This is a genomic window from Chryseobacterium pyrolae, assembly GCF_025153485.1.
Lineage (GTDB): Bacteria > Bacteroidota > Bacteroidia > Flavobacteriales > Weeksellaceae > Chryseobacterium > Chryseobacterium antibioticum.
Window position 1 is genome coordinate 57,672 of record NZ_JANZQH010000011.1, and the last position, 57,671, is coordinate 115,342.

Annotated in this window: 58 protein-coding genes and 1 other RNA gene (1 of these 59 only partly in view); 7 read left to right on the forward strand and 52 right to left on the reverse strand. The window is 36.3% G+C overall.

Annotated features, from left to right (window positions below; genetic code table 11):
- Together NZD88_RS18935 and NZD88_RS18940 are read right to left on the reverse strand one after the other, a co-directional pair.
- A protein-coding gene (locus NZD88_RS18935) for a glycosyltransferase family 2 protein (protein ID WP_259831201.1) crosses the window boundary here: on the reverse strand, nt 1-769 show its 5' portion. It extends 182 nt beyond the left edge of the window; only the first 769 of its 951 coding nucleotides appear in the window; the start codon lies at nt 767-769; its stop codon lies beyond the left edge, outside the window.
- A 16-nt stretch (nt 770-785) separates the two neighbouring features.
- A complete protein-coding gene (locus NZD88_RS18940; RefSeq protein WP_259831203.1) occupies nt 786-1,385 on the reverse strand; it encodes a DUF4199 domain-containing protein in 600 nt (199 codons plus the stop codon).
- Nucleotides 1,386-1,515: 130 nt separating this feature from the next.
- Between NZD88_RS18940 and ffs the strand changes: the two genes are divergently transcribed.
- An RNA gene (ffs, locus tag NZD88_RS18945) (signal recognition particle sRNA small type) lies at nt 1,516-1,613 on the forward strand.
- A 104-nt stretch (nt 1,614-1,717) separates the two neighbouring features.
- On the opposite strand, the gene NZD88_RS18950 is transcribed toward ffs, so the two are convergent.
- The 6 genes from NZD88_RS18950 to gyrA form a co-directional block, all read right to left on the reverse strand.
- A complete protein-coding gene (locus tag NZD88_RS18950) occupies nt 1,718-2,404 on the reverse strand; it encodes a metal-dependent hydrolase (protein ID WP_259831206.1) in 687 nt (228 codons plus the stop codon).
- A 302-nt stretch (nt 2,405-2,706) separates the two neighbouring features.
- A complete protein-coding gene (locus tag NZD88_RS18955; RefSeq protein WP_259831208.1) occupies nt 2,707-3,153 on the reverse strand; it encodes an SRPBCC family protein in 447 nt (148 codons plus the stop codon).
- A gap of 10 nt (nt 3,154-3,163) precedes the next feature.
- Nucleotides 3,164-4,093: a 1,4-dihydroxy-2-naphthoate octaprenyltransferase gene (gene menA, locus NZD88_RS18960; RefSeq protein ID WP_169233072.1), complete on the reverse strand. Its 930-nt coding sequence runs from the start codon at nt 4,091-4,093 to the stop codon at nt 3,164-3,166.
- Nucleotides 4,094-4,168: 75 nt separating this feature from the next.
- Nucleotides 4,169-5,005 carry a 1,4-dihydroxy-2-naphthoyl-CoA synthase gene (locus NZD88_RS18965; protein WP_259831209.1) on the reverse strand — a complete coding sequence of 279 codons (837 nt, stop codon included), beginning with the start codon at nt 5,003-5,005 and terminating at the stop codon, nt 4,169-4,171.
- Nucleotides 5,006-5,166: 161 nt separating this feature from the next.
- Nucleotides 5,167-6,192, reverse strand: a complete 1,026-nt coding sequence (locus NZD88_RS18970) for a tetratricopeptide repeat protein (RefSeq protein ID WP_259831210.1) — start codon at nt 6,190-6,192, stop codon at nt 5,167-5,169.
- 28 nt (nt 6,193-6,220) lie between these two features.
- Entirely contained in the window at nt 6,221-8,809 is a 2,589-nt protein-coding gene (gyrA, locus tag NZD88_RS18975; RefSeq protein WP_259831211.1) for a DNA gyrase subunit A, read from the reverse strand.
- Between the two features lie 148 nt (nt 8,810-8,957).
- Here gyrA and NZD88_RS18980 point away from each other — a divergent pair, with 148 nt between their 5' ends.
- Nucleotides 8,958-9,272 (forward strand): DUF4286 family protein, encoded by a 315-nt coding sequence (locus NZD88_RS18980; protein WP_169233068.1) that lies wholly within the window; start codon nt 8,958-8,960, stop codon nt 9,270-9,272.
- A gap of 45 nt (nt 9,273-9,317) precedes the next feature.
- Here NZD88_RS18980 and NZD88_RS18985 read toward each other — a convergent pair whose 3' ends face one another.
- The 3 genes from NZD88_RS18985 to NZD88_RS18995 form a co-directional block, all read right to left on the reverse strand.
- Nucleotides 9,318-9,551 (reverse strand): hypothetical protein, encoded by a 234-nt coding sequence (locus NZD88_RS18985; protein WP_259831213.1) that lies wholly within the window; start codon nt 9,549-9,551, stop codon nt 9,318-9,320.
- 141 nt (nt 9,552-9,692) lie between these two features.
- Entirely contained in the window at nt 9,693-10,187 is a 495-nt protein-coding gene (locus tag NZD88_RS18990; RefSeq protein WP_259831214.1) for a GNAT family N-acetyltransferase, read from the reverse strand.
- A 5-nt stretch (nt 10,188-10,192) separates the two neighbouring features.
- Complete coding sequence (locus NZD88_RS18995) at nt 10,193-10,705, reverse strand: DUF421 domain-containing protein (protein WP_076504142.1); 513 nt, start codon at nt 10,703-10,705, stop codon at nt 10,193-10,195.
- A gap of 136 nt (nt 10,706-10,841) precedes the next feature.
- On the opposite strand from NZD88_RS18995, the gene NZD88_RS19000 reads away from it, so the two are divergent.
- Nucleotides 10,842-11,393, forward strand: coding sequence for a hypothetical protein (locus tag NZD88_RS19000; protein WP_259831216.1), 552 nt, complete (start codon nt 10,842-10,844; stop codon nt 11,391-11,393).
- A 51-nt stretch (nt 11,394-11,444) separates the two neighbouring features.
- On the opposite strand, the gene NZD88_RS21390 is transcribed toward NZD88_RS19000, so the two are convergent.
- On the reverse strand, nt 11,445-11,579 hold the full coding sequence (locus tag NZD88_RS21390; protein WP_423738671.1) for a bacteriocin-like protein: 135 nt from the start codon (nt 11,577-11,579) through the stop codon (nt 11,445-11,447).
- A 208-nt stretch (nt 11,580-11,787) separates the two neighbouring features.
- Here NZD88_RS21390 and NZD88_RS19005 point away from each other — a divergent pair, with 208 nt between their 5' ends.
- Nucleotides 11,788-12,273: a hypothetical protein gene (locus tag NZD88_RS19005; protein ID WP_259831217.1), complete on the forward strand. Its 486-nt coding sequence runs from the start codon at nt 11,788-11,790 to the stop codon at nt 12,271-12,273.
- Nucleotides 12,274-12,400: 127 nt separating this feature from the next.
- On the opposite strand, the gene NZD88_RS19010 is transcribed toward NZD88_RS19005, so the two are convergent.
- From NZD88_RS19010 to NZD88_RS19040, 7 genes are all read right to left on the reverse strand, one after another.
- Complete coding sequence (locus tag NZD88_RS19010) at nt 12,401-12,808, reverse strand: hypothetical protein (protein WP_259831218.1); 408 nt, start codon at nt 12,806-12,808, stop codon at nt 12,401-12,403.
- Between the two features lie 261 nt (nt 12,809-13,069).
- Nucleotides 13,070-13,669 carry an exosortase/archaeosortase family protein gene (locus tag NZD88_RS19015; RefSeq protein WP_259831219.1) on the reverse strand — a complete coding sequence of 200 codons (600 nt, stop codon included), beginning with the start codon at nt 13,667-13,669 and terminating at the stop codon, nt 13,070-13,072.
- 8 nt (nt 13,670-13,677) lie between these two features.
- Nucleotides 13,678-16,509 carry an excinuclease ABC subunit UvrA gene (gene uvrA / locus NZD88_RS19020; protein WP_259831220.1) on the reverse strand — a complete coding sequence of 944 codons (2,832 nt, stop codon included), beginning with the start codon at nt 16,507-16,509 and terminating at the stop codon, nt 13,678-13,680.
- Nucleotides 16,510-16,768: 259 nt separating this feature from the next.
- Complete coding sequence (locus tag NZD88_RS19025) at nt 16,769-17,701, reverse strand: YiiG family protein (protein WP_259831221.1); 933 nt, start codon at nt 17,699-17,701, stop codon at nt 16,769-16,771.
- A gap of 24 nt (nt 17,702-17,725) precedes the next feature.
- On the reverse strand, nt 17,726-19,609 hold the full coding sequence (locus tag NZD88_RS19030) for a type VI secretion system baseplate subunit TssF (protein WP_259831222.1): 1,884 nt from the start codon (nt 19,607-19,609) through the stop codon (nt 17,726-17,728).
- Between the two features lie 25 nt (nt 19,610-19,634).
- Nucleotides 19,635-20,075 (reverse strand): GPW/gp25 family protein, encoded by a 441-nt coding sequence (locus NZD88_RS19035; RefSeq protein WP_073336620.1) that lies wholly within the window; start codon nt 20,073-20,075, stop codon nt 19,635-19,637.
- Nucleotides 20,076-20,242: 167 nt separating this feature from the next.
- On the reverse strand, nt 20,243-21,658 hold the full coding sequence (locus tag NZD88_RS19040) for an APC family permease (protein WP_259831223.1): 1,416 nt from the start codon (nt 21,656-21,658) through the stop codon (nt 20,243-20,245).
- 143 nt (nt 21,659-21,801) lie between these two features.
- Here NZD88_RS19040 and NZD88_RS19045 point away from each other — a divergent pair, with 143 nt between their 5' ends.
- The gene (locus NZD88_RS19045; protein WP_259831224.1) at nt 21,802-22,317 is read left to right on the forward strand and encodes a DUF4920 domain-containing protein; all 516 of its coding nucleotides are present in this window, start codon (nt 21,802-21,804) and stop codon (nt 22,315-22,317) included.
- A 73-nt stretch (nt 22,318-22,390) separates the two neighbouring features.
- On the opposite strand, the gene NZD88_RS19050 is transcribed toward NZD88_RS19045, so the two are convergent.
- Nucleotides 22,391-23,500 (reverse strand): M14 family zinc carboxypeptidase, encoded by a 1,110-nt coding sequence (locus NZD88_RS19050; protein ID WP_259831225.1) that lies wholly within the window; start codon nt 23,498-23,500, stop codon nt 22,391-22,393.
- Between the two features lie 839 nt (nt 23,501-24,339).
- Here NZD88_RS19050 and NZD88_RS19055 point away from each other — a divergent pair.
- On the forward strand, nt 24,340-24,873 hold the full coding sequence (locus NZD88_RS19055) for a helix-turn-helix transcriptional regulator (RefSeq protein WP_259831226.1): 534 nt from the start codon (nt 24,340-24,342) through the stop codon (nt 24,871-24,873).
- Between the two features lie 59 nt (nt 24,874-24,932).
- On the opposite strand, the gene NZD88_RS19060 is transcribed toward NZD88_RS19055, so the two are convergent.
- The 9 genes from NZD88_RS19060 to NZD88_RS19100 form a co-directional block, all read right to left on the reverse strand.
- Entirely contained in the window at nt 24,933-25,952 is a 1,020-nt protein-coding gene (locus tag NZD88_RS19060) for a T9SS type A sorting domain-containing protein (protein ID WP_259831227.1), read from the reverse strand.
- Nucleotides 25,953-26,176: 224 nt separating this feature from the next.
- Nucleotides 26,177-27,343, reverse strand: a complete 1,167-nt coding sequence (locus NZD88_RS19065) for a proline dehydrogenase family protein (RefSeq protein ID WP_259831228.1) — start codon at nt 27,341-27,343, stop codon at nt 26,177-26,179.
- A 64-nt stretch (nt 27,344-27,407) separates the two neighbouring features.
- Nucleotides 27,408-28,337: a UbiA family prenyltransferase gene (locus tag NZD88_RS19070; protein WP_169234749.1), complete on the reverse strand. Its 930-nt coding sequence runs from the start codon at nt 28,335-28,337 to the stop codon at nt 27,408-27,410.
- A gap of 10 nt (nt 28,338-28,347) precedes the next feature.
- Entirely contained in the window at nt 28,348-29,274 is a 927-nt protein-coding gene (locus tag NZD88_RS19075) for a mevalonate kinase family protein (protein WP_259831229.1), read from the reverse strand.
- Between the two features lie 350 nt (nt 29,275-29,624).
- The gene (locus tag NZD88_RS19080) at nt 29,625-31,790 is read right to left on the reverse strand and encodes a M12 family metallo-peptidase (protein ID WP_259831230.1); all 2,166 of its coding nucleotides are present in this window, start codon (nt 31,788-31,790) and stop codon (nt 29,625-29,627) included.
- 184 nt (nt 31,791-31,974) lie between these two features.
- On the reverse strand, nt 31,975-33,465 hold the full coding sequence (locus tag NZD88_RS19085; protein ID WP_169234746.1) for an MFS transporter: 1,491 nt from the start codon (nt 33,463-33,465) through the stop codon (nt 31,975-31,977).
- Nucleotides 33,466-33,637: 172 nt separating this feature from the next.
- The gene (locus tag NZD88_RS19090) at nt 33,638-34,465 is read right to left on the reverse strand and encodes a carboxypeptidase-like regulatory domain-containing protein (protein ID WP_259831231.1); all 828 of its coding nucleotides are present in this window, start codon (nt 34,463-34,465) and stop codon (nt 33,638-33,640) included.
- Nucleotides 34,466-34,504: 39 nt separating this feature from the next.
- A complete protein-coding gene (locus NZD88_RS19095; RefSeq protein ID WP_259831232.1) occupies nt 34,505-35,053 on the reverse strand; it encodes a DUF6705 family protein in 549 nt (182 codons plus the stop codon).
- Between the two features lie 17 nt (nt 35,054-35,070).
- Nucleotides 35,071-36,519: a hypothetical protein gene (locus tag NZD88_RS19100; protein WP_259831233.1), complete on the reverse strand. Its 1,449-nt coding sequence runs from the start codon at nt 36,517-36,519 to the stop codon at nt 35,071-35,073.
- A 151-nt stretch (nt 36,520-36,670) separates the two neighbouring features.
- Between NZD88_RS19100 and NZD88_RS19105 the strand changes: the two genes are divergently transcribed.
- On the forward strand, nt 36,671-37,045 hold the full coding sequence (locus NZD88_RS19105) for a helix-turn-helix domain-containing protein (RefSeq protein WP_259831235.1): 375 nt from the start codon (nt 36,671-36,673) through the stop codon (nt 37,043-37,045).
- A gap of 91 nt (nt 37,046-37,136) precedes the next feature.
- On the opposite strand, the gene NZD88_RS19110 is transcribed toward NZD88_RS19105, so the two are convergent.
- The 23 genes from NZD88_RS19110 to NZD88_RS19220 all read right to left on the reverse strand — a co-directional run bounded on the left by NZD88_RS19110 (nt 37,137) and on the right by NZD88_RS19220 (nt 57,545).
- The gene (locus NZD88_RS19110; RefSeq protein ID WP_259831236.1) at nt 37,137-38,315 is read right to left on the reverse strand and encodes an acetyl-CoA C-acyltransferase; all 1,179 of its coding nucleotides are present in this window, start codon (nt 38,313-38,315) and stop codon (nt 37,137-37,139) included.
- A gap of 60 nt (nt 38,316-38,375) precedes the next feature.
- The gene (locus tag NZD88_RS19115) at nt 38,376-38,789 is read right to left on the reverse strand and encodes a carbohydrate kinase family protein (protein ID WP_259831237.1); all 414 of its coding nucleotides are present in this window, start codon (nt 38,787-38,789) and stop codon (nt 38,376-38,378) included.
- Complete coding sequence (locus NZD88_RS19120; RefSeq protein ID WP_259831238.1) at nt 38,786-39,190, reverse strand: hypothetical protein; 405 nt, start codon at nt 39,188-39,190, stop codon at nt 38,786-38,788. The genes NZD88_RS19115 and NZD88_RS19120 overlap by 4 nt, the downstream gene beginning before the upstream one ends.
- Nucleotides 39,191-39,339: 149 nt before the next feature.
- Nucleotides 39,340-40,437, reverse strand: coding sequence for an MICOS complex subunit MIC60 (locus NZD88_RS19125; protein WP_259831239.1), 1,098 nt, complete (start codon nt 40,435-40,437; stop codon nt 39,340-39,342).
- An 83-nt stretch (nt 40,438-40,520) separates the two neighbouring features.
- Nucleotides 40,521-41,240 carry a hypothetical protein gene (locus NZD88_RS19130; protein ID WP_259831240.1) on the reverse strand — a complete coding sequence of 240 codons (720 nt, stop codon included), beginning with the start codon at nt 41,238-41,240 and terminating at the stop codon, nt 40,521-40,523.
- Complete coding sequence (locus NZD88_RS19135; protein ID WP_259831241.1) at nt 41,206-41,760, reverse strand: RNA polymerase sigma factor; 555 nt, start codon at nt 41,758-41,760, stop codon at nt 41,206-41,208. Before NZD88_RS19135 ends, NZD88_RS19130 begins: the two co-directional genes overlap by 35 nt.
- Before the next feature lie 115 nt (nt 41,761-41,875).
- Nucleotides 41,876-43,258: a nucleoside permease gene (locus NZD88_RS19140; protein ID WP_169234739.1), complete on the reverse strand. Its 1,383-nt coding sequence runs from the start codon at nt 43,256-43,258 to the stop codon at nt 41,876-41,878.
- 22 nt (nt 43,259-43,280) lie between these two features.
- Entirely contained in the window at nt 43,281-43,880 is a 600-nt protein-coding gene (locus NZD88_RS19145) for a bifunctional nuclease family protein (protein ID WP_169234738.1), read from the reverse strand.
- A gap of 169 nt (nt 43,881-44,049) precedes the next feature.
- The gene (locus NZD88_RS19150) at nt 44,050-44,997 is read right to left on the reverse strand and encodes an electron transfer flavoprotein subunit alpha/FixB family protein (RefSeq protein WP_259831242.1); all 948 of its coding nucleotides are present in this window, start codon (nt 44,995-44,997) and stop codon (nt 44,050-44,052) included.
- A 42-nt stretch (nt 44,998-45,039) separates the two neighbouring features.
- Nucleotides 45,040-45,786, reverse strand: coding sequence for an electron transfer flavoprotein subunit beta/FixA family protein (locus tag NZD88_RS19155; protein WP_169234736.1), 747 nt, complete (start codon nt 45,784-45,786; stop codon nt 45,040-45,042).
- Nucleotides 45,787-45,940: 154 nt separating this feature from the next.
- The gene (locus NZD88_RS19160) at nt 45,941-46,645 is read right to left on the reverse strand and encodes an SDR family oxidoreductase (protein WP_259831243.1); all 705 of its coding nucleotides are present in this window, start codon (nt 46,643-46,645) and stop codon (nt 45,941-45,943) included.
- A gap of 224 nt (nt 46,646-46,869) precedes the next feature.
- Nucleotides 46,870-47,775 (reverse strand): T9SS type A sorting domain-containing protein, encoded by a 906-nt coding sequence (locus tag NZD88_RS19165; RefSeq protein ID WP_259831246.1) that lies wholly within the window; start codon nt 47,773-47,775, stop codon nt 46,870-46,872.
- Between the two features lie 283 nt (nt 47,776-48,058).
- Nucleotides 48,059-48,976: a T9SS type A sorting domain-containing protein gene (locus tag NZD88_RS19170; RefSeq protein ID WP_259831247.1), complete on the reverse strand. Its 918-nt coding sequence runs from the start codon at nt 48,974-48,976 to the stop codon at nt 48,059-48,061.
- Nucleotides 48,977-49,114: 138 nt separating this feature from the next.
- Nucleotides 49,115-50,494 (reverse strand): dipeptidase, encoded by a 1,380-nt coding sequence (locus NZD88_RS19175; RefSeq protein ID WP_259831248.1) that lies wholly within the window; start codon nt 50,492-50,494, stop codon nt 49,115-49,117.
- Nucleotides 50,495-50,571: 77 nt separating this feature from the next.
- Nucleotides 50,572-51,234, reverse strand: coding sequence for an OmpA family protein (locus NZD88_RS19180; RefSeq protein WP_259831249.1), 663 nt, complete (start codon nt 51,232-51,234; stop codon nt 50,572-50,574).
- Between the two features lie 55 nt (nt 51,235-51,289).
- Nucleotides 51,290-52,456 carry a class I SAM-dependent methyltransferase gene (locus tag NZD88_RS19185; RefSeq protein ID WP_259831250.1) on the reverse strand — a complete coding sequence of 389 codons (1,167 nt, stop codon included), beginning with the start codon at nt 52,454-52,456 and terminating at the stop codon, nt 51,290-51,292.
- Nucleotides 52,457-52,503: 47 nt separating this feature from the next.
- Nucleotides 52,504-52,860 carry a GxxExxY protein gene (locus NZD88_RS19190; RefSeq protein WP_341483030.1) on the reverse strand — a complete coding sequence of 119 codons (357 nt, stop codon included), beginning with the start codon at nt 52,858-52,860 and terminating at the stop codon, nt 52,504-52,506.
- Nucleotides 52,861-52,961: 101 nt separating this feature from the next.
- The gene (locus NZD88_RS19195; protein ID WP_259831251.1) at nt 52,962-53,402 is read right to left on the reverse strand and encodes a DinB family protein; all 441 of its coding nucleotides are present in this window, start codon (nt 53,400-53,402) and stop codon (nt 52,962-52,964) included.
- Entirely contained in the window at nt 53,402-54,565 is a 1,164-nt protein-coding gene (locus tag NZD88_RS19200) for a methylmalonyl-CoA mutase family protein (RefSeq protein WP_259831252.1), read from the reverse strand. The genes NZD88_RS19195 and NZD88_RS19200 overlap by 1 nt, the downstream gene beginning before the upstream one ends.
- A gap of 195 nt (nt 54,566-54,760) precedes the next feature.
- Nucleotides 54,761-55,117: an FtsB family cell division protein gene (locus NZD88_RS19205; protein ID WP_259831253.1), complete on the reverse strand. Its 357-nt coding sequence runs from the start codon at nt 55,115-55,117 to the stop codon at nt 54,761-54,763.
- 1 nt (nt 55,118) lies between these two features.
- Nucleotides 55,119-55,733 (reverse strand): uridine kinase, encoded by a 615-nt coding sequence (gene udk, locus NZD88_RS19210; protein ID WP_034745149.1) that lies wholly within the window; start codon nt 55,731-55,733, stop codon nt 55,119-55,121.
- 137 nt (nt 55,734-55,870) lie between these two features.
- Nucleotides 55,871-56,176, reverse strand: a complete 306-nt coding sequence (locus NZD88_RS19215) for an ATP-dependent Clp protease adaptor ClpS (RefSeq protein ID WP_169234728.1) — start codon at nt 56,174-56,176, stop codon at nt 55,871-55,873.
- A gap of 10 nt (nt 56,177-56,186) precedes the next feature.
- Complete coding sequence (locus tag NZD88_RS19220) at nt 56,187-57,545, reverse strand: hemolysin family protein (protein ID WP_259831254.1); 1,359 nt, start codon at nt 57,543-57,545, stop codon at nt 56,187-56,189.
- Nucleotides 57,546-57,671 lie beyond the last annotated feature (126 nt).

The following is a 57,671-nucleotide window of genomic DNA, read 5'->3' on the forward strand; positions in this document are numbered from 1 at the left end:
AAACGCCCAGCCAAAGCGCTGAAAGAAAACCTACGATAAACATTACCGTTCCCACCGCTCCAAAGAAATGCATGGGCCTTCCTCCGAACCGGCTTACAAACCAAAGGGTTACAAGATCCAGGAAACCTCTGATAAATCTTTCGGTTCCGAATTTTGAAGTTCCGTAAGGTCTTGCCTGATGCTGTACTTCTTTTTCAGTAATTCTTCTGAACCCCGCATTGGCAGCCAGAACAGGAATATAACGGTGCATATCTCCATACACATCAATAGATTTTACCACCTGTTTTTTATAAGCTTTCAAACCACAGTTGAAGTCATGAAGATAAACTCCTGATACTTTTCTAGCCGCTGCATTGAATAGTTTTGACGGAACATTTTTTGTCATTACATTGTCAAAACGTTTCTTTTTCCAGCCTGAAACAATATCGTAGTTATCTTCAATAACCATTTTGTAAAGTTCAGGAATTTCCTCCGGAAAATCCTGTAAATCAGCATCCATGGTAATCACCACTTCCCCGTTTGCTCTTTCAAAAGCAGCGTGAAGGGCTTGTGATTTTCCGTAATTTCTGGAAAATTTTATGGCGTGGATCTGAGGGTGCTGAACCTTCATATTTTCGATAATACTCCACGACAGATCTGTACTTCCATCATCTACAAACCAAATTTCATAGGACAGACTGTTTGAATAACAGACCTTATCAATCCTTGAAAAAAGCTCTTCTAAAGAGTCCTCTTCGTTTAATAACGGAATAACTATAGATAAATTCATTTAATTTTAATAAAAATTATTCTTGATTTTCTGTTTCCTGGTACACTGATCTTGTTCTGAAAAACGCGCCAAAAAACACTGACAAAACTACGTAAAATATAAGAATTGCCGCAAAATATCCTGAAAAATGACTGGCCGTAAGCATATCTTTTCCTTTAATGGCTTCCGGAGAAAAGCTTGGTAACCTTTCTTTGTATTTCTGGTCTAATTCATCAATATCTTTCTGATGTTTCATGATTTTTCTTGCAGACTGATACTCAGTATCCAATTCTGTTTTCTGTCTCTGTACATACTGGTAGTTCAACAGTTTTTTCGCATCCGGATCTACAAAATTCAGGAAAGCATAGATACTGAAGATCGAAAGAATTCCTCCGATAAACATCGGAACGAACGCTCTTGAGAAGGCATCTTTAAAACGGACTACTCTATTTTTGTTCCAGAAAGTTTTCACGGACCAGAAAGCTCCTCCCGCATAAACAATCGGGAGAACAAATGCGTTGATTTTCAATGAGGTATCGAAATAACTGATTCCCGAGAAAAAGTAATACGCTACAAAAAAAATGATCATTGTAGCGATAAAAAGTATAATTCCTAATGTTGATGGACTTTTCGTCATGTTAGATTTTTTAAAAAAAGTTGAAAAATTATTGCTCTAAATTCCAGCTGTTTAGCTGTAATACTGCATTTTTTCGACTAATTTTCTTTAATAATATTTTGAAGTTTATAAATTATTCCTACCTTTGCAACGGCAAGTCCTAAACAACCAGCTCCTGAGAACCCTCCAGGGTGGGAACGCAGCAAAGGTAATTGGTCGTAGCGGTGTGATTTAGGTAGCTTGCCATTTTTTTTATTTTAAGTTGAAGTGAGGTAATTGAAAGATTATCTTTTTTTGTTTCTATACTTTTCAACATATCCAGTCTCATTTTTAAATTACCCTTCCTTCTTTATTTAAAATTCAAACTCCTCTCCCAGTTTAGGAAGAACAAGTTCTACATTTTTATCTGCAAAATGCTTCAATGCACTTTCATGATTAATCTCAATAGCAGGGAAAGTATCGAAATGACATCCGATCACTTTCGGAGTTTTTAATAATTCTGCTGCTGCAAAAGATGCTTTTCTAGGACACATCGTGTAGTGGCTTCCAATGGGAAGGATAGACAGATCAATATTCCCGAAAAGTCTTGGAAACAGCTCCATATCCGCCATGACTCCGGTATCTCCGGCCATGTAGATGTTCTTACCTTCAGGAAGTCTGAAAATATATCCTACAGGAACGCCTCCGTAGCTCCCATCCGGGAACGAACTCGTATGATGAGCCGGTACCATGGAAATTTTAAGATCGCCGATTTTTGCCGATCCTCCTAAATTTACATCGTCTTTATTTTTTGCTGTTTTAAAGTAAGCACAGATCTCTGGAACCGCTATAACGGTAGCTTCCGGATGAAACTGCAATACTTCCTCCACATCCGCGATATGATCACCATGTGCGTGAGTCAGTAAGATATAGTCGATCTTCTGAGCTGCTATATCAAAGCCTGATTCCGCTTTTTGGTAATTATAAAAAGGATCACTTAAAATTGTTTTGTCTTTGTATGTAAACAAAAAACAGTTTTGTCCTAAAAATTGTATTTTCATTTTTAATTTATATAATTAATAGTAAAAGTAATATTGAATAAATGCCGCCAATAATATTAACAAAAAAGTAAAATTTATTATCTGTTTTTTTCTTAACTACTGTAAATAATGCAGGTATAGTAAATAAATTGCAGATAATTAAGAAAGGTAAAATCAAATAGCCGAACCCTTCTGCACCTCCATCTTTAATAAAAATCATCGATGTTAAGTAGAGAAAATAAGGACTTAAAATCAATACCAATATTGATACTGTACTATTAATTTTTTTTATTGCTAAACTATTCACCCAACAGTATTACTAGTTATTTCACAGGAAATTTATCCTCAATCAGATTCAATTTGATCCCGTGTTCCAGATATGCTTTACAGCCGTCTAAAACTGTTGTAAAACCGCCTGTATTGTCATTAATTGCTCTTAGCAGGTCTTCACCTGATTGGGCAAAGCCATAGCTTTTAATGACCACGAGGGTTCCTTTTTCCATTTCTTTAAACTCATAATCCACCATGACTGCAGGATCTCCCCACTCCGTTTTTATCCGTTGGCCAGAAATGATTTCGTGAACCTTTACATTGGATTTCACCCCGTACATTTCCCATTCCCAGGTCACAGTTTGACCCTTTTCCAGTTTCCCGGTAGATTTTGTAAACCAGAACTGAGTAGTTATTTCAGGATTGATAAATGCTTCAAAAACATCCGCAACCGGTTTTCTGATGAGCATCTGAGCTTCAACGTAGGTTTCTGCACTCATGATTGTATTATTAGTTAAAAAAATTAAGTCCAAATGCAGTAAGAACTGCCATTACAAAGGTCATGATACCCACCTGTTTCAGGTACTGATCCAACTCTTTGGGTTCTTTAACCGTCATTATTTTTCTTCTTAGTTTCATCAGCGGTAAAAGCAGAATCATGACAATAAAAACGTAATAATTCTGAGCCTGTATGAAACCATTCACTCCTAAAAACATTAGGATCAGGATCAATGGGAGCTGCAGCAGGATCATTTCATAGATCATTGCATTTTTGAAGCCTATTCTCAGGGCTAAACTTTTTTTCCCGGATAATCTGTCGCTTTCAATATCTCTCATATTGTTAAGGTTCAAAACCGCCATACTCATCATTCCGATGGCCGTTCCGGGAAGCAACATATCCCAACTGAAGGTTTTTGTAAACAGAAAATAACTTCCACATACGGAAACCAGTCCGAAGAATACAAACACAAAGAGATCTCCCAATCCCATGTACCCGTACGGTTTTTTTCCTACTGTATATCCTATTGCTGCCAAAATACAGGCAACACCCAGTCCAATGAAAATGTAAAATTCTTTCATAAAATCAGGGAAAAATGCTACATACAGAAGCGCAATTGTAGCGACAAATGACAGCACAGAGAAAATAATAACCGCATTTTTCATCTGCTTGGCTGTAATCTTCCCTGAAGCTACCGCTCTTGCTTCCGCTTCATTGATTCTTTTGGCATCAGTTCCTTTTACACCATCACCATAGTCATTGGCATAGTTTGATAAAATCTGATACAATAGCGTCACTAAAAGAGCCAGAGCAAAAATTCTCCAGTCCCATGTTCCGCCTTCACGGTAAAGCCTCCATTTTGCAATGAAAGCCCCCATAATAATTCCGCTTAATGAAAGCGGTAAAGTTCTTAGCCTTGCGGCTTTTATCCAATCAGTCATAATTTGTATAATGTAAAATGTACGATGTAAAAGTGTAATGCATTAATACATTTTACTTTGTACTTTAATACAGTCTTAAGAGATCCACTGGTTTTCTCCGAAGTCCGGTTTTCTTTTTTCAAGGAATGCATTTCTTCCTTCCTGTGCTTCTTCAGTCATATAAGCCAAACGGGTTGCTTCTCCTGCAAACACCTGCTGTCCTACCATTCCGTCGTCTGTAAGGTTCATAGCGAATTTCAGCATTCTGATAGACAATGGAGATTTAGCTAAAATTTCCTGAGCCCATTCGTACGCTGTATCTTCTAATTCAGTATGTGGGATCACCGCATTAACCATTCCCATGTCCAAAGCTTCCTGAGCAGAATAATTTCTTCCTAAAAAGAATATTTCACGTGCTTTTTTCTGACCCACCATTTTAGCCAGGTAAGCAGAACCATACCCACCATCAAAACTGGTAACATCCGCATCAGTCTGCTTAAAAATGGCGTGTTCTTTACTCGCTAAAGTAAGATCACAAACCACATGAAGTGAATGTCCGCCACCAACAGCCCATCCCGGAACAACCGCGATAACCACTTTCGGCATGAAACGGATCAAACGCTGAACTTCCAGGATATTTAAACGATGTCTTCCATCTTCCCCTACATATCCCTGATGTCCTCTTGCTTTCTGATCTCCTCCGCTACAAAAAGCCCAACCTCCATCTTTAGGACTTGGCCCTTCTCCGGTAAGCAAAACAACCCCTATTGAAGAATCTTCAGAGGCGTCATAAAAAGCATCGTATAATTCGGAAGTAGTTTTGGGACGAAAAGCGTTTCGGAGTTCTGGTCTGTTGAAAGCAATTCTTGCTACACCATTACATTTTTTATAGGTAATATCTTCGTATTCTTTGACGGTTTTCCACTCTATCATCTTGTAAAAAATTTTTCTCAAAGATACGGAATTGCAGAGAATTTTTACAGTGAAATTTAACGATAATCGCTGGAAAAAACAGAGCTGTATTTTAGGTTGAAAAAAACAAAAAACCGGAACATTTCTGCTCCGGTTTCATTTATAATTCAATTAAAGAGTTACTATTTCACTTTTGCTTTAAGCTCAGCTTCTTTAGCTTTTAGTTCTTTAATTTTATCCATATTTTTTGTTACAACATAGATATCCTTTAATGTAGAAATTGCATCAAGGTTTTCCGGCGACGCTTTGTACCAAGCTTCAGCATAAGGAAGAGCTTTGGTAAATCTCTCTTTTCTTGCATCAATCAGCTTAGTCGCTTCATCCGGCTTGTCTTTTCTTGAAGCATTGATCTGGTCTACAATTTTAGAATCATCACCAATTACTGTATACACAATGTTCTGATGGGCATTATCAAAGTTAGGCTTGACCTCAATCGCTTTTTTGAATGAAGCAATTGCATCTTCTACCGTAGCAGGGTTTTTAGACTGCATTACACCAAGATTATACCAGTTGGTAGCATCTGTAGGGTTTTTAGCCAACTGTTCTTTAAGTGCTCCAATGAATTTTTCTGTATTACCAGAATCATAGTAAGCGGTAGCCTGAGCTTCTTTTAGCTTAGCATTATTAGGATATTTTGCCAATCCTTTTTCAATGATTACTAATGCTTCATTAGATTTCTTTGCATTAAGAAGCAATGTAGATAACGTTTCATATAAATCCGGCTCAACACTTGCTGTCTGTTCAGTTTTGAAATCTGAATAATCGCTATTCTTCTTCATCAATTCCCAAGTAGCCTTATCTAAATTAACTACCTGACCAGATTTTTTCTCTTTTGCAGTATATGTTGTCTGAACCCCTGTAAAACCGGAATTAACAAGATCCGTATATATTTTGATGGATTCGTCTGTGTTATTTGCTAAAGCATAACTTAATCCTGCATAATACATGTATATCTTATCATCCTGGCCACTTGTTTTTAATAAGTTATAAACTTCTAAAAACTTAGGCGCGGCAACGGTATAATTTTTTGCATTATATGCATCCATTGCTGCTTTGTTCACTTCCTGCAATTTGGCATTCACATCACCCTTCTGTCCGAAAACGAAAGCAGAAGCCACGATTGCTATACCTAAAATGAGTTTCTTCATAATAACTATATTATATTAATTGTACATTTTATTCTTCAGAATCAGAACCCTCATTTTCCTCTGCCGGAGTTTCCTGCTCAGCCTGAGGTGTTGTATTGTCTTCCTGGTTATCAGTTACAATTACTGTTCCTTCTTCATTTTCTTCAGAATCTTCCTCTACCACATCTTTATCCATTTCTACTTTTGCAATCGCTGCAATTTCGTCATTTTTCTTAAGGTTGATCATTCTTACCCCCTGGGTATTTCTTCCCATTACTCTCATCTCATCCATATTCATTCTGATGGCAACACCGGACTTATTGATGATCATCAATCCGTCTTCATCTGTTACATTCTGAATAGCGATCAGATTTCCTGTTTTTTCGGTAATATTCAGGGTGATTACTCCTTTTCCTCCTCTGTTGGTGATTCTATAGTCTTCTACCGCAGTTCTCTTTCCGTATCCTTTTTCAGAAACTACAAGAACTGTTTCTTTCTCCACATCATTCACAACAATCATACCAATTGCTTCATCATCGTCATCCATCGCGATACCACGTACCCCAATAGATCCTCTACCTACTTCTCTTACTTTTTCTTCAGGGAAACGGATACATTTACCATTTTTAGTAGCAATCATGATCTGAGAAGTTCCATTGGTTAAGTAAGCTCCTAACAATTGGTCATTATCTCTGATTTCAATAGCATTCACCCCATTCACTCTCGGTCTTGAGTACGCTTCAAGAGACGTTTTCTTGATGGTTCCGTTTTTAGTCACCATTACTACGCTCATCTGGTTTACATACTCAGCATCTTTCAGGTTGTTGGTTCTGATATACGCTTTGATCTTATCGTCTTGTTCGATATTGATAAGGTTTTGTACCGCTCTTCCTTTTGAAGTCTTAGATCCTTCAGGAATTTCAAATACTCTTAACCAATAACATCTTCCTTTTTCTGTGAAGAACAACATATACTGGTGGTTGGTCGCAGATACGATATACTCAAGGAAGTCTTCATCCCTTGTTGTTGCCGCTCTGTTTCCTACACCTCCTCTGCTCTGAATTTTGTATTCAGAAAGCGAAGTTCTCTTAACATATCCTGCGTGTGAAATCGTAAGAACTACTGCTTCATTCGGGATAATATCTTCGATAGACATCTCTCCTCCTGAATAATCAATAGCAGTTCTTCTTTCGTCACCGTATTTTTCTTTAATCTCAGCCAATTCCTCTTTGATGATCTCGAATCTTCTTGGTTCATTAGCCAAAATATCTTCCAAATTCAAGATCTCTTTCATGATTGCATCGTATTCGTCACGGATCTTGTCAAGTTCCATTCCTGTAAGACGCGCCAATCTTAGATCAAGGATAGCCTGAGCCTGAATTTCAGAAAGATCAAATGCCTCGATCAATCCTTCTTTTGCCCCTTGCGGATTCGCACTGTGACGGATGATAGAAATTGCTCTGTCTAATGAATCCTGAGCGCCAATCACTTTCATGAAACCTTCTAAGATATGCGCTCTTTCTTTTGCTTTTTTAAGCTCAAAATGAGTTCTTCTTACAATGACTTCATGTCTGTGCTCTACAAAGTGATGAATGATATCCTTTAAATTCAGCTGTTCTGGTCTTCCTTTAACCAAAGCAATGTTATTAACACTGAAAGAAGTTTGAAGTGCTGTATATTTATATAACAGGTTTAAGACAACATTTGGAATGGCATCATTTTTAAGTTCATAAACGACACGCAGACCATTTCTGTCCGATTCGTCTCTGATCTCATGAATACCTACAATTTTATCATCTTTTACAAGCTCCGCTGTTCTGGCGATCATGTCCGCCTTATTCACCTGGTAAGGAACCTCCGTAACGATGATAGCATTTCTGTTTCCAATTTCTTCGAAATTAACTTTTGCTCTCAACATTACTCTTCCTCTTCCTGTATGGAAAGCATCCCTTACTCCGTCGTAACCGTAAATGATACCTCCTGTAGGGAAATCCGGGGCTGTAATGTGCTGCATCAGTTCATCGATCGTAATATCTTTATTATCGATATAGGCAGAAATTGCATCTACAGATTCTGATAAATTGTGCGGAGCCATATTGGTCGCCATACCTACAGCGATACCAGATGTTCCGTTGACCAGAAGATTTGGAATTTTTGTAGGCATAACGGTAGGTTCCGTCATACTGTCATCAAAGTTATTCTGAAAATCTACAGTTTCTTTATCTAAATCAGCAAGAATATCATCTGATATTTTTTTCAGTCTTGCTTCTGTATAACGCATTGCTGCAGGCGGGTCACCGTCCATTGAACCAAAGTTACCCTGCCCGTCTACCTGAGGATAACGTAAGCTCCAAGGCTGAGCCATTCTTACCATTGCATCGTACACAGAAGAGTCTCCATGCGGGTGGTATTTACCTAAAACATCCCCAACAATTCTGGCAGATTTCAAATATTTTCTATTAGAAAAAACCCCTAATCCATACATACCGTAAAGTACTCTTCTATGAACGGGTTTCAGGCCGTCTCTTACATCCGGCAACGCCCTTGAAACGATAACCGACATCGAATAATCGATATAAGACGATTTCATTTCATCAACAATGTTGATAGGAATCAGTCTTTCTCCTTCTTTTTGCATAAACAAATTTTATTATAATGACAGTCAGACCCTTAGCTGTGCGTCTGAAAATTATTTATTTCCAATTTTTATTAACGGGCTAATTTACGAAATTTTTACCGATTTTTGCACTAGAATTTATCCAGAAAATCTTAAAAATTCATAAAATATGAGCTTATTGAGTATAACTTTCCATTGCACAAAAAACAATATTGAAGAATGGGAAAATTATATTGACGAAACACTGGTCCTGATGGCAGAAAACCTGATGGATGTCAACAAATATATTCTTTCTGAAGTACACACCGACTATATTGATGAAGGTAAGAATTATAATCTTCTTCTGATCTTTGACAATGAAGACCTCAGGGAAGATTTCATCAAAAGTGAAATGCTGAACATTGCAGAAAGGGTTGAGAAAAAATTCGGATCGGAAGTGATGATTTTCAATACATTTCTGAATCCTAAAAAATCCAGATTTTAAATATAAATCAAAAGCCCTGAAAAATCAGGGCTTTTTTTATTTTTTTCAATCTCTGTGGTGTTTTCTACCTTTGTGTTTATGGTGGCCACCTCTGTCATCATTGTCATAGTAATAGACTCTTTTTTTGACCTGTCCCGGCGCATAATATCTTGCGCTTCCTCCATACATTTTCTTGGCGTGTCCCGGTGGAACCCTTCTTACATGCTGATCATGTACTACACACGATGACATCATGAACAAGACCGTAACGACCCCTGTAATTTTAATTAAACCTTTCATTATTCTACTTTTTCAAATTTCAATAGGGAGATAACAAGGTTAGTGCCAAAATTTAAAAAAGAAGTTAGAAATTAGAGGTTAGAAGTTAGTTTCGGGATATGTTTCAAAACTTCAGACTAATTTCTAACCTCTGGCTTCTCATTACCCTATTATGTCGCTTCTCTTTTCCATCATGATAACGTCTTTCCACTGTCCGTTCAATTTTCCGATTTTTTTTCTAACACCTATAGTTCTGAAACCGTTTTTTTGATGAAATCGTATGGAACTTTCATTTTCGGGAAAAATACTGGCCTGCAGCGTCCAAAATCCGTGGCTTTCGCTGTCAAGGATCATCTTTTTTAACAGAACTGACCCTAAACCCTTCCTCTGATAAGTATTGTCGAAATAAATGCTTACTTCAGCAACTCCTTTATAACATTCTCTTTTACTTACCGGTTTCAAAGCACACCATCCTACTATTTCATTACTTTCATTTTCCAGCACCCAGCGGCAATCGTTAAAATATTCCATATTCCATGCTTCAGCAGTAGGAATTTCTGTTTCAAAAGTGGCTATACCACCATCTACTCCCTGTCTGAAAATTTCCAGCACCCTTTTTTCGTCACTGGGAAGCATTTCTCTTAATTCGTAATTCATTTTATTTAATGGTATTTTCTTTTATTCTTTCTTTTTATCCTTGAATAATGTGTTTGTTTTCCTGTTTCATCCTGCGAAACAACACTGATGTTTCCGTCTACCTCAAGGATAGAGAGTTTTACATCTTCTGTTTTTTCCACGCCATGTTCCCGAATGGCTTCTTCCAATTCATCACGGGTGATTTTCACTCTATTTAAAGCAGTCTGATCTATTATTCCATCCCTGATCAGGACTACAGGATCTTCTTCCATGAATGTTTCGAATTTTCGGTTGGAAAACATGAGTCTTTTTAGAATAAAATTGGCCGCAAAAAGAACGAGTGCTGCAATAAGACCACCCTGAAGCGATGTATCCGGTCCCACCATTGCGTTCTGAACCGCATTGGAAATAAGGAGCAGCAATACAACATCTCCCGCATTGAGTTGAGAAAGCTGATTTTTACCAAAAAGGCGGATTGCGATTACCATAAACAGATAAACGCACAGAGAGCGTACTACGACATCAAGTATAGGATTCACAAATCAGGATTTATAATCAAATGTATACATTTTTTATGATTAGCTGATCAATTTATTTTATCCTTAAAAACAGAATAAGATGCAAAAACTATGGCATATGATTTGACTCCTTGATTAAAAAATAAATATACATTAAATGATGAAACGAGTTCTTTTATGCCTAAGTGCCTTTCTTTTTTTTATATCCTGTAAAAAACAGGAAATCAAACAATCTGTACCAGCAGAAACCGCGATCACCTTAAAAATCAATGAACTTTACAAATTGTATGGTAATTCTAATGATGCTCTTTATCATAAACCATTCTCTGACAGTCTGTTTTCCCCGGAACTGAAAAAAGCTCTGGAAGAAGCCATCAATGCATCAAAAGCTGATATTGAAAAAGTAAAGAAAAGCAATCATCCCGATGAAAAACCACTGCTGTTTGAAGGTGCTGTTTTTTCTAGTCTATATGAGGGGTTTACCAGATATAAAATAAAATCGGTTATCATAGATCCTGCCGGAACATCAGCAGATGCGGTTGTTGATTTTGAATATACAACGTTGCCTCCTAAAATTATGTGGACCGACCAAATCCATTTAATGAATTCCGACCAGGGATGGAAAATTGATAATATCAGTTTTGACAGTATTGGAAGTGCTAAGGATCTGAAGGCAAGTTTGAATAGTTTTACACAATACGCCCACTAATTATTAAAACCTCATCATAAAAAAAGCTGCTTTTAAAGCAGCTTTAATTTTTTAAGGGCATTGAGCGATCGGAACCTCGCTGCATACTACTTTATTTAATCTTTCGCAGTATACGCAGTATTTCTTTGATTCTCCGCCATACACGGATTTCAAATCAGTTTTTGTTAGTTTCTTTAAATTTTTCATATCGTTTTAATTTTATGTTTGCTAAATTTATAACGAATTTTCCATCCATTTATTATAGTTTAATATTTAAAGTTTTCATGATTTATAGGTCCTCTACTAAAGACTAAAAACATCAGCACGAGATATGTACTTTGGGTATTCATCTCGTTTATAATTTATTGCGTATCTTTCAATACACCAAAAACATCACACCAAAACAAATAAAAATATGGAAATTATCACAGCAAAAGGAGCTCATGCCGGGCAGCTAGACGCCGTAAAAAAGACATTGATTTCTAACAGTCTTCTTTCCGGCCACGATGACATGGGCAACTACAACAAAGGAATATGCCATGATGTGGTAGCTTATTCCTTATATATGAGAGGGGCAGCTATATCCCCCAGTGAACTTGTACAGTTTCACGCGCAAGGATGGCTCAATAAGTTCGATTATTCTGCAGGAGAGAAATGGGACGGATACTCTATCATTCCCAAAGGAAAAGCTATAGGATTTTACAGAGTGAGGGATAAAACATGGTTTCATTCAGCTGTCACTACAGGAAGTGGCTCAGAGATCAGATCTGTGAACGGATTTTCTTTAGGAACAGCATGGTCGGTTCCCGTAGATATGAAATGGGTCCTGGGTAAACGTAATTCTGATGGAACTTTTAATTATGACGGAACTAAAATAGAGGTTTATATTTCTTCCTTATAATAGCTAAGCCCTAATTTAATTTCAATAGAGTTATTAAAATTAAATTAGGGCTTTATTATTTTTTAATGTAGAACAGTAGTCAAGCTCTGTTTTTAAAGTCTGTATTCTAAAAAATATCTTGTGGATATTATTTGTTATTGATTTCAACTGTTACAGGCATTTCGTAGGTATAGGCAACTATATTTTCATTTAATTTTTTGCGATCTACTCTGTAATCAAGTTCACTTAAAACAGTTTCAATTTCTTTGCTTACAATTTTGCAATCGCCACTAGAGTGAACATTCACTATTTTGCCTTTATTTGAAATATCAAATTTGACTACTGAGTTTACAATGCCTTGTTTATAATCGGAATTGGTAAGGTCGAAGTTTTCCATCAATTTATTTCTTATATCATTGAAGGTATCATTATTCTTACTCAGCTGAATGGCCTCAATTGTATTATTATCATATGTTTGAGCTTTAGCAGTATTTGTCACAGCTATGAACCCACACACTAAAACTGAAGCGATAAATAGTTGAATTTTATTTTTCATAACTCTTTGGTTTTAAATATTATGTATATCTCTTATACCAAAGTTATGAAATAATTCATATTAAATTCATATTGAGTTAACATTAAATTAACATTGAAACGCAAATAACTGATTATCAGTGTAATAAAATTAAATATAATTGAAAAATTAATATTGGGAAGTAAATTACCCTTATTTTCCCCTTACTATTAGCTTCATTTAATAAAAAAAAGAATCTGCTTTCACAAATTCTTTTCTATATTTTATTATTTCCCGAATATATTACAATCCGTTGATTATTCTTCTGCTTTCAAGCTCATCAATGATAAACTGTGCATCACTTTCTGTAATGTATTTATTTTCATAAAGCCAGTGAATCCTTGCTATTTGTGTGTGAGTCGGAATCAGATTATCTACTTTATAATATTCTCTCAGATAATATTCTTTTTTACTCTTTTTAATTTCAGCAATAAATCCATCAACTTCTTCCATTTCTTTTTTCCTGTAAGAGAAAATAAGAGGTTTTGCAGCAGCAAGGTTTTTAGAACTTTCAGCTCTGAATTCATTATTACATATAGCAGTTACAATCAAAGAAGGAATCATTGCAATACCGAAAACAATCATTCCTGAAGATTCGGAGAGCTGATAACTTTCACCAATAAAGATAGTGAGCAATATTGAATTCAGTAAAACAGATATAACTATAGCTATAAGTACGGGATCTTTTGATTTTCTAAAAACACTTTCATCATCATGAATGTCTGTAAAATGAATCTTATACTCATTCAATTCTTTTGCAAATTTAGTTCTTACAAAAACTCCATCATTCTGGATTTCAAAATACCTCGTATTTCTTCCGTCTTTTTGTGCTAAGCTGCTCATATAAATCTTTATTCCAGTTCCCTCTTCAAGAACTTCCCGGTCAAACTCTTCTTAGACTTTACGATCTCTTCAGGAGTTCCCTGAGCTACGATTTGTCCGCCGTGTTTTCCTCCTTCCGGTCCTACGTCGATAATATGGTCGGCCAGTTTGATCACATCCATATTATGTTCGATGATAATGAATGAGTTTCCTAATTCCACCAGTTGATTGATGGCTTCCATCAAAATCTTTACGTCTTCAAAGTGAAGTCCGGTTGTCGGTTCATCTAAGATATAAAGCGTATTTCCGGTTTGTCTTTTCGAAAGTTCTGTCGCAAGCTTGATACGCTGTGCTTCCCCTCCTGAAAGTGTCGTCGACTGCTGTCCAAGGGTAATATATCCCAATCCTACATCCTGAAGAGTTTTTACTTTAGCAAAAATCTTAGGGATTGGCTGAAAAAAGTCTACCGCTTCATCAATGGTCATATCCAGTACATCGGAGATCGATTTTCCTTTGTAACGTACTTCCAGGGTTTCTCTGTTGAAACGTTTTCCGTTACATGTCTCACAATGCACGTAAACATCAGGTAGGAAATTCATTTCAATGACTTTCAATCCTCCACCCTGACAGGTTTCACATCTTCCGCCTTTTACGTTAAAGGAGAATCTTCCCGGCTTATAGCCACGGATCTTACTCTCCGGAAGTTCTGCAAAAAGGTTTCTGATGTCCGTAAACATTCCTGTATAGGTTGCAGGATTTGAACGCGGTGTTCTTCCGATCGGTGTCTGGTCTACGTCTACAATTTTATCTATATTATCCAGCCCTTCAATCTTCTTATACGGAAGAGGTTCCTGAACAGCTCTGTAGAAATGTTTGTTAAGGATCGGGTACAAAGTTCCGTTGATCAGGGAAGATTTCCCGCTTCCTGAAATTCCCGTCACTACTACTAATTTTCCTAATGGAATATCTAGGGTTACATTTTTAAGGTTATTTCCTGTAGCTCCTTTTAACAGAATATTTTTACCGTTGCCCACTCTTCTTTCTGAAGGAACTTCGATTTTTCTTTTTCCATTAATGTATTGTGCTGTGATGGTATCTGCTTTTAATAAGTCTTTCGGTTTCCCCTGCCACAATATTTCTCCTCCGAATTTTCCGGCTCTCGGACCAATATCCAATACCTCATCGGCTTCCAGAATCATATCTTTGTCGTGCTCTACAACAATTACAGAATTTCCGATATCTCTAAGGTTCTTTAATGAACTGATCAGTCTTTCATTATCTCTTTGGTGAAGCCCGATACTTGGTTCATCCAGAATATACAGCACATTCACAAGCTGTGACCCGATCTGTGTGGCCAGACGAATCCTCTGAGACTCCCCTCCTGAAAGGGTTCGGGAGCTTCTGCTTAAACTCAGATAATCCAAACCTACATCCAAAAGGAACTGAAGTCTTGTTTCAATCTCTTTTAAGATCTCGTAAGCAATGATTTTATTTTTTTCTGAGAATTTATCTTTAATGTATGATAACCATTCTTTTAAATCAGATAAGCTTAAAGCATTTACCTCAGCAATATTCTTTCCGTCTATTTTAAAGCTTAAACTTGCAGGCTGAAGACGGGTTCCGCCACATTCCGGGCAGGTCTCTTCTGTTGTGAAATGTCTTTCCAGCAATACTGCCTCATAAGATTCTCTTTCATCGATGATCTCTTCCATAAAAGTAATCAGACCATCGAAGCTTATTTTTATCTTTTTGGTAATCCCTGCGTATTTCAGGTCTTTATTAAATTCTTTGTGACATCCGTTGTAGATATAGTCTAAAGCCTCTTCGGGAATGTCCTGAATAGGCGTCGCCATCCCCAATCCAAAGATCTCAAGGATATTTTTGATTTGAGACAGAATCCATTTGTTGGATTTAATATCTTCCAGCGGCAACAATCCACCCTGGTTGATCGACAGTTTAGGATTTTCAATAAAATAATCCGTGTTGATCTTTTTGATGGTTCCTAATCCTTTACAATCCGGGCAACTTCCTTTCGGAGAGTTGAAAGAGAATGTATTCGGTTCCGGAAGCGCCAGTGAATGGCCTGTTTCGGCATCCATCAGGTTTTTCGAGAAGTATTCAATGTCTGCACCTCCCAGTTTCTGGATTCCTATAACGCCCTCACCCATTTCCATGGCGGTACGCAGGGATTTCTCCATTCTGGATTCGGAGGCATTTTCCCCAATGATCCAACGATCGATAACGATGTCGATATCATGGGTTTTGTAACGGTCCAGTTTAAGATCGTATTCTATATCCTGAAGCTCACCGTCGATTCTTGCCTGGCCATATCCTTTTTTGGCCATCTGCACGAAAAGCTCATGGTAATGTCCTTTTCTGGAACGTACCACAGGAGCCATCAGCATTATTTTTTCACCTTTATAATTTTCCTTGATCGCTTCCAGAATCTGATCTTCCGTATAACTTACCAATCTTTTTCCTGTAGACAAAGAGTAGGCATCAGAAACCCTTGCATATAAAAGACGCAGGTAATCGTAAAGTTCAGTAACGGTTCCTACAGTAGACCTTGGGTTTTTGTTGGTTGTTTTCTGCTCGATAGCAATTACCGGAGAAAGTCCTTCGATCTTGTCTACATCAGGACGCTCCAAACCACCTAAAAACTGACGGGCGTATGCCGAGAATGTTTCGATATAACGACGCTGTCCTTCGGCAAAGATCGTGTCAAAAGCCAAAGATGATTTTCCGCTTCCCGAAAGTCCGGTAATTACGACCAGTTCGTTACGGGGGATCTTAACATTAATATTTTTAAGGTTGTGTTCACGTGCTCCGTAAACTTCTATATATTCTGTTGATTTGCTCATAATTTGGAGTGACTCTGCCTGAAAATCACAATGTGCAAAATTACGGAATTTTATGGAATTGTATGAGGTGGAAAGTTTTTATTAAAGTTTAATTTTAGTTAAATTTTCAACGCTATAAAATTCAATAAATAGATCATATTAGATTAGGATTTTAATACCATTCATTTTTATGCCCTTCTACTGTTATACTGAATAATTAAGCAAATAAAAAAGACTGACACAATGCATCAGTCTTTTTATATAGATTTTATAGAATTCCTTATTTCACAAATGAATTGTACGAGTTCAGTACAGATTCATACGAAGAATCGATCTGCTGGATACCACTGTCGGAAATTTTTCCTGTGCCTTTAGCATCACGGATCAGTTTTCTGTAGGTATCCAAAAAGCTGGAAGCTGTTTTATTAAAGCTTTCAAACTGGGATTTTTTATAAGAATACTGTGGATCTTTCACATTGAAGTCTAATTTCGAATTCGCTTCTACTGTTTTAGCAAGCTCATCGTATTTTTTCTGAACTTCTGCTTCGTTGAATTTTCCTGAATACTGCTTATCCAATACATCAATATTAGAATCCAGAGAATTCATTACATTTTTGGAAGAAATGATGTACTCCTTCATTGGGTGATCCTTAAGGACTATTTCTTCTGCGGCATCAGTTCCCGGCTTGATCTTGGCAACTACATTTTCTCCTGAAGTAAATAAAGCCTGCGCTTCCGTCTCAATATCCTTTGTGATAGCATCGGCTTTCGCGCCTTTATCATCTTTGTAATCTTCAGAATTCATATAGGACTTAAGTTCTTCAAACTTTTTCTCTATATTTTCCTTCTTAGCCTTATAGATATTAAAATCTGCTTCTATCGCTGCTTTATCTTTTCCAAAACCTGATGGCACGTCTTTGATCTTTCCGAATGCGAAATCCATTGAGCTGATCACAATAGGCATCATGGTCACTTTCTCTCCTTTTGCTTTCGCTGAAGCAGCATCGGCATATTTCAGGATGCTTTCGATATGTCTTGATGTACTTTTATAAGAATCTAAAAAATTGTTATTAAAATCAATGATAGCATTGGCATCATCTGCTCCGCCAAGGTTCAAAACAGAATTTCCCAGTTTACTGATGTCTTTTTTACAACTGACGACACTGACTGATGTAAACGCCAGGGCCATTGCAAGTACGATAATCTTTCTCATAGTTTATAGTTTAGGTGTTATTGTTTATATTTCGTCAAGATCAACATCTTCATTACTTATTTTCACTACATATTCGATCCCGTCAATAGCTTTTGAAATAATTTGGTTTCTAAGGATATTGGCCATATTTTCCCAGTAGGCTCTTCCGTAAAAAGAATAGTTCATAGGAATAATTTCGACCTCAACGGTTCTTACAAAACCTTCTTTCGGACGATTACTGATCATGGTTCCCCTTTTTACTCTTACTTCCTTTACCTCATCTTTCAGAACCATTCTGCAATAGTTCTTAACGTCTTCAAGGGAAATGATCTTGTCTCGTGTGGTTAAAGCATATTTATAAGCCTGAATACTGTCTGTTCCTTTTTGCTCCTCAGATCCACCTATAGTTTCGGTGAGAAGTACAACGGTCTGTGATTTCAGCTGATTAGAAAGCTCTGTTCCGGGACGCATGTGATTAGCCAGTGTACAATGTGTTATCCAGAAGGAAGCATACGTATGATCCGTTTTTTCTACAGGTTCCATGATCACATAATTCAGCTCCTGTCTTATATTTCTCTTGGCATTATTCACCTTCTGTACCATAGTCTTCATTTTGTCAGACATTTCGCTCAGTACGCCTTTAACGTTATCTCTGTTTAAAAGTGAAAATGCAGCGATCTCGTCTCTGGTCAGTTCCAGTACATTGGCGATCATGTCTACCGCATTTCTATTGGTAAAACGCTCCATTCCTCCTTTTCTTACCGTGTACAGACCTTTTTTAAGATCATCAGCCGGAGTAAAAGGGATCTCGGTATATCTTCTTCCGTCACCATCCTGAACCTCATCTACGTACAGGAAATGTTCTCCTTCGTCTGTAACGAGAGGAATATTGTTTCCCATAATGTCCAGGCTGTATTCTGTCTTCTTCCAGCCTCTGTTGTAGATCGGGAATGCATTCATGACAAAAGAAAAGTTATCTAAAATCTCGGCAGAAAACTGCGGTGGGAATTCAAAAGTAAGCCATAGATAACGTTTGTCCCCGATTTGTTTTCTGATATCCTCTTTTCCATCGAGAAAATCAAGGTTCTGCGGTAGTTTTCCAGGTTCTGAAAAAAGACTGTCTGAAAGTCCTGTGATTTCGATGAATTTATGGCGATAAATACTTTTAATATCTTCAATGGCCTTATTCCGGATAGACTGTTCTTTAAACATCTGTTCATATCCTTCCGGCTGGCTATTCGTAAGGTAGCTTAGCCCTTCTCTTACAAATAAAGGATTTCCATTACTGGTTACCGTAATATAAGGAAGAAGCTTATAGACAAAGTCCATATGTTCAAAAGCAGGGTTTGAACAAAATACACTCATGTATTTAGGGAAATTTTCACTGGTGTATTTGCTTACATCCACTCCTATCGTGATCTTTCGGTAATCTTCAGGTTTTCCCTGAAATCTTGCTACCGGTATCTTATTAAGTCTTTCGTCTACACTGTAGCAGGTATTTCCTACAAACATGACGGCAGTCTGTACTTTATTGATCCGTACATTTCCTACCGGTGTAAAAGGAATATTCAGCTGTTTATCCGATTCTGATTTCACTGTAGAGGTCATCTGCTTCCGGAAGAAGAACTCCGTATGCTCCAGTAGAACCTCTGAAGACTCGTACGGCAATGTAAAAGCAACAGCATGGGCCGGAATCGGATGGGTATAAATGGATGGCGTCAGAAGCTTTGCCAGTTTCTCCAGTATCCGTGCGTTGACCGTCTGGATCTCGTTATTGGCTTTAAAGACTTCTGTACTGAAAGCGTCTATCAGTAATTTTACAAAAGGGTCCAGAGATTGCGGGCTTTTCAGTCCCCACACTTTGGTGGCATTCTGAAGCATTCTTGCCTTTACAGATTCTTTGGAATATATATTTTGATCTAAGTTCATAAATTTTTCTTGCAGTTAAAAACATTTAGTCAATAGACATCGGACTTAAAAATAATTCTGTAGAAAAGCTGAAACGCTCTCCCGTTGCCTCCATTTTTGCATTGATGGCAATTCTTACTTTCTTTTTGATCTCTGTGTGCTCTTTGGTATCGTAGCTGTGTTCTACAAATTGAATGTGGGCATCAACCTGTGCCTGTACGATCCGTGGTTCATACTCCTGAATCTGCCTTCTGAGGCTTTTTATAAAAACGCTCTCCCATACGGCACTGGTAACTCCATTGTCGAATTCCAGGCTCCAGACGTCGTTTCCATAGTTGTCATCATATCGGTTTTCGCCTTTTTTGGTGGTGATCAGCAGCATGATATTGTGCGCAATGCTTTCGCCCATGTCGCAGATATCAATGCTCCCGCCTTCAGTCATGAGTGTTGAAGGTACAAAAGGCATTCTGTAATTTGGTGTATCCATAGTCAGCTTCTTATTTTTACTTCATGGTCTAGTTTACTTAAAAAGAACTACCAAAATACACATTTTCATGAAATAAACGGGAAAAGACCTCAAAAATATTATCAAAAACGAGGGCTCCCAGATTCATCCGGAAGCCCTCAAGTAGTATAGATACAGTCAAATTTTAGTTATTGATCCGGCTGTTTTTTCCTGTTAATAAAATAATAGACCGGAAGTCCAAGCAATACCATTAAAAATCCGGGCCAGGTGTATTGCTGTTTGTAGATCAGAAGTAGCACACAGAATCCGGCTCCTATCAGAAGGTAGATAATGGGAGTTATAGGATAAAGCCATGTTTTGTACGGTCTTTCAAGGTCCGGTTTTTTAAATCTTAAATAAATAACCCCAAAGACAGTGATCATATAAAATAAAACGATCACAAAAGAGATCATATCCAGAAGATTGCCGTATTGCCCACTCAGGCAAAGCAATGAAGCCCAGACTCCCTGCATCCATAAAGCATTTTCCGGAACCTCATTTTTATTATTTTTCTCTGCTGATTTAAAAAACATTCCGTCTTTCGCCATGGTCTGAAATACTCTGGACCCTGCCAGAATAAGGCCATTGTTACATCCGAATGTAGAAACCATCACCAGAACAGCAATAATAACCGTTCCTGCACTTCCGAAAATATTCTGTGAAGCAGCAACCGCTACCCTGTCATTCGTAGCAAAAGCAATACTGTCTCTATCTAAAGCATTCAGATATACATAATTCACTGCTAAGTATAAAATCATCACTGCGGAAGTTCCGTAGATCATAGATTTGACAATATTTTTCTTTGGGTTTTCTACTTCTCCGGAAACGAAAGTCACACTTTCCCAGGCTACAGAACTGAAAACCGAACCTACCATAGCGGCTGCAATACCTCCAAGTAAGGTCATTCCCCCAATAGGCTCCCAGCCTTCTTTAAGGAAATTACCGCTTATGTCTTTTTTTAAATTATTAAATGAATCGGAACCAAGGCTAAAATTTTCAGACAGATGCGAGAAATCAACCAAAATAAATCCGGTAGCAATTAAACCTAATAAGGCAATAATTTTTGAACCCGTAAATACATTCTGAAGCAGCTTTCCACTCTGAACGCCTCTTGTATTGATATAAGTAAGTAAAAGGATAACGGCTATTGCCAGGATCTGTATCCAGGTGATTTTGAATTCTCCACTCTGGAAAAGAGGTGCTGCATCATTCAATGAGGGGATCAGATAAGCTGTAAATTTCCCGAAAGCCATTGCCACGGCAGCAATAGTTCCTGTCTGAATCACCGTAAACAATCCCCATCCGTACAGAAAGCCCATCTTTTTACCAAAAATCTCCTTAAGATAAGTGTACTGCCCGCCTGCCTTTGGAAACAGAGCAGAAAGTTCTCCATAGCTGATTGCCGCTGCTACAGTCATCACACCCGTAATGATCCAAACTATGACCAGCCAGAAACCTGATCCCAGATTCCGCATCATATCGGCACTTACAATAAAGATTCCACTTCCAATCATAGAGCCCATTACCAGCATAATGGCATCCCAAAGTTTCAGTTTTTTTTGCATAGTCAAGTATAGGCGTCAAATATAAACAAATCTATCATTCATTTTGGAATTTGTTTAAAATTTACAGCACCACCTATTTTTCATCAACTTTTCACCGGATTATTATTCAATTTTAATTAGTACTTTTGAAAAAAATATTAAAAATGAAATTCAAGGCTATATTATTTGCAGCAGCTGTAAGTGTTTCTACTTTAGCTTTTGCACAGGAGACATCACAGAAAAAATTCGGACCACCGGCAGGAAATGCTATTGTAGGTGATACTTATGGATCAGGAGTGGTTTCAACCTCAGAGTCTAAAGCCATTACAGTAGATAAACTGAGCAAGAAGCTTAAAAAGGATAACAAAAAAGTGGAAGGCGTAGCCGTGAAGGGAAAAGTAACCGATGTATGTGAGAAAAAAGGATGCTGGCTAACGATCCAGACTGAAGATAATTCTCAGTTTTTCGTAAAAATGAAAGATTATGCGTTCTTCGTACCAACAGCCTTAAAAGGTAAAACGATAGTACTGGAAGGAACTGCAGAAAGAAAAGTAACTTCTATAGATGAGCAGAAGCACTATGCTGAGGATGCTAAAAAGCCTCAGGCTGAAATTGATGCCATCACCACTCCTAAAGAAGAGATCAGGTTTGTAGCCAATGGAATTAAAGTAGTGAACTAACTTGGTTTAAAAATAAATACCGTCCTCAATAAGTAATACTTTTTGAGGACGTTTTGTTTATGTGTAATGCGATCTAGTCTTCGATTGTAAATTCTGCTATAGCATCCAGCTTTGGATATTTGGTGGCAGATACAAATTTCTTTCCTGTACAGTCTACTTCAAGCCAGCCCTTTTTCCTTTTCACATCTCCTACTTCCATCACAAAAGGAACGAAAGATATTTCGTCTTTTCCTTCTTCTATAATTTCGCGGTACTGAACGGCAACATCCAAAATACATTCATGGTCTGTATTCAGCTTTACGTTCCTGTAAATAATATCATAATGCGTTTCCTGGTTCTCGGGAATTTCAAGATACTTTTCCCACCCTTCTATATCAGAGTCTAATTCACTGATTGCTTTTAGTGCATAATATAAGGCAACTGTATAATATTTTCTGGTTCCCTTTCTCAGATAGTCATCTACGAAATGACCGCCTTCAAATAAAATCGTTGGCATTCCAGCTTTAATAAAATTGTCTCCTGTAGAGGTCGGGTAAAACTCGTCGGAATATCTTCCAATCTGATTTGGGATTAAGTCTTTTAAGTGGTCGTAAATAGATCCTATTACAGCCATACATTTCTTCCTGTTATCCGTTACCGTACGTTCTACATTTTCTGAAGGAGCCAAAAAGGAAAGCGTTGCCGGATGTATACCATCTGTAGTGAAAATAGTTCTCTGCTCATGCAGATTTAATGCATAATCATATCTATTAGAAGCCACAGTTTTTTTTAGAAACTTAATCTCCTTGCTAGACTCATTATGGAAATCCCTGTTCAGATCAATATCTGCAGCATTAAGTCTTGTCCATCTTTCCGATCCGTCAGGATTGAGCATAAAAATAAAATCCAGCTTTACTTTACTAAAAAGATCTTCTTTTATTTCAGGAGCCTTATCTAAAGTCTCAAGCAGATCGAGCATGGCATGGGTCGCATTCGATTCGTTGCCGTGCATCTGTGACCAGGCAAGAACTTTAATCGTTCCCGTTCCGATGCTTAACTGATAAATAGGTTTATCTAAATAGGATCTTCCGATCTCTTGAATGTAACCGCCGAGATTGCTCTGTAGGTAAGAAAATAATTTTTCAGGGGAAATATAGCGGTTTAAGAAATTAGGGTTTGGAGAATAGATCTGTTCAAAATTCATTATCAATAATTTACAAGAGTCAAATTTAATGATTTTTGGACAGAAAAAAACAGTTAACATTTGTAATTCATCTAAACAAGCTGGACTGCCATTCTGTCTGTGGATAAAATTGTTAATTGAATAAAGTATCAGATAAGAATAATAACTAACATTAATTCAGGTAGTTACAAAGTTTATATCAATATTATTTATAACGTCACTTTAAGTCTATAAAAGGTTATTTATTTACAAATAAGCATAATAAAGTTAAACACGATCAATGTGGAAAACTCAGTCATTCGCGACTATATACATATGTAAACTGCTAGTTTTTAGTGTTTATTGCTGAATTTCAGATATATTTAGAGTTTAAAAGTACCTTACTGTATAATTACAACATCCCTACTATTAGAGAAAGTATTTTATCCATTATATTAATCGTAATATACTTATATATAGCCATTTAAACATTTATTTACGTTTGTATACAAAGGGAATAAATGTTTTTTGGTATTCAGGATAGTCTTTTAATTAGATTAAGCCTAAAATCCCTAGTTTACATTTTTAAACACTAATAATCAGCAGTTTATATTACATTTCGTCATAAATATCTTTCATTGGTGCTTACTAAATCAGAAGTATCTAGAGAAGATTATTTAAAGAAATTTATCCGGTTAGAATTGAGTTTACATTACTCAATTGTACTTCATAATTGTATTTTATAATATAATTAACTGTTTTTTAACTGATTACATTTATTTACATTTGTATATTGACAAAAGTCAACGTTATTTACTTTTGTAATTTGTCAATGTAAATTTTATTATTTACATTTGTAAAACAATTGACAACTTATTTTTATGAGTTTAAACGAAAGAATTTCCAAAGTTATAGAGTATTCCAATCTCAGTCCTTCTGAGTTTGCAGATGAAATTGATGTACAACGTTCTTCCATTTCACATATCACTTCCGGAAGAAACAAACCATCTCTGGAATTTATTATAAAGATAAAATCCAGTTTTCCAGAAATTCTTTGGGATTGGTTGGTGACAGGTGAAGGTGAAATGCTGAAATCGGAATTACCGGAAGTAGAATCAGCTTCGGAAGAAAAAACGGATGATGAGAAAGGAAAACCGACTCCGCTCCCCGACTTATTTACAATGATGAAGGATGAAGATTTCGGAGCAGAAGAGGAAATTAAGGCCCTGAAAGAGAGCCCGCGAGAATCGTTTATACCACCCCCATATAAAGCTCAGAAAAATATATCCGATTCTCAGCGATTAGAAAATTCTAACGATCAAATGCTAAACCAAGTGATTGGAAATCAATCCAATAAGATCAAACGAATTGTTCTGTTCTACGAAAACGGAAAATTTGAGAGTTTTGAGCCCTAAAAAAAACCTGGCCAAAGAAAATGGCCAGGATAAAAAATATTTGAAGAAGAAAACTAAAGCTATTGCTTTATTAGTTTTGTAATTTTTGTATAGCCATCTTCATTCTTTATTTTCAGAATGTAATTTCCTTTTGGCAGATCTGAAACATGATACTCTTCAGAGCCTTTCAATGTTCTTACCAGCTTTCCGGAAGCATCCATAATTTCCACGGAACTTATATTGAGTTTTTCAGGATTATTAATTCTGAAATTGTCTTTTACCGGATTAGGATAAACCTGAACTCTGTTATCATACTGCATAGTTTCCTGTGTCCCTAATATTGTAGACGTAAATGTAATAACGAATGGCATATCCAAAGGATAATCCGGAGCTGCTGCAGGATTTCCTGCATCTACTATAGGAGCCCAGGTTCCCAAAATAGCATCAAATTGCTTCGCATTAAAAGTAGGAAGCCCCCTGTTTCCTACGATGGTAACCGGAGGTAAGAAGCCTGCACTAGCAGTAACTACATTTTGCAGCTGATATTTTATCCAATAGGTTCCTGGATTTAAAGTTTTAGGAGTACTTGCTGTAATCTTCCATATCTTCCTGGTAGTTCCAGGGGTTGTAGGGGCTGGTACCAGACTATTTCCCGTTCTGTACATATTGGCATCTACACCAGCGCTGAATCTATTGGTGGTATCATCTCCATACACGCTTGTGGCACCAGTCACAGAAGGATCTGAACTGAATATATTAACCCTCACCGTATTAAAAGGTGCAGTTGTCCCCACATAATTTGTCTGATAAGCAAAAAAGTCAATGGTTGTGATCTGCCAACTGGACCCGGCAGGAACCGTAAAATCATCTGCAAGAAAAAAACTTGCTGTAGCCGAGCTGAATGTTCCTCCTATTCCAAGGCTGGTATTAGACTCTGTTGTATTTCCGGTGTTGTTCTGAAGCTCAGACCATGTGTATCCGGCTGGCGCCGCAAGACCACCTTTAGAAGTAGCCCCAGTACTTAAACCTCCATTATTATAGGTTTGTGCAAAAGCAAAGTTGGCTGTCATAAAGACAGCAACGAGTAATGTTTTTTTCATATATTAGTTTTTATTGGTTTAATCAAATATAATCATTTGCAATTAATCAAACAATAAAAATCAAATAATATTGATATATTTTTAACATAATGTTATTTATATTTAATTATCAATAATAGTATCTGACTATTGAAATTGATAATTAACACTATATTTTTCTATAAACTAGTCAACAAAAAGACCTGTACAAAATGCAGGTCTGACTTATATATTTGTATAATATGCTATTTTTTTCTTCTGTCTAATTCCTTCTTGATAAGACCTAATTCCCTGCCCGTCTGTCCGGCTACGGAAGTGTTTTCCCGCGCTCTTCTTGTAAGGTAAGGCACAACATCCTTTACGGGTCCATAAGGAAGATATTTAGCCACATTATAGCCTTTATCTGAAAGATAGAAGGAAATATTATCACTCATTCCGTAAAGCTGTCCAAAATAGATATGTGGATTTCCATTTTCCAGAGATCTGGACTTCATTTTATCCATGATCAATTCCGATGAGATCTCATTGTGGGTACCGAAAAATGCAGATACCTTATCTAAATGATTCATTACGAAGTCAATTCCTGCATTATAATTTTTGTCCGAAGCTTCTTTGGTGGGCTGAATAGGATCCGGATACCCTTTTTCTTCAGCTCTTGCTCTTTCCTTCTCCATATAAGCTCCACGCACGATCTTATATCCTATGAAATAATTCTTTTCTCTCGCTCTCTCAAGATTTTCTTCCATATACTCCAGTCTGCCCGTTCTGTACATCTGGATGGTATTCCAAACGATCGGTTTTTCCTGGTTATATTTCTCCATCATCTCTTCGCAAAGTTGGTCTGCCGCATCCTGCATCCAGGTTTCTTCGGCATCTACCATTACTTTTTTATTATGTTCATGACACAGGCCACATACTTCATCAAACCTTTTTACCACTCTTGCCCATTCTTCTTTCTGGCTTGAGGTAAGTTCAGCCCCTTTTCCAACAGCTTCGTAAAGATCAATTCTTCCAAAAGCAGTTGGCTTAAATACGATAAAAGGAATGGCCGGATTTCCTACAGAGAATCTGATGATATCCTTGATCTCTTTACACACCGCATCAAAAGTCTCTTCATCTTCTTTACCTTCAATCGAGTAATCGAAAATACTTCCCACACCTCTTTTGAAAAGTTGTTTTACCACCTTCATACTTTCCTCACGTGTTTCTCCTCCGCAGAACTGTTCAAACAAAGTGCTTTTTACAATTCCGGTCACGAAAGGAAAATTGTTGTGTACCGTAAAATTAAGAACAGAAGTTCCAAGGCTGGTAAGAGCAGGCTGTTCAATCATTTTAAACATCCAGTACGCCTTTCTCAATTGTGCATCAGACTTGTCTGCAAATGCAACTTTAGTATCGTTAAAAATGGGCATTCCTTTTTATTAAATTTAGTTTTGCAAAGGTAATAATAACCTCAGTTTATTTAAAGAAATTTTTCTATAATTTGTACTCAATTCCGTTCAGTAGCATTGCAATAATTCCTACAAAAACCCAAAACCTTAATATATTGAGGGTGAAGAATTTACTTCTTCTCGAAGAGTTCAGCAGAAGATATATGCAAAGGATCATCACAAAAAGTCCCCCTGCAAAATAGTATGCCATAAAACCTGAAATACCGGTTTTAGCAATGAGTTTCATAGAAACAGCCATTGTAACCATCAACAAAGAAATAATGATGATCTGAGTATTCCTGCTTTTGAAATAGTTCGGAATCGTTATATAACCGAATGCTTTGTCTACACTTTTGGTCAGCATATCTTTTACAATATCGATGCATAAAAGAATCAGAAATAGAAAAATAGCCATCAGCATCACCTTCTTTGAAAATGTTTCATAATAAACCATCATTCCGAAAAAAGGATACAAGGTAAGGCTTACAAAAGTGAGATTATTGACGATTAAAATCCGGCTCAGCTTATGACTGTAAAACCACATAAAAAACTGGTACACCAGAAAGAAAGCAAAAACTTTATGAGAGATCGCCCATGCCACCCCAAGAGAAATAGCTGTCAGAGCGAGATACGCGTATAAAAAATATTTCTGTTTAATGAAGCTTTGAATCCTGGTACGGAAAGGTTTTACAACATAGTCTTTTTCCAGATCATAAAACTGATTGATGATTCCCCCGGCCAGAATAGTAATAACGGTGCAGAAAATAATGCCGTGTACCTTGAAGTCGAAAACAAATTTACTAAAGGTTTCATCCTGATTGAAAAGGAAGAATGTAGATACATAGAGGGCAAATGTCAGCAATAAAGCAACGAAGAATCTCGCGCCTATCAGAAAGCCCACGAATTGTGACAATCTGTAAAATATAGATTTAGAGATATAATTTTTAGATTGGAAAGTTTCTTTTTCAGAATTCATTCCAGCCTAATTAAAATCTGTAAATCACTTCTTTCTGGAAGCCTTCAAGCATTTTTTCTGCTTTCGCATAATCTTTGGTAAAGCCCAGGATATATCCACCACCACCGCTTCCGCAGAGTTTCAGATAGTAGGCATTAGAGTCGAGTCCTTTTTTCCAGATGTTGAAAATACTTTCAGGAATCATAGGACGGAAATGTTCATACGCCCAATGAGAAAGCTTTTTCAGGTTTCTGAAGAAGGGATTCATATCTTTTTTAAGGAAAGATTCGATGCATGCGTTGTTGTAACGGATGAACTCTTCTTTTAATGTTTTGCGGAAACCTTCCGTTTTCATTTTTTCAAAGAAGATCTGGATCATTGGTCCTGTTTCTCCTGTGATGCCGCTATCGATAAGAAATATAGCCCCTTTTCCTACCTCTCCATCTGGTATAGAAACTCTGTCCAGGTTTTCTTTATTTTCGATAAGGATCGGTAAATTCATATAACAGATCAAAGGATCCATGCCTGAACTTTTACCGTGGAAATAACTTTCCATTTCACCGAAAACGGCTTTTAATTTTTTGAGATTATCTTTTGAAATCTGTTCAGGCTCAAGCTTGGTGAGTGCATATTTTTCGAAAACAGCAGCTACCAGAGCTCCTGAGCTTCCCACTCCATATCCCTGAGGAATATTAGAATCGAAGAAAAGTCCGGATGCAATATCGTTTTTAAAGCGTTCAATATCCAACTTAAAATCATCAGAAAGATCAAGCGCAGTAAGATATTCAGAGTATTTCTGCAGATGTCTGTTGGATTTAAGTTCAAATTCAGAACTCAAATCTGAGAATTTCAAGGCTCCTTTATAGAAACTGTAAGGTACTACAAGCCCCTGGGAGTCTTCAATCATCCCATATTCTCCGAACAGAATTATTTTTGCATAAAATAGAGGGTTCGTCATTTTGACAATAAATCTTTTTACAAAGTTAAAGTTATTCCGCTGAATATAAGCAAAACTTAAGCCGAATTCTTATTTATTTACGTATAAAAATTGTTTTTCACATTAATTAATTTTAAAAAAAACAAGTCATCTTATTTAAATACAGCAAAAAAGCCTGAAATGATCAGGCTTTTATTACTAGGTTTGAAGATGGAAGAAGGAGGCCGGAAGTCATCACTAAGTTTTTTATTTTCTGGCAATTGGCAGAATTTGATGAATAACCTTAAAGAAGAATAAAAATCGGAGCGCCTTTTCTATTTTAGCTCTCAATAACTTCCCTCTTCCAGCATTTGGCTTCCTTACTTCTATAATTAGTGTTTAATTAATTTTTTATTGACTGTCTGCTTATCTGTTTCTACCGTTACAATATAGTTTCCGGTCTGTATAGATGAAACATTCACTTCCTGCTTATTTCCTTTTAAAGAAGAAGCCGATATAACGAGCCTCCCCGCTTCATCATAAATCTTATAAGATCTTAAAGCATCTTTAGATGAAATGACGATCATATTTTTGGCAGGATTAGGATAAATACTTATTGTGTTATCGTTTTTAGTGACATCATCCACACCTAAAACACTGCATGAAAAGTTGGCTTTCCATCCATTATCTGTAACACCCGGATCAGATACAAATCTCACCGTAATGGCTCCTGAAGAATGGGTAGAAGTGAACGGTGCAGGTATTGTGCTTCCTGTCAGATTATTTCCATTGGCAAACAATGGCGAAGCAGTAGAAGGCCCGTTATAGACATACATAAAATCATAGTCCTGTTCTAGAGCAAATTCCGTAAAAGTCATGGTAAGCGCCCCTGAAGCCGGATAAAATGTTTTAACGATTGTCTCGCTATTTGCGTACCCTGAAGTCTGGCCTCCGGTATCTGTAAACAGAGCTCCATCACACCATGACGCATCTGTAAGGAAAACCTGGGTTCTTTGGTAGGCATTGGATCCCGAACAGTTTGTTCCTACAGATAATTTGTAATAGGTTGCAGGCTGAAGACTGCTAAAATTAAGTGCCTGAGAACTTGTATTTCCGGATTCTACAAGAGTTCCGTCCATTTTGGTCAGTTTATATTTCCAGGATGTGGAAACAGCATCACTAAAAGCTGCATTAGCTGAAACCTGTGTAATATTTGATACATTCATCTGCGTGATGGTAGATTGACAGGCGGTAGTACAATTCGTTCCAAGACATGGTTTTGAATCAACCGTATTTCTGATCAAAGCTGCAGGCTGCGGTCCAAAACCGTTACTGAAACTGATCCCCACTCCGGAAACGAGGTGACAATAGCTCATAATTGAGCCTTTAACTGTTGTTGAAGGAATAGGTCCTGTACACCCTTCACTGTACCCGGCTTGAGGTCCACATCCGTCAATCGCTGTATTATTTCCATTCCATGCACAAGCATGGGTGTGAGGAGATCCCAGACTGTGTCCCATTTCGTGTGTCATTGCCTGAATAGTCCATGAATACACAGGAACATTGGAATAGGTCTGAGAAATACCTGAATATGCGTGTTTATAGGTTCCACATAAAGAGTTAACATAGGCCACACTGGTAGTTGCCGGAGCATTAATTAAATGCGCAAGATCACCGTTAAAGGTTTGTCTGTTATTTCTAAAACTGGAAAGGTTGTTATTTGGAGTTCCGGTGTAGGGATCCTGTGTGGTCCAGATAAAAATCTCATTCAATGCTACTTTAATCTCATCATTGCTGTAGAGTGTGGCAATATTATTATGAACGGCAGTCAGCCAGTTTGTGGTAGTGGCTATATCTGAATTATTATTCTGATAAGGCTTAAAACATACCTCATAATAGATTCTCACACAATTTTCCGTCATCGCTTTTTTGTCGGTAGCCGGATTGAATGAACTATTTTTTCCCTGATTTTCTTTCAGCTCATCTACTCCACATACGAAAGGATTAGCCCCCGTAAGTTTAGATTCTGAATAACTGACAAAATCTTCTGCATTTTTTGCTTTTCCAAGCACAACATTTCCAAGCTCAGAAGTAGAGGCTACCCCTACAATATCACCGTTAAAGAAGCTGAAAGCCGCAATAGAAGCATTATCTCCTTTCACAATTCCGATATAATAAGCACCGGGCGTATAGTTGACAATTTCACCTTTATTGGTTACTACTTTAAAATCATTGGTAAAAATCTGATTTTTATAAAGTTCAACAGTAATCTGCTTATCACCTTCGAAAGGAAAGCTTATTTCAAGGTATTCAGGTTTTTCATTAATCAGCCTTTTCAGTTCAGCAGATTTTACGTTCATGACCGTAATGTCGGTCGCAGCTCTTTTATATTCTGAGAGCTTTTGGGGTGCCTTATTCACTTCAAACAGATCATACTTTTGAAAATTATTTTTCTCTGCATGATATTCAGAAATTTTTTGTGCAACGGGTCTCAGTTTTTGAGCAAAACCAAAGACAAAGCATTGCAAAAGACATAGCAATAGGATTTTTCTTATCATTTTCACTTAATTAGATGTGCAAATAAACAAAAAAAATCAAAATAGAGTGATAAATAATTAATATTTTAAGATATTTTTTCACTCAAACCGCAATAAATATAAAGATGAAGCTATATTTCTTAAATTGAGACAATACAGAATTTTGAAGCAAGAAAAAAGGCGTTATCAAATAACGCCTTAGTATTTATAAAATATCTTTGTCTTTCAACATATTGACTTTTAAGAATCGGATCAGAATAAGTCCCGTCGCGAAAAACAGAGTCATTGAAAGTGCTGCGATACGCATATTATTAAAATGTTCAATCAATGTCGCAAAGATAAACGTTCCAATGATGATGGCTATTTTTTCCAGTACGTCATAGAAACTGAAATACGTGGTATTTTCCATGGAGTCTTCCGGAAGAAGTTTGGAGTAAGTAGATCTGGACATCGCCTGAAGACCACCCATTACCAATCCTACTACTGCCGCTACACCATAGAACTGATATTCTACAGTAGGATTTTCTTTGTTCAGGAAATACGCCCAAAGACAAGCAACGATCCACAATACAATGGCAATAGAGATTACATTCCTATTCCCTATTTTCCTCGATAATCTGGAGAATATAACCGCCCCGATAATCGCTTCGATCTGAATAATCAAAAGCGTTCCAATCAGTTTGTCCTGAGCCAGATTGATTTCACTCTTTCCAAATAAGGTAGCCATTAAGAAAATGGTCTGCATCCCAACACTGTAAAAGAAGAAACTGGAAAGGAAGAATTTTAGATTTTTATCTTTAAATAATACCCCACCCACTTTAAACAGCTCGTGAAAGCTTTCTTTGGCAATATCTTTATAAAAGCTCATATTGTCTTTCAGAACTTCAAAGAAACCTCCCTGCTCTTCATGTTTTTTAAAGATATTCTTATAATTTAAAAGGACAAGATCTTTAGGTAACTTTTCTTTAACATCTCCAAACTGAGGAAGATGTTTGAACGTATACTGGGAAAACCCGAACCACCAAGCCCCAGTTAACAAGAAGCTTATTCTTGTAAACAACAGCTGTTGTGCCGCTCCTTTTGCAAAAACCTGAATAAGGACCAAACAGATCACCACAAGAACTACAGAACCCAGATATCCGTACACATATCCTTTTGCGGAAAGTGCATCCTGTTTATCACGGGTCGCAATATCTGGCAGAAAGGAGTTATAAAACACTAAACTTCCCCAGAATCCGACACTCGCCGTAATACTAAAAAGGAGACCTAGAAATACGTTGTGCATCCCAGTAAACATGGCCAACCCCATACAAGAAGTAGCACCAAGATAACAGAAAAACTGCAGGAACGATTTCTTATTTCCGATAGTATCCGCCAATGAAGACAGGAACGGAGAAAGCAGCACTACAATAAAAAATGATATCGTAAGTGAATAGCCATACACTGCATCCGGCTGATATTCTTTCCCGAAGATCTTTATCATATGCCTTACCGGAACATCAATCCACGATTTTGTTTCTTCCACATACTCCTTTTTCTCGTAAGCAGTAGTCAGTATGGAATAGTAAATAGGGAAAATAGTAGAGGTAATAACCAATGAGTAAACAGAATTCGCCCAGTCGTATACGGCCCAGGCTTTCATAATCCGTGGATTATTCTTTATGTTTTGAGGTTGTTGATTCTCAATTTCAGACATTTCAATTAAATATTAGTAGCACAAAAATAGAAAAACCATTAAGAAATCGATTAGATTTTAGAAAAATTATCGATTCTTTAATGACAACATAGTATTAAATAGAATGTTAGTTGCTTCTTTAGGATCTATGAAAAACAGAAAAGCTGCCTTTTTGAAACAGCTTCCTTTGCTTTTAGTCTGAATAGAGTAATTGTAAACTATTCAAATAGCTTTTTTGGGAAATAACTTCCGCTTCTTTATTTTCGAAAAAAAAGTACTGATAATTTGAGTTTTCTTTTTTGAGCTTCTCAAATTTTCTTTCGCTGATACTTTTTCCATTAAAATAATAATAGTCCGGAGGACTTTCTGACATCATGGATACACCACCTATATATGAGTGTTGAGAATCGATTTGAATTTCTTTTTCATGAATTTGCTCATTTTTAAGAAAGATAATTGATGTATTTTCATAAATATCACCATTCATTACATTGGAAAGTTTTCTGTCAAGGTTCTTATATGTTTCATTATTTAATTTTTCAAAATCAAAGTATAAAACATTTTTTCTCTCAATCAGTTCGTTTGGTATTTCTAATGTGAAATTTCCATTTTCATCGGTCGTTGTTTTAATGTATTTTGATTTGCAAATGAAGAAAACTTCGGCATTTGATATTTCCTTTTTTGTTCTTTTGAAGATAAGTTTCCCTGATACTTTTGTAATATCTATTACTTTTTGTTCAGTAATAATTCCAAAGTTAGTTTTGGTTTGAGCCTGAACAAAACTAAGATTGGTTATTAAAATAATTCCTGTAGCAGCCATCGCTAATGATCGTGCTGAAATTCTTCCACAGATTTCTTTTCCATTGGCTGTACTAAAAATATCATGAATTTGTGCATCAGTTTTATCTGTAAAATCAACGACGCATTTAGTACACTTTTCACAGAACTTCCCCAAGGAAAAGTCTTTCATATCGTTCCAGTTTTCCGTGCAGGGGTTTTGAATTTTAATTTGGTTTTTCATAATCTGTGTTTAAAACAAAAGCCTCCGAAGAGACTTATATTATTGTTTTGTTAAAATAATATTCTTTGGTAATGGCTGTGGAAATGGATTAGAATTATAATATTGACAGGAAGAGTCTATAATATCCGTTGTATCCATAAACTTCCAATCTAACATTGAATTAGTAAAAGTTAAATAAATACGGCCCGAAATATTACAAATATCTGAATCTACATAAAACAAAATATATTTAGTAGTATTTTTTATAAATCCTAACCCCTCAATTTTAGTATCTTGATCTGGTAAAGTAGTATTATCATATAAAATATTTCCTGAAGAATCTAAAACTTTAAATTTACCAACTAATATATCTTTATAATAAGGGTTATTTTCTTTATGATCCATATTTTTTTTCACCCTATTTAAGCTAAGAAAAAAAGTTTTATTATCCCAGGTTCCCTTCCAGGTTCCTTCATAAGGAATAAGTTCATTATTTAAATCTTTTATATATGCTCCATTTGGAACATCCGTATTTGTATTTAATGGGTATATCTGTGCACAGCTAAGTAAAATGAAATGCAAAGTTAATAGTGTTAATATCTTTTTCATAATTTTTTTATTTAGTTTTAAGGACAAGGAATTGGAATAACATTATTATTTTGATCTAAACTTAATTTTTTAGCTTTTCCAGTTATTTTTTCAACTTGATAGAGCTCTACTCCATCTATTTTAACTTTTTCTTTTAGAAATCTTAAAAATACTTTTTCTATATTTGGCTGTGTCATTTCATTTTCTAAAATTAAATTACCTATTTCTCTTTCATACCAAGATAACCAAAATTTCTTAGTATTTGGGCCAATACCAAAACCAGAGGACTGTCCTGTAAATTGTAGCATATAATTTCCTTCCGATGTTATTACCATTGCATAAGCATCTGTAATATTACCCTGTGCATCAGCATTGGCAACACAACTTGTTAAAAAAGTAGCCAAATCTGCAGGTGAAAATATTTTCACAGGCTGTCCCCCATTGCTCTCATTATTATGAGAATGAATAAATCCAAAATATTGGTTACCATCGGGAAGTGTTACATGATGTGAGCCAAGCATATTTTCCATAGGCTGATACTGTGTTCCCGTAACCCCAGTATTTGGAGGAGGATATCCTGCCGCATATCCCATTTCATGATCATAATTAAAAACTTCCGGTTTATCAATAGCAACTACCTTTTCTTTAAATTTGGCATCATTAAATTGATTCTTTATTTTCTCACAAGGATCATTCAGTTCTGGCAGATTAATATTTCCGCCTCCACCACCATACACAGGAGTAGTTCCCATACCACCACCTGACGAAGCGCCTCCACAGCTTCCGGGAGTTTCCTGTACCGTCATGTTGTACACTACTTCGTAGCCACCCTGTGTGGCAGCATTGGAAGTTCCCAAATAAGCGCAAGGCTCTCCATAGTCATGCAAACCTTCTATGCATTGATGCCCCGAAACATATACATAGGTTCCTACAGGATAAAAAACCATAGGACAGGAATTCAGCTTTCCAAAGATTTCCGCAGAAGTCTTTTTCCCTACCGCATATAAAGAAATATTGTGGGAAAGCTCTTCGGAAGACAGTGGCTTTTCCCGGCTGTTGCTAAGGGCAGCAGCATCGTATGTAATGAAATAGGCAAAGAAATTACCGTCTCCTATATCTTTTAAGATAAGGTTTTCCAAAGATCCTTCATCTTTTTCAGAATCTCTTTTTATTTTAAAAGTATAGGTTTTTGTACCATTGGCATCCTTCACAACGTATGCCTCGTCAGTATCTATAGAAAATTCGTTTTCTGTGTCTGTATAGGTTTTGTTGTTGTCAGAAGCATTGTTTGGAGATATCCGGTTAATTTTATCCAGTACCTGAGGATGATTTTTCTCTAACTGCGCACGTGACAGCCATTCTACAGTGTTTTTTTGAAGCTGTGCATCATATTCCTGTTCAGCTTGCTGGAGCTCCTGCTGGCAAGACCACAGCAAGGCCATAAAAGCTGTTAGTAAGAGCAGCCTGAGAATAATTTTTTTTCTCATAATCATTTGTTTGTTTTAAGTTGTTAAATATATAAAAAATACTGTAATCACATTAGAGTGATTATTATTTTCAAAAGTATCTGCAAAAACTCAGACTGTTGATATACTTTAGTAATAATTTTTATTACTTTAGTGGTAATTTTTAAAAGGTATGACAACATTGGGAACCAAACTGAGAAAACTGAGAGATGATAAGAAAATGTCACAGTCTGAAATTGCTAATATTTTGGGAGTTTCCCAATCTGCTTATAATAAATGGGAGGCTGATCAGGCTAAACCCAATACCGATAATTTAGTAAGAATAGCCGATTTTCATGAAACCAGTATTTATGAGCTGTTAGATGAAAAATCTGTTATACAAAATAATACAGATCAAGCAACTGGTACAATTCATCATAATAACAATGTAACCATCAATAATAATTTATCAGAAGAATTAGTTGATACCATATTCAAAAACCAAGAGCAAATTTTTAAAATGATTGAAGTCCAAACTAAGCTTATAGAAAATTTGATCAAAAAGTAATTTATAACCCTAAAGATTATATACAAAAAAGCGAGATTTTAAAAACCTCGCTTTTTTTATAGACTAAATCAGAAAATAATCTAATTTTTTATTACATATTTTCAATCACGATAGCAGAAGCTCCTCCACCGCCGTTACAAATAGCTGCAGCACCGTATTTTGCATTATTTTGCTTCAATACATTGATCAGCGTAACGATGATTCTTGATCCTGAACTTCCCAGTGGATGTCCAATAGCTACTGCTCCTCCGTTCACGTTTACTTTGGATGCATCTAATCCTAAAATCTTGTTATTGGCAAGACCTACTACAGAGAATGCTTCATTAAATTCAAAGAAATCAATATCTGAAATCTCTAAACCTGCTTTTTTAAGAGCGATCGGTAAAGCTTTGGCAGGGGCAGTTGTGAAGTTTTCAGGCTCCTGAGCTGCATCAGCATAAGAAACGATTTTAGCTAAAGGCTTAAGTCCTAATTCTTCCATTTTTTCTTTAGATACAAGAATCAAAGCAGAAGCTCCATCATTTAATGTAGATGCATTCGCTGCCGTTACCGTTCCGTTCTCTTTTTTGAACACAGTAGGAAGTGTAGGAAGTCTGTCAAAATTCACAGCCTTATACTCTTCATCTTCTGAAAAAACAATTGGATCCCCTTTTCTCTGAGGAATTTCAACAGAAACTACTTCTTCTGCGAATTTACCTTCGCTCCATGCTTTTGCCGATCTTTTGTAAGATTCTATGGCAAAATTATCCTGATCTTCTCTTGAAATACTATAATCTACAGCACATTTCTCAGCACATACTCCCATATGAACTTTACCGTAAACGTCTGTAAGGCCATCCAGTACCATTCCATCCTGCATTTTGATGTCACCCAATTTAGTGGCAACTCTTGCATTATAATAATGTGGAACCAATGACATGTTTTCCATACCTCCGGCAACGATTACTTCAGCATCACCCGCTTTAATAGCCTGTGCAGCCATAGTTACGGCTTTCATACCTGAAGCACATACTTTATTTACGGTAGTAGAAGGAGTCTCAATAGACAAACCTGCTCCCAAAGCTACCTGACGAGCCGGTGCCTGACCTTCTCCTGCCTGCAGCACATTTCCCATATAGATCTCCTGAACATTTTTAGGATCAAGATTAATTTTATCTAATGCTCCTTTTACAGCAGCAGATCCTAACTTTGTAGCAGGAACCGTTGAAAGGCTTCCCATAAAACTCCCGATAGGTGTTCTTACTGCAGAAACGATGAATACTTCTTTCATGTGTATTATATTTTACTTTATTTTAACGAAATACAGCCTTAAAGGCTTTATTACCCTATTTTATTTTTTTTCTTTTACGTAAATGATCTCGAATTGGCTGTTTTCAATTTTGGTATGTACCTTCAGGGCATTATCCTGAGTTTCTACAATTTTATTGCTGAATACGTCTCCTATACGGATACGACCATCTTTGGTTGTCATATCCAGTACGATCGCTTTATAATTACAGTCGTCTACAAAAACCAACGTGGATTTTATAAAATCTTTACCATTATTTAAATATTCGGTCTGAATATTATCTTTAATGGTCATATACCATATTCCTTCCGGATAGTTGGCACGCAAAAACTTCCCTGTTCTTATGTTTTTGCATTTTGCCGGTTGATCAGGCTTTTCAAATTCTGTATTTTGAGATTTAGCCTGTGAAAATGCAAGCATCAATAAAGTTGCTGATATTATTTTTAAATGCTTCATATCTGTGTCCGTTGATTTATTTTTTTGCGGCCTACAGCAAAAACCATAAGGAAAGCACCTAAAAACTCTAGAACCCAGCCCCATTTCAATTTTACAACTCCTGCAAAGGCTTCTCTCCATGATTTAAACGGCAGAAAACTGAAATACTCCAATGATTGCATTTTGACTGCCACTAATGTGAATGCAAACAAAAGAATCAAAAGTATTCCAAAAAATCTTACCACTCTAGCACTGTTATTCACGATTCCAAAAACAGCACATGCGGCAAATATCCAGCATGCAATAGCCAGATAATGATCTAGTTTCCAGTAGTTCCAGTTTCCGATAACAGGAACATGAACAAGAGGTAGAAAACTACCTATTACTACTAATACCAATCCTGATAACTGAATATTTTTCATATTTATTAAAGTGCCAAAATACAAAAAAAAACACACTTTTAAATAGTGTGTTTTAAAAACGGATGATTCACATACAAACATTCGTTAGCCTCAAAATAAAGTTTATAATTTTAAATATTCTACAATAAAAAGCCTATTATGTTGTAAAATTAAAAAACAATATTCACGAATTCAACACCAATTTGAACTCCGTATTTATTCTTCAGCAGAGCACTATCATTGAATATTGGTGTAAAATCTTTCTGAACAAATACTTTAAAGCTTCCATAACTGATTCCGAATTTTCCACCGACGATAAAATCGTTCACACCATCCATTATCCTTTCTCTTTCTACGATTCTTTTTGAATTTTCGTTTGAGTATTTTATATAGTTTACACTTCCTACTTTCACACCGCCGTAAACTCCCATCACCAGACTCAGCTGTCTTTTTTTGTTATCAAGATATTGGACTCCTTCATATTCTATGTATTTTGGATTCAAAACAAATCTTAAATCTACAGGAATATATAAGTAGGTATTGTTGAACTGGGTTTTCTTTAAATTGCCTCTGTCAAAATCATCTACAAATAAAGTATGATCTTCCTGCTTAAAGACATTTCCGTATTTGGGAACATACTGATCGAATCTAACTCCCAAGCCAACACGGTAAAATACAGGACTTTTAAAGCCACCGATCTGACCTTCATATCTTAATGCCATCTGTGAAGAATTGATGATTGTATTTCTGGTATCGGAATTTTTATCATAAAAGTTAAAAGGCTCATTTTTAGCGGTCAGCCCCGTTCCCATGACACTGGCAGAAAGTTCTATGGTCTGTAAAGAATGTTTTGGGCTTTTCTTCCTATTCTGTCCCAATTTCATGTTCAAACCATTCAATCCCAACCACATTTCGTTTCTTTTACCATTCATACTGTCGCGATCCATAAAAACAGCATTTTTAACCATTTCTTTGGTAGCAGACTGCAGTTCGCTTTCCTGAGCGTCTACTTTTTCATTAATAGTCTGCTGGTATTTCATAGCAATATCAGAGCGCTGTTTCTGTTTTTCTTCCGCTGTGATTTTCTTTTCTTTAAAATCTTTGTCAATGATATCCAGCTCTGCATTCATTTTGGATTTCTCGGAAACGACAATACTGTCAATTTTCTTTGAATAGAGTTTAATCTTTGGATTCATATCCGGAGTTTGCTGAGCAGTGCTGTACGTAAAAGCCATGACAGCAGCCATAAGGATTAATTTCGTTTTCATATTTTTTTTATTAATTTTTAGACAATACTTTTACTCTGTCCTCATCTCAGGACAGTATGTTGATGTTATAAAAAAGTTCAGATTTATTTAGATTCCAGATAAACCGTTACTCCCAAAACGGTTACATTACCTACATTGGGAACCACTTTATCAAATTTGAAAGCTCCTAATTTCCGTTCATCCTTATTAGATTTTTCCCTGGCTTTATCAAACTCTCTGCCCAAAAGAAGTTCATCAGGATTGATATAGTTTAATTTTGACTTTTTAACTTCTGCTATGACAGGAGAAGTGGGTATACTTACAGTCTCTGTTTTCACTTGATTAGTGGTCGTATTTTCAGGTTGTTTAAAGATATTTAGCTGTTCTTTATGCTCTGTAACCTCAATAACGGATATTTCTTTCTCTTTTTGGGGAATCAGAACTTTACCAGAGCTGATTTTTTCGTGATTTTCACTTAGTATTTTCTCTTTATTTTCCTTAATGGGCTGATCATTGGAAATAACGGATTGATTTTGAAGATCAGCATTGATTGGATTTACTGTTTTTTCAAGAGTTTTTTTAACAATATAATCTGTTTGCTTATAGTCAAATTTCGTTTTATAATTGAAAAAATAAATGACAGTTCCAACGGAAATGAACAGCAATACCACAGCAGCATATTTCCACCACTGAAAAGAGGGTTTTAAGCTCGTTTCAGGCGTCTCACCCAGCTTCCGATCCAGCCTGCTCCAAAGATCATCAGAAGGCTTGATTTCGAGCCTTTCGTAGTCAGACTTTAACTGTTTCAGTATCTCTTTTTTCATTTTCTTCTGTTTTTAAAAATTCTGTCAGCCATTTTTTGGCTTTACTCAACTGGCTTTTGCTTGTTCCTTCTGAAATGTTAAGCATTTCCGCGATTTCCTGATGCTTTTTCTCTTCAAAGACATATAAGTTGAAAATCAGCCTATATCCTGTTGGCATTTGTGAAAATATCTCCTCAATATTAAGTGCCTCCAGCCGTTCATCTATATCTTCATCAGAATAATCATCTGCAATTTCTATATCAGCATAAAGAATATTCCTGTTCTTCCTGACGAAGCTTATGGAATCATTGACAACAATTTTCCTCAGCCAGAAAGGAAAGCTTTTCCAGTCTCTGCATTCATCTAGTTTGGTAAAGCATTTCATAAATGCACCCATCAGAATATCTTCTGCATCATGAAGGTTATTCGTATAAGAATTTGATATGGCCAGCATTTTAGCTGAAAACATCTCGTAAAGAGCTTTCTGAGCCTTCCGGTCCTGCTTCTTAGCCAGTAAAAAATTCTTTTCGAGGTTCTCCATGTATCAGTTTCTATCTATAAGACGGAATTTATTGTAAAAGGTTGCCCGAAAATAAAAAAAATTGCACCTTTTTTCAAAAGTGCAATGTAATATTTTAAAAATCAACTCAGTAGAGTTAGTGTTTTACTGAAGAAACATCTTCCGGATTATGCTTATGCCTGAATAGAATGGCAAAGAACACCGCAAGAATCAATGCATAAATGGCAAATGAAAGCCATATATTCTGCCAGTCTTTTACCATCACTACAGATGAAAGTGTTCCATCAGCATTCACCGCTGAATTGAAACTGTCTTTAAGGATCTGTAGGAAAGTAGGATTGTCCGGAGTTGTATCCAGGTAAGTGGACAGATCTGAGACATTCGTAAATTTGTGAGTAAAAAATTTATCGATGGCCCAGCCTGCAATATAGCTTCCAAAAAGAGCTCCAAAACCGTTGGTCATCATCATAAATAATCCCTGAGCAGATGAACGTATTTTTTTATCGGTCGTCGTTTCTACGAAAAGAGAACCTGAAATATTGAAGAAGTCAAATGCCATTCCATATACGATGCAAGAAAAGATAATCAGCGAAAGTCCAAATCCATCCGGAACACCATACGCAAAGAACCCAAATCTCAGCACCCAAGCGAGCATTGACATTAGCATTACTTTTTTAATTCCAAATTTTCTCAGAAAGAAAGGAATCGCCAAAATAAACAAGGTTTCTGAAACCTGAGAAATAGACATAATAATGGTAGATCTCTGTACAACAAATGAATCTGCATATTTAGGGAAATGTGAGAATTCACTTAAGAATACATCTCCATAAGCATTGGTAAGCTGAAGTGCTGCCCCTAAAAGCATTGAAAATAAGAAGAACAGGGCCATTTTATAGCTCCCGAAAAGCTTAAATGCATTCAGACCTAATTGTTCAGATAATGGTGCACTTTTATCAATCAATTTCTGTGGCGGACATTTTGGTAAAGTCAGCGCATAGATTCCTAATAAGATAGCAATAGCTCCACCGATGTAGAACTGCCCTTCTGTCGCTTTATTTCCTGTAAGATTGGTAATCCACATAGCCACAATAAATCCAATGGTTCCCCATACACGGATCGGTGGAAAATCTTTCACCACATCCAGATTACTGTTTTTCAGGATTGTATAAGAGATTGAATTCGCAAGAGCAATGGTTGGCATGTAAAAACACATAGCCAAAAGCATTAACGAGAAGAAAGAGTTAGGATCAGCGGAATGAGGCAATATAAAAAGCACAACACCGTAGAGGATGTGCAGTACCGAAAAGATGCGCTCAGCATTGATCCAGCGATCGGCAATAATTCCAGTAATGGTCGGCATAAAAATAGAAGCTATTCCCATTGTTCCGAAAACGGCTCCAAACTGGGTTCCGTCCCAGTGTTTTGTACCGAACCAAAAATTAGCCATCGTAATCAGCCATGCTCCCCAAACGAAAAACTGGAGAAAACTGAGAATGGTCAGTCGTAATTTTAAATTCATAGTTTAGTATAAAGTATCTCTTTTAATCAATTTTCTTTTTCCTCCTTTTAATTTCTTCCTGAATTTCCAGAGCAGTATCAAAATCTTCTTCCTTTACGGCTTCATCAAGTAATTTCTGAAGTTCTTCCATCGATACCGCTTTCAGATTATCTTCAGACTGTGCGGTTTCAGAGAATGGCTGCTCTTCTTTTGAAACATCTTCGAGTTCCAGAAGAATTCCGGCTTCATTCAGGACCTGCTGTGTAGTGAAAATGGGTGCATCAAACCTTACGGCCATAGCAACGGCATCAGAAGTTCTTGCATCCAGGATCAGTTCTTCATCGTTAGCCTTATTTTTGAAATTAATATTGGAAAAAAATACGCCGTCTACGATCTGATAAATGATCACTGAAACCAATTCATAATTGGCTGAAACTATAAATTTTGTGAATAAATCATGGGTAAGCGGACGAGGTGGATGGATGTCTTTTTCCAGCCCTAATGAAATGGACTGAGCCTCGAAATTTCCTATGACAACAGGTAATTTTATATGTGTTTCTTCATGTTCCAGTAACAAAGCGTACGCCCCAGATTGGGTCTGACTGTACGATATTCCGCGAATAATTAGCTGCTTATAATCCATAGCTACAAATATAGATTAATTTTTTATTGTGATTTAAGTTTTACGCAAAAATAAAAGCCCGGAAAAGCCCGAACTTTTATTTTTTATGTGAATTGTAAATCGTGAATTACTTCGTGCCAATTTTAAAATTTATTATTGACTTGCAAAGCAAAATTCACTATTGACTTTTCTATCCTTTAATTGCTTTAATTTTCTCTGTTAATGCAGGAATAATCTGGAATGCATCTCCCACTACTCCATAATCAGCAGACTTGAAGAATGGTGCTTCAGCGTCGTTGTTGATTACTACAATAGTTTTAGAAGAGTTTACTCCAGCCAAATGCTGAATAGCTCCGGAAATACCTATTGCGATATAAAGGTTAGGTGAAATCGCTTTACCTGTTTGCCCTACGTGCTCTGTGTGAGGTCTCCAACCGATATCAGAAACAGGCTTAGAACAAGCTGTAGCAGCCCCAAGAACATTAGCCAGATCTTCAACCATTCCCCAGTTTTCAGGACCTTTCATTCCTCTTCCTGCAGAAACTACTACTTCTGCTTCTTTAAGGTCTAATTTACCTGAACTCTGTTCGTGGGAGATCACTTTAGTATCTTCATTAGCTACGGAAAGATTTTTAACTTCCTCAGAACCTGATACTGCATTTTCTTTTACGCCAAAAGCATTCTGTGAAACCGTGATGATTACACCGCTTCCTTCAGCTTTTGCATGCATAAATCCTTTTCCTGAGAATGCTCTTCTTTTCACCTGGAATGGAGAAAGGCTTTCAGGGGCTTCCAAAACATTGGTAATTAAAGAATAATTCTTCATTACCGCAAGCATTGGAGCTACAGAAGAAGCATCTGTAGTGTGAGGGAAAACGATCGTGTTTCCTTCTGCCACTTCACTCACAGCCTGCGCAAATGCTTTTGCTGAAAAGTTCTTAAGACCTTCGTCTTTAATATTAATAACGTTTGATGCTCCATATTTGTACAATAAATCTGAAGAATCTGTAGGGTTTACAGAGATTGCCGTAACAGTATCTCCTGCCTGGTCTGCAACTACCTTAGCATAAGAAACCGCTTCGAAAGCTGCTTTTTTGTAAACTCCGTTTATATTTTCTGCGTATACGAATACTGCCATTTTTTTAAAATTTAAAGATTAAAAAATTTAAGGAATAAAAGATTAGATAACTTTAGCTTCTTCGTGAAGTAATCTTACCAACTCATCCAAGTTATCAGGAGAAACCATTTTCACAGCAGCTCTTGGCGGAACGCTGTCATAAGATACTCCCTGAACTTTTACTTCAGAAGAAACTGGCTCTACCACTTGTAAAGGCTTTGTTCTTGCAGACATAATTCCTCTCATATTCGGGATGATAAGATCTTTCTCGTCTACCAATCCTTTTTGTCCTGCAATCACGGCAGGTAATTTTACTGATATCGTTTCTTTTCCGCCTTCAATTTCTCTTACAGCAGTAGCTTCGCTTCCGTTTACGTCTAATCCTACAGATGCATTCACGAAAGGCTGGTTCAATAACTGAGCTACCATTCCCGGAACAGATCCGCCGTTGTAATCGATAGATTCTTTTCCGCAAAGAATAAGGTCATATCCTCCGTTTTGAGCTACGGCAGCAATTTCTTTTGCTGTAGAATAACTGTCTTTAGGATCCAGGTTTACTCTTACCGCATCATTGGCACCAATAGCTAATGCTTTTCTGATTACCGGTTCTGTAGCAGCATCTCCTACGTTGATTACTGTTACAGTTGCACCCTGAGATTCCTGAAGTTTAACCGCTTTTGTCAATGCAAATTCATCTAAGGGATTGATTACCCACTGAATTCCATTTTTGTCGAAAGCAGATTTATCTGCCGTAAAGTTAATCTTGGAAGTAGTATCTGGAACACTACTGATACAAACTAATATTTTCATGTGTACTATTTTATTTTTTCCCATTGATGCATAAAAAACCTTACTGTTTTATGCTGAGATTTTGTTATATTTTACTTTTGCTAATATAATTAAAAAATATATTATGCATGCATAATACTTATTTTTTTGCTATTCGATACATTAAATGCTTTTACTAGGCTGGTTTTGTTGCCCTAAACTCTATCTTGCTGGGCAATACGCGTGGATTCATTTTTAAAATATCAAGTACCAGATTCCCCATATCTTCAGGCTGAATCTTCCAGTTATCTTTTTCTGAAGGAACGTTTCCGTTAAAATTTGTAGCTACAGATCCCGGCATAATGACCGTAGATTTGATATTGTATTTTCGGAGGTCAATCATCGCTGCCTGAGTGAATCCAACTACTCCAAATTTTGAGGCATTGTAGCCTGTTCCGTTTTCAAAGAAATTGGCACCTGCCAGACTTGAAACTGTTATATAATAGCCTTCTGTCTTTTTCAGTTCTTCTACAGAGGCTTTTAATGTATAAAAAGCGCCTGTCAGATTAGTCTCTATCATATCATTCCATTCTTCGGCCGTCAGCTCGTCTACAGGTTTAAATATTCCGAGCCCGGCATTGGCAATGATAAAATCCAGTCTTCCGAATTTTGAAACGGTACATTTCACCGCTTCTTCTTCACTTTCAAGACTTCTTACATCCGAAACAACCCCAAGAACATTCTCTGAATATTGTTTAAGCTCTTCTTCAGCTTTCTCCACATCGTCTCTTTTACGGCCTGAAAATGCTACTGAAATACCATTCTGTAATAATATTTTCGCTATTCCGAAACCTATTCCTTTGGTTCCTCCAGTTATATAGGCTACTTTTTGATCTGACATATTGTTTCATTTTAATGCTCTAAAATAACAAAAACGCTCCAATTGGAGCGTTTTATATGTACTAAGATTTATCAGTAGTTTATTTTAATGAATTTAGTGAAATCAACCACCCAATTTGGTTAGTTTATTTAGCAAAACAAATAAAACCATTTATAATTTATCCCACTTTAAAAATGAAAAACGCTCCAAATTGGAGCGTTATAGTAATTAAGAGTTATTCTATCTTATTTTTTTACAATTCTTTCCGTTACTTTCCCGTTTGGAGTCTCAATATTCAGGATATAAACTCCGGATGACAAGTTACTTAAATCAACTTTATTCCCCACAACAGGCGCAGCTAATTTTTTGCCTCCAAAATCATATACTTCTATTGAGTTTATTTTATCCTTAGATTCAACTACAACATAGTCAGAAGTTGGATTTGGATATACTTTATAATTTAATTTCTGAGTCACTTCAGATGTCCCCAATACACCGCTCACTACCTGAATTCCATCAAAATAAGCTGAACTGTTATAATTGTCATTGGTAATCGCTATATTTCCAACCATAGTACCTCCTGCAACTACTCCAGTATAGATCAATGTTCCGTTTTGATAATATTTTGCCTGATTATTCGTAAAATCTAATTGTATTTTATATGTATTCCATGCACTTCTGGTAAAATTTGCCCCTGTGTCAATGTAAGCAAGCTGAAGAGTTAATGGATCCATATCAATTACTTGAATATTATTCTGGAAATCAAATCTCATCCTTGCATTGATTGTACTTTGAGCAGGTGACTGCGGGGAAAAAAAGAAATCACATTCATCCCCTGCCGGAGTGGATGGTGTAAAATAGGCATTAAAATATATGGTTACAATGGGTCCATTTACAGTTACAGTAGGGCTAATGGCACCTGCTGAGGCATGATTTGTTCCATTATTACCTGTAATCTTTAATGACTGTGTTCCAGGCTTAGCCTGCTCTGTTGAAACCACTGCAATATGTGCTGCTGTGGTACCACCCCAGCCTCCCTGGCCAGATATATTACCCGCATTAAACCCTTGGGCTGTCTCAAAACTATAGTTCATTTGTGCATTACCTATTAAAAAGCTGAATAATGCAGCAGATAGTAAAAGTTTCTTCATGATATTTTTTTTATTAATTAGTCTAGTAAATATAGAACTTATATTCTAATTCTAAAAAATATCAACCAAAAATATCCAAACAAATAAACATTTTAACATAAACATAACAATCCCCTATTTTAACCCATTTTGATTAAAATACAATATATAAATCATTTCTCTAAAAAAATAGAGTATAAACAATATTTTAACTGAAAAATTAATAAAAATCAACAAAATTCACCACGAAAGAGCAATACAAATATAAAGCAATGAAAACCAAATTCATACGAAACATCTCGGCTTATTTCTTGATAAACTTCTCAGAAAAATTACCGTTCTCTGTTATTATGTTAATCTGATAGATACCACCAGGAAGATTATTGACATTTACTCTATCGTTTTCCAATCTGGATTGAACTTTCTTTCCAGCCGAATCATACATTTCAATACTCTTTATTCTACCGGAAGAACTGATCTTAATATACTCTGACGCAGGATTAGGATATATCTTAACAGTCTTTTTATCCAGACCTATATTTGATGCAGATAGCAATGCTTCACTGTAAACCTTAAGATTATCAATATAAGCGAATCCATCTGCATTATCATGCACAAAACGCAGTTGGTTCATCCCGATAGATTCTACCGCTGTTCCGGAATAGATTAAAATTCCATTCAGATAATATTTAATATCTGTTGAAGTTCCTATAACCGTAAGCCTGTACCAAAGATTGGGCAACCAGGTTCCGGAAGTAGACTCCATCACAAGGATTCCTGAAATCATTTTTAGTACTTTAACCGTTCCTGTATTATCAAAATCCAGCCTGATCACAAATTTCTCTTCAGCACTGCTTAATCCCTGAAAACTGAAAATTGATCCATTAAGCTGCGACATATTGATATCAAAAGAAACGGTAAAACCATTATAAGGAAGCAGTATGGGAAGATTATCAAACGATCCGATAATAGGAATAGATTGAGTTCCGTAGGCATTTTCTTTTACAATCTTCAGAGAATTCATCCCATCCGTTGCATTGTCTGTACAAATGGTCTGATTAAGTATATTAGGAGGTACATCCCCCGTTGGCGTACTGATCCAGGTTCCCTGTGCATGGATATCTCCTGTATAAAATCCATCTAAACTTTCAAAGGAAATCATCTGCTGAGCAAACGAAGCTGCTGGGAACAAGCAAAGTACAATAAGGTAATTTTTTTTCATAGTCTTATTTTTAGGTTGAACTAAAAATAAACACATAGATTAATTAAAAAAATACCATATGATAGCGATATTATCATTAAAAAGCATAAAGCGATCCGAATATCGAATCGCTTTATCAAATATTTTTTAAAAAATTAATTATTTAGAATAATTTTCAAAGAATAATGGAATACTTTCAATCCCTTTATAGAAATTAAAAAGCCCATAATGTTCATTAGGTGAGTGAATTGCATCTGAATCCAGCCCAAAGCCCATTAATACAGACTTAGCGCCTAACACTTTTTCAAACATAGCCGTGATAGGAATACTTCCCCCACTTCTGTATGGAAGAACCTCTTTATCAAATGCTGTTTCCATTGCCTGCTTGGCTGCTAAGAATTCTTTAGTATCACTTGGCAACACATAGGGCATACCACCGTGGTGAGGGGTTACTTTTACTTTTACGTTTTCAGGAGCGATTTTTTCGAAATATTTTGTGAATTTTTCTGTAATCTCTTCCGGAGTCTGATAAGGAACCAGACGCATTGAAATTTTAGCAGAAGCCTTCGAAGGGATTACTGTTTTAGCACCCTCTCCTGTATATCCTCCCCAAATACCATTACAATCTAAAGTAGGGCGGATAGATGTTCTTTCAAGCGTCGTATAGCTTTTTTCACCTTCTACTCCGCTCAGCCCGATTGATTTTTTGAATTCTTCAGGATTATCCTTCAACTTGTTCATATCTAATCTTTCAGCATCTGATACCACTTCTACATTGTCGTAGAATCCGTCGATGGTAATATGCCCGTCTTCATCGATCAGTTTAGCAATCATTCTGGAAAGTACGTGGATCGGGTTTGGAACTGCCCCACCGTAAAGTCCTGAATGTAGGTCTCTGTTTGGACCTTCAATTTCAACTTCTACGTAGCTCAAACCTCTTAATCCTGTCGTCACAGTAGGCTGTTCGTTGCTGTAGATATGAGTATCAGAAATAAGGATACAGTCACAAGAAAGTTTTTCTTTATTTTCATTAACAAAATCTCCCAGGCTTACCGAACCCACTTCTTCTTCTCCTTCCAGGATAAATTTAACGTTACAAGGAAGAGTATTGGTCTTCATCATCGCCTCGAAAGCTTTCACGTGCATGAAAAACTGTCCTTTATCATCTGCTGAACCTCTTGCAAAAATGGCTCCTTCAGGATGAAGCTCAGTTTTTTCAATATACGGCTCGAAAGGTGGCTTTTTCCATAATTCCAACGGATCTGCAGGCTGAACATCATAATGCCCATATACCAATACCGTAGGAAGGTTTTTATCTAAAATTTTCTCTCCAAAAACAATAGGATAACCTCTTGTTTCACATACTTCAACATGATCTGCACCTGCATTTTTAAGATGTTCTGCACATACGTCCGCACATTTCAATACATCATTTTTATAAGCCGGATCTGCAGAAATAGAAGGAATTCTGAGTAACTCAAATAATTCATCCACGAAACGCTGTTTGTTTTCGTTAATGTAATTTAATGTCTCTTGCATTTTAAAAATTTGTTTTGTTAAAAATAAAAAAAATGCCTTGCATGGGCAAGACATTCATATTTCTTTATTGTAAATTACTATTTAGTAAATCGAACAGACATTTTTCTGTCAGATGCTCTTTCTGAGTCAGAAGCTTTTGCATCTACGTGAGCAAACTGGCTTCCGTATCCTTCAGCAGAAACAATCTGTGCCGTTGCTCCCAGTTTAGAAAGTTCAGCTTTGATAAAATTAGCTCTCTCCTGAGATAATTTTAAATTTTTAGCTTCATCACCGGTTTTATCTGTATACCCTCCAATTTTGATTTTTGCATCCGGATAAGCCTTTAGAATTTTAGCTAAATTATCCAATTGTTCATGAGAACCAGCTTCCAATTGGTTAGCAGATCCTGTTTTAAAATTTACATTATCAAAATTATACCAAGTATTCTTCAACCCGTCTTCAGTAGCAGATGCATACTGTCCGGATTTCAGGTATTTGATCATACTGTCTTCCATTCCATTAGCAAAGCCTTTTAAAGCTGCACCGTTCAAATCAATAGAAACCTGAGCTTTTTTTTCAGCATGTTCAGAACCGTGACCAGCTGCTGCTTCATGACCATGACTTTCACCTCCCTGGTGATCATCAGAATATCTTTCTATTCCTTCTTCCAGTTTTAGAGTATTCTTGTTTCCACCTGCCTGGATTTTTTTACAGCTTACAGCTACAGTTGCAATGGCTAAACATATAACTAATTTTCTCATGCTTAAATTTTAGATTCCCCAAAATTAAGCAATCCTGTTTTTTTCGGCAACATTTTTAGACTGATTTTAAAATAATTTTACCTTTTTTGGATTGTGTAAAAATAAGATAGTCCTTTCCACCGTCTTTTATGGCATATTTCTTTTTGACATCTTCCGGTTTTAAAGGGTAATTCTTTGAAATGATATTGAACTGCCCTTTCTTCTTAATCTGTTTAGATTCAATAACTTCCATTTCAAAAATTCTTCCGGGGAAATCACTGATCTTTTGATCTGAAGTATAAATATGACTATTGGGATGGAGTTTTTTCAACTTGAATCTTTCTGAGATCAGATTAAAAACTCCGGCTTTTAAAATCGCATTATTGGGAATATAGATAAATTTTTCGGGCTCAGAATAGACGACGTGACTATTTTCTTCTTCCCCAAATATAAATGTAAAAGCAGATTCTTCACTTTCAAGATTGATACAGTTAACGGTAATTCCTTCTTTTTCTTCATTGGAAAGGAAAATAACAACCTCTTTGACATCGTTTTTTACGGCTATGATTTCTATCCTGAAAATACCTTGCAAAACTGAAATAAGGTACTTTAAATCGATCAAGGGAGAGAGTTTTATAACAATCTGGTTCGCGATGTGAAGCAGTTTTTCCCTGATTTGAAGTATGTCAGGCGAAAGATCTTCCAGAAGAAAGACTTTATTTTTGTTCTGATCTCTTCTTGCCGGATCTAAATAGATAATGTCGAAATGTTCTTTATTGATCTGTAAGAAATCTTCCAGATTCTGATTGACAAACTTCGCTTTTCTGCCTAAAACATTCCAGTTGTGTTCTACAATACCCAATAATTCCTGATTCTGTTCTACCAAAGTAACTTCATCAAAATTTTGAGATAAATAATAGGCATCAATTCCGAAACCGCTGGTCAGATCGATGAATTTTTTCCCTTTGAGGATCTTTGATTTATAGTCTGCCGTCTTTTCTGACGATGCCTGCTCCAAATTAAGCTGTGGCGGGAAGATAATCCCTTCTTTCAATAAGAAAGGAAACTTCTTCTGAGCAGTCTGCTTTCCTTTGATCTGCTGCACGATTTCCTGCATCGAAACGTCTGGAAATGGAGATTTTTTTAATAACTGAGCATGCAGATCTGTGTTTAGATTGGCATTGATATAGTCTTGAATTTCTTTGTTTTTTATAATATTTCCCACGGAATACACAAATACCACAGATTTAAAGCCTATTAATTAATTTATAACTCCATTTATTTTTCTAATTATACTTTTATCAAAATATAATCTGTATTAAAATTAACTAATATGCCTAATTTCAAACCTGTCAATTTTAAATACGTTAATAATTGCTTATGATGAACATTGGTAATTTCAGAAATAGATTTTATTTCTATTATTACTTTATTTTCTACAATAATATCCGCTATAAAGCTTGAATCGATTGTAATACCCTTAAATTTAATCGGAATATCAACCTGGGTTTGAATATTCAATCCATTATTTTGTAATTCATGAGCTAGTACTTTTTCATATACTTTCTCAAAAAGTCCAGGTCCAAGTTCATTATAAACAGAAAATATAGACTTCCTGATATAAAAACTAATTTCATTTTCAGTCATTTGTGTAAATTTCGCTTATAACAAATCTACAAAATCTGTGTTATCTAAAAAATCTGTGGGAGCAAAAAAGCTCTCAACCGACCTCTGTACAACAATAAAATTTATCTCTTATAAAAAATATAATCCGTTAACAAAGGTTCGATGCCGTTTTGCTTTAGAAGAGAATTGATCTGCCCTCTGTGATAGGTTGAGTGGTTTATAGCGTGGAATAGCATTTCGAAAATACTGTTTTCAAATTTTGCACCTCTTGAATTATAGTATTCCTTTCTTGTATCAAGATCCTGATTTTGAATGATATCAATGCTTTTCAGAAAATTTTGATGATTAATCCCGTCAAGAGACTCAAAAGGATTGACCTGCCAGACTTCGAATGATTTTTCGCCCAATATCCGTGAATTCCAGATCTGCTGAGCATTCAGTGTATGATTGATTAGATTGACAGTTTTTTCATCTACTTTTGTGATGTTTTCAGAAATAACTTTGATCATTTCTTTATTAAAATGATAGGTATATTCAAATAAATCAATCAGTTTTTCTTTCATTACTCAAACATTTCAGCCCAACGTACCGCCTTTATTTCTTTTTCGCTATACAGATCGTCAATTGACCTCTTAACGTCTAATTTAGGGTATAAATTAACTCCAATCAGCTTTATTTTTCCTTCTTCCACCCATTTCTGTTCTTCAACAGCCTGGTTGTAGATCTTTTTCTGAATAATTCCCTGCTTTAACAGCTCCAGGTAACCGCCTCCTTCTTCGATCTCAATGAACAATGCCCATGATTTTTCTGCAATCTGACGGGTAATGTCTTCCACATAATAGCTTCCATTCGATGCGTCTTCAAATACATTGATGATGCTTTCGTACGCCAGAACAATCTGCTGCTTAAAAGAGATCTCTTCAGAATTATCCGTACTTCTACTGACCAGATAATTAGTACTGAAAACAGCATCTGCTCCTGCGATCATGGCTGAAGCTAGCTCTAGCGTTGAACGGATAAGATTGTTTTCACTATCTGCAATCGCTTTATTTCTCGAAGAAGTTTCGGCAAAGATGTAGGGAATGTCATTTAAACCGTATTCTTTGGAAAGTTGATTAAAGACTATTTTAAAAGCTCTCAGTTTAGCCATTTCAAAGAAATAATTTCCTCCTACTGCTATTCTGAAGATCAGCTTATTTAAAATTTCAGGGCCATAGACTTCAACAAGTTCCTTTGTTTTCGCCAGGGCAATTCCCAATTGCTGGTAAATCGCTGCTCCGGCGTTCTGGTGAAGTGAAATATCAACGCAGATATTTCTTTTGAAATCTTTGGATAAAAGTTCTTTGGCCAGCTGGTCATCAATCAAGCATTCATTTTCATTAAAAACATCAATCAATGAAAAATATTGATCTTCTTCTTTTGGACTGATGTGGCCGGCAAGGTCTTTATTGTTAACAAAAATTGTTTTCTCCTCAAGGTTTTCTACGTTCTGATCTAAAAGAAATGCAAATACGTCTTCTTCCAGACTCTCATGATATCTTGCAACCAAATGGGTGCTTTCTTCAACTTTTGGCAGGTTGGCCAGCGGTTTCTGAACTTCGCTGTAAAAAGGCTGGACATCAATTCCTTCTAAATTTTCTTTCTTTAGAATGGAATAAATATCTTCTGTTTTAAGCTGTTTTTTTACTAATTTTTCCCAGTTTGGAAGGATATCTGTATTGGACATTGGCTATTTGTTTGGGTGTCAATCGTGAATTTTGCTTCGCAAGTTAATGGTGAGTTATAAAATTCACGATTGATAATTTCTGTTATAATTTTTATATGAATGGTGAATTTTGCTGCGCAAGTCAATCGTGAATTGTAAAAATTGACTCCTGACATTTCACTGCGAAGCTCATTGACTCTCCACCTTTCAAATTTCTTATTTTTGAGCCGTATTGGCACTGTCTACCACCAAAATGAAGATCTCTTCATCCGGTTTTTTCATAAAATAATTTTCACGCGCGTATTTTTCTTTTTCCGATTTATTGTTCATCAGCTTTTTATAAAAAGTATCATTTTTTTCGTATTCCTTTTTATAGTATTCCAGCTGGTCTTCATATCGGCTGATCTCGCCGTTCAGTTCATTAATAACAAGGAAAGAGGTTTTATCAAAGAAAATCATCCAGACCAGAAACATACAGATCGTAATGGTGTATTTATTCAGAACATATTTCTGAATGGTTTTGAAGGTTTCGGACTTCGGCTGAATGTCTTTAATAAGTTTGTTTTCTTCCATTTTAATGTTTTCTCAACGAATTTTTAATAACAGTGGTTAAAAAATCAATCGCTACGGAATTCTGTCTCATATTCGGAATGATCAAATCTGCTTCATTCTTCGATGGTTCTATGAATTCCTGATGCATTGGCTTCAGAGTGGTCTGATAACGGTGAAGAACTTCACTCAGGTCTCTTCCCCTTTCCTGGGTATCTCTTCTGATTCTCCTGATCAGTCTTTCGTCGGAATCAGCATGAACGAATACTTTTAAATCGAATTCCTTCAGTAATTCTTTATTCGTAAGGACCAGAATACCTTCTACTACCAATACATTTTTAGGTTCTACAGTGACGTGGTCGCCCGTTCTGGAATGTGTTACAAAGCTGTAAATGGGCTGTTCTATGGGCTCATTGTTTTTTAAAGCTTTCACATGTTTTATCATTAAATCAAAATCTATCGACTTCGGATGATCATAATTGAGCGCTTCTCTCTCGGTCAATGTCAGATTCGGGTTGTCGTGATAATAATTATCCTGAGAAAGGATATTCATTCCTTCAATATCAAGCTGTTGAAGTATTTTGTCAACAACTGTAGTTTTGCCGGATCCTGTACCTCCAGCAATTCCTATTACAAGCATTCTTTTTTGTTTCTTTATAGTTGGTACAAATATACTATTTTAGATGAATGCAAGTAAAACAATCCTGAGAGAAAAATGTGTCTTATTTTAATAAATTATGACATCAATAAAAAACTCTGCCATTGGCAGAGTTCTATTTATACTATTTCGCTTGATAATTCCCTTGAAAGCAGTTTTTCATGCATAGGCTTCAAAAGATCCAGTGAGCCTGTTTTTACTGTGCATTTGCCTTTGTAATGCACCAGCATGGTACATTGCTCTGCCTGTTCCATCGTGTGTTTGCAGATCTCAACCAGACAGTCGATCACATAATCAAATGTGTGAATGTCATCATTGTGAAGAACTAGCTTATACACTTCATCCGTATCATCCAAAACCAGTACTTCTTCTTCATACTGACGTTTTGGATCTTCGTAATCTTTTATGCTGTTATAAAAAATCATTTCTCTCTCTTTAAACTTCACCTATTTTATCAGCCAGATCGCTCAGTACGTTCGGGCCTTCATATACTAATTCTACGAGCTCTACACTCTTATTATTCATTTTCAGGATTTTGAAATGGTAGTTTTCCAGATCAAACTCATCATTTTCTTCGGGAATATCTTCCAATTCATGAAGAATGAATCCTGCCAGTGAATTGTATTCACTTTCTTCGGAAAGAGGCAGTTTTTTAGGCAAATGCTCATTAATTTCATCCAATGACTGGGTAGCCTGGACCCAATAGATATTATCGCCTATTTTATCAACCAGTTTATCTTCATCATCTTCTTCATCCTGTATTTCTCCCACCAGCTCTTCCAGAATATCCTCTAAAGTAATAATCCCCTCAGTTCCTCCAAATTCGTCAATAACGATGGCAAGGTGCTGTTTTTTTTGCTGGAATATTTTAAGGAGATCCGAAATCTTTTTGCTCCCAACCACGAAAAATGCATCACGCATCAGATCTTTAAGATCCTCATGATTAAGGTTTCCTTTTCTTTTAACATATTCCCTGATAATCTCTTTTGTATAAAAAATACCAATTACATTATCTATCGAATCCAGATACACAGGAATACGGGAATAACCGCTGTCCATGATCATATTGATAATTTCAGTGATATCTTCTTCAAAATCAATAGAGGTAATGTTCTGTCTGGGAACCATGATCTGTTTTGCAGAATGATCCGTAAAATCAAATGCATTTTTGATGATCTCGTAGTTCTCTTCTTCTATCTCACCGCTATCTGCACTCTGTTTTACCAAAAGCTGAAGCTCTTCGGTAGAGTGAATTTCCTGTTCTGAAGCCGGATGTATCTTTACTAATCTTAAAAAAGTATTAGACATCAGGTTCATCAACCAGATAAACGGTTTAAAGATGGTATAAAAAACTCTCAATGGAACTGCTGTAGCCATTGTAGTTGCTTCCGATTTTCTGATGGCAATTGACTTTGGAATAAGTTCTCCAAACACAATGTGCATCACCGTAATTAAAACAAAACTGGTAACCACTGAAATGGTGGTAATCGTCGTTTGAGCCAATTCAACATTCAAAGAATGGAAAATACTTTCAACGACATGGTGAAGCGCACTTTCACCTACCCAACCCAACGCAAGAGATGCTAATGTAATCCCAAGCTGCGTTGCAGACAGGTACTCATCAAGATGCTTGATAATATGCTCTGCCTGTTTCGCCATAGAGTTACCTTCGGCGGCTTTTAACTGGATTTGTGAGTAACGAACTTTAACAATTGAAAATTCTGCGGCTACGAAAAAGCCATTTAGTAAAACAAGAAATAAGGCTAGCAAAAGCCTGACTATGTCCGAGTCCATTTAGAAGTTGTATAATATTTTAGTTTACAAAGATAGATAAAATAAAAATAACCTGTATTGGGGTTAAGATATTTTGGGAATGTAATTTTCTAAAATGCAGGATAGAAGCAGAAAAACGGAGGCTTC

Bases quoted from the DNA above. Each gene is read 5' to 3' on its own strand.
- NZD88_RS19215 (WP_169234728.1), bottom strand. From the start codon at position 56,176: ATGATTTTTTATAACAGCATAAAAGATTACGAAGATCCAAAACGTCAG.
- NZD88_RS18965 (WP_259831209.1), bottom strand. From the start codon at position 5,005: ATGATAGAGTGGAAAACCGTCAAAGAATACGAAGATATTACCTATAAA.
- NZD88_RS19090 (WP_259831231.1), bottom strand. From the start codon at position 34,465: ATGAAAAACCAAATTAAAATTCAAAACCCCTGCACGGAAAACTGGAAC.
- NZD88_RS19145 (WP_169234738.1), bottom strand. From the start codon at position 43,880: ATGGATTATAAGCAGCTAATTATTCGCGGAATATCGTACAGTCAGACC.
- NZD88_RS19115 (WP_259831237.1), bottom strand. From the start codon at position 38,789: ATGAAGCATTTAAAAATAATATCAGCAACTTTATTGATGCTTGCATTT.
- NZD88_RS19025 (WP_259831221.1), bottom strand. From the start codon at position 17,701: ATGAGAAAGATTATCGTACTTGCAATGGCCCTGGCGTTTACATCAGTC.
- NZD88_RS19050 (WP_259831225.1), bottom strand. From the start codon at position 23,500: ATGAATTTTGAACAGATCTATTCTCCAAACCCTAATTTCTTAAACCGC.
- NZD88_RS19065 (WP_259831228.1), bottom strand. From the start codon at position 27,343: ATGCCCATTTTTAACGATACTAAAGTTGCATTTGCAGACAAGTCTGAT.
- NZD88_RS19160 (WP_259831243.1), bottom strand. From the start codon at position 46,645: ATGTCAGATCAAAAAGTAGCCTATATAACTGGAGGAACCAAAGGAATA.
- NZD88_RS19220 (WP_259831254.1), bottom strand. From the start codon at position 57,545: ATGGACTCGGACATAGTCAGGCTTTTGCTAGCCTTATTTCTTGTTTTA.
- NZD88_RS19055 (WP_259831226.1), top strand. From the start codon at position 24,340: ATGAGTTTAAACGAAAGAATTTCCAAAGTTATAGAGTATTCCAATCTC.
- NZD88_RS19070 (WP_169234749.1), bottom strand. From the start codon at position 28,337: ATGAATTCTGAAAAAGAAACTTTCCAATCTAAAAATTATATCTCTAAA.
- NZD88_RS18940 (WP_259831203.1), bottom strand. From the start codon at position 1,385: ATGACGAAAAGTCCATCAACATTAGGAATTATACTTTTTATCGCTACA.
- NZD88_RS19095 (WP_259831232.1), bottom strand. From the start codon at position 35,053: ATGAAAAAGATATTAACACTATTAACTTTGCATTTCATTTTACTTAGC.
- NZD88_RS19110 (WP_259831236.1), bottom strand. From the start codon at position 38,315: ATGAAAGAAGTATTCATCGTTTCTGCAGTAAGAACACCTATCGGGAGT.
- NZD88_RS18955 (WP_259831208.1), bottom strand. From the start codon at position 3,153: ATGAGTGCAGAAACCTACGTTGAAGCTCAGATGCTCATCAGAAAACCG.
- NZD88_RS19030 (WP_259831222.1), bottom strand. From the start codon at position 19,609: ATGAACTTAGATCAAAATATATATTCCAAAGAATCTGTAAAGGCAAGA.
- NZD88_RS19195 (WP_259831251.1), bottom strand. From the start codon at position 53,402: ATGAAAGAAAAACTGATTGATTTATTTGAATATACCTATCATTTTAAT.
- NZD88_RS18990 (WP_259831214.1), bottom strand. From the start codon at position 10,187: ATGAATTACGAATTAAGAGAAATGCTTCCCAGTGACGAAAAAAGGGTG.
- NZD88_RS19000 (WP_259831216.1), top strand. From the start codon at position 10,842: ATGATGAAACGAGTTCTTTTATGCCTAAGTGCCTTTCTTTTTTTTATA.
- NZD88_RS19005 (WP_259831217.1), top strand. From the start codon at position 11,788: ATGGAAATTATCACAGCAAAAGGAGCTCATGCCGGGCAGCTAGACGCC.
- NZD88_RS19125 (WP_259831239.1), bottom strand. From the start codon at position 40,437: ATGAAAACGAAATTAATCCTTATGGCTGCTGTCATGGCTTTTACGTAC.
- NZD88_RS19035 (WP_073336620.1), bottom strand. From the start codon at position 20,075: ATGGATACACCAAATTACAGAATGCCTTTTGTACCTTCAACACTCATG.
- NZD88_RS19040 (WP_259831223.1), bottom strand. From the start codon at position 21,658: ATGCAAAAAAAACTGAAACTTTGGGATGCCATTATGCTGGTAATGGGC.
- NZD88_RS18980 (WP_169233068.1), top strand. From the start codon at position 8,958: ATGAGCTTATTGAGTATAACTTTCCATTGCACAAAAAACAATATTGAA.
- NZD88_RS19165 (WP_259831246.1), bottom strand. From the start codon at position 47,775: ATGAAGAAACTTTTACTATCTGCTGCATTATTCAGCTTTTTAATAGGT.
- NZD88_RS19045 (WP_259831224.1), top strand. From the start codon at position 21,802: ATGAAATTCAAGGCTATATTATTTGCAGCAGCTGTAAGTGTTTCTACT.
- NZD88_RS21390 (WP_423738671.1), bottom strand. From the start codon at position 11,579: ATGAAAAATTTAAAGAAACTAACAAAAACTGATTTGAAATCCGTGTAT.
- udk (WP_034745149.1), bottom strand. From the start codon at position 55,733: ATGCTTGTAATAGGAATTGCTGGAGGTACAGGATCCGGCAAAACTACA.
- NZD88_RS19075 (WP_259831229.1), bottom strand. From the start codon at position 29,274: ATGACGAACCCTCTATTTTATGCAAAAATAATTCTGTTCGGAGAATAT.
- NZD88_RS18985 (WP_259831213.1), bottom strand. From the start codon at position 9,551: ATGAAAGGTTTAATTAAAATTACAGGGGTCGTTACGGTCTTGTTCATG.
- NZD88_RS19085 (WP_169234746.1), bottom strand. From the start codon at position 33,465: ATGTCTGAAATTGAGAATCAACAACCTCAAAACATAAAGAATAATCCA.
- NZD88_RS19010 (WP_259831218.1), bottom strand. From the start codon at position 12,808: ATGAAAAATAAAATTCAACTATTTATCGCTTCAGTTTTAGTGTGTGGG.
- NZD88_RS19135 (WP_259831241.1), bottom strand. From the start codon at position 41,760: ATGGAGAACCTCGAAAAGAATTTTTTACTGGCTAAGAAGCAGGACCGG.
- gyrA (WP_259831211.1), bottom strand. From the start codon at position 8,809: ATGCAAAAAGAAGGAGAAAGACTGATTCCTATCAACATTGTTGATGAA.
- NZD88_RS18950 (WP_259831206.1), bottom strand. From the start codon at position 2,404: ATGAAAATACAATTTTTAGGACAAAACTGTTTTTTGTTTACATACAAA.
- NZD88_RS19180 (WP_259831249.1), bottom strand. From the start codon at position 51,234: ATGAGAAAATTAGTTATATGTTTAGCCATTGCAACTGTAGCTGTAAGC.
- menA (WP_169233072.1), bottom strand. From the start codon at position 4,093: ATGACTGATTGGATAAAAGCCGCAAGGCTAAGAACTTTACCGCTTTCA.
- NZD88_RS19205 (WP_259831253.1), bottom strand. From the start codon at position 55,117: ATGGAAGAAAACAAACTTATTAAAGACATTCAGCCGAAGTCCGAAACC.
- NZD88_RS19140 (WP_169234739.1), bottom strand. From the start codon at position 43,258: ATGAATTTAAAATTACGACTGACCATTCTCAGTTTTCTCCAGTTTTTC.
- NZD88_RS19170 (WP_259831247.1), bottom strand. From the start codon at position 48,976: ATGAAAAAAAATTACCTTATTGTACTTTGCTTGTTCCCAGCAGCTTCG.
- NZD88_RS19120 (WP_259831238.1), bottom strand. From the start codon at position 39,190: ATGAAAAATATTCAGTTATCAGGATTGGTATTAGTAGTAATAGGTAGT.
- NZD88_RS19100 (WP_259831233.1), bottom strand. From the start codon at position 36,519: ATGAGAAAAAAAATTATTCTCAGGCTGCTCTTACTAACAGCTTTTATG.
- NZD88_RS19080 (WP_259831230.1), bottom strand. From the start codon at position 31,790: ATGATAAGAAAAATCCTATTGCTATGTCTTTTGCAATGCTTTGTCTTT.
- NZD88_RS19130 (WP_259831240.1), bottom strand. From the start codon at position 41,240: ATGAAAAAAGAGATACTGAAACAGTTAAAGTCTGACTACGAAAGGCTC.
- NZD88_RS19060 (WP_259831227.1), bottom strand. From the start codon at position 25,952: ATGAAAAAAACATTACTCGTTGCTGTCTTTATGACAGCCAACTTTGCT.
- uvrA (WP_259831220.1), bottom strand. From the start codon at position 16,509: ATGAGCAAATCAACAGAATATATAGAAGTTTACGGAGCACGTGAACAC.
- NZD88_RS19190 (WP_341483030.1), bottom strand. From the start codon at position 52,860: ATGACTGAAAATGAAATTAGTTTTTATATCAGGAAGTCTATATTTTCT.
- NZD88_RS19015 (WP_259831219.1), bottom strand. From the start codon at position 13,669: ATGAGCAGCTTAGCACAAAAAGACGGAAGAAATACGAGGTATTTTGAA.
- NZD88_RS18970 (WP_259831210.1), bottom strand. From the start codon at position 6,192: ATGAAGAAACTCATTTTAGGTATAGCAATCGTGGCTTCTGCTTTCGTT.
- NZD88_RS19200 (WP_259831252.1), bottom strand. From the start codon at position 54,565: ATGTCCAATACAGATATCCTTCCAAACTGGGAAAAATTAGTAAAAAAA.
- NZD88_RS19105 (WP_259831235.1), top strand. From the start codon at position 36,671: ATGACAACATTGGGAACCAAACTGAGAAAACTGAGAGATGATAAGAAA.
- NZD88_RS19150 (WP_259831242.1), bottom strand. From the start codon at position 44,997: ATGGCAGTATTCGTATACGCAGAAAATATAAACGGAGTTTACAAAAAA.
- NZD88_RS19155 (WP_169234736.1), bottom strand. From the start codon at position 45,786: ATGAAAATATTAGTTTGTATCAGTAGTGTTCCAGATACTACTTCCAAG.
- NZD88_RS19175 (WP_259831248.1), bottom strand. From the start codon at position 50,494: ATGCAAGAGACATTAAATTACATTAACGAAAACAAACAGCGTTTCGTG.